The organism is Citrobacter sp. Cb041 (assembly GCF_030336655.1).
Taxonomy (GTDB): Bacteria; Pseudomonadota; Gammaproteobacteria; order Enterobacterales; family Enterobacteriaceae; genus Citrobacter; species Citrobacter braakii.
In genome coordinates, this window is sequence record NZ_JAOWDD010000041.1 from 87879 (window position 1) to 145549 (window position 57671).

At 52.7% G+C, this 57671-nt stretch carries 54 protein-coding genes and 1 pseudogene (2 of these 55 cut by a window edge); 34 read left to right on the plus strand and 21 right to left on the minus strand.

The genetic code is table 11. The annotated features are described in order from the left end of the window. The 3 genes in view from tamA to OGV52_RS18265 are tightly spaced (at most 2 nt apart) and all read left to right on the plus strand, a layout consistent with a single transcriptional unit that may run on beyond the window. A protein-coding gene (tamA, locus tag OGV52_RS18255; RefSeq protein WP_016155528.1) for an autotransporter assembly complex protein TamA crosses the window boundary here: on the plus strand, positions 1-1300 show its 3' portion. The gene continues 434 nt to the left of window position 1, outside the view; the window shows 1300 of its 1734 coding nt (coding positions 435-1734); its start codon lies beyond the left edge, outside the window; it ends in the stop codon at positions 1298-1300. Further along, positions 1297-5073 (plus strand): autotransporter assembly complex protein TamB, encoded by a 3777-nt coding sequence (gene tamB / locus OGV52_RS18260; RefSeq protein WP_287108910.1) that lies wholly within the window; start codon positions 1297-1299, stop codon positions 5071-5073. The genes tamA and tamB overlap by 4 nt, the downstream gene beginning before the upstream one ends. Before the next feature lie 2 nt (positions 5074-5075). Beyond that, positions 5076-5420, plus strand: a complete 345-nt coding sequence (locus OGV52_RS18265; RefSeq protein WP_016151451.1) for a gamma-glutamylcyclotransferase family protein — start codon at positions 5076-5078, stop codon at positions 5418-5420. A 42-nt stretch (positions 5421-5462) separates the two neighbouring features. On the opposite strand, the gene OGV52_RS18270 is transcribed toward OGV52_RS18265, so the two are convergent. From OGV52_RS18270 to ppa, 3 genes are all read right to left on the minus strand, one after another. Further along, positions 5463-7472, minus strand: coding sequence for a TonB-dependent receptor domain-containing protein (locus OGV52_RS18270; RefSeq protein WP_047499946.1), 2010 nt, complete (start codon positions 7470-7472; stop codon positions 5463-5465). Between the two features lie 83 nt (positions 7473-7555). Further along, entirely contained in the window at positions 7556-8626 is a 1071-nt protein-coding gene (yncE, locus tag OGV52_RS18275; RefSeq protein WP_287108911.1) for a 7-bladed beta-propeller protein YncE, read from the minus strand. 199 nt (positions 8627-8825) lie between these two features. Continuing rightward, the gene (gene ppa / locus OGV52_RS18280) at positions 8826-9353 is read right to left on the minus strand and encodes an inorganic diphosphatase (protein WP_003025726.1); all 528 of its coding nucleotides are present in this window, start codon (positions 9351-9353) and stop codon (positions 8826-8828) included. A gap of 309 nt (positions 9354-9662) precedes the next feature. On the opposite strand from ppa, the gene ytfQ reads away from it, so the two are divergent. From ytfQ to OGV52_RS18305, 5 genes are all read left to right on the plus strand, one after another. Continuing rightward, positions 9663-10619 carry a galactofuranose ABC transporter substrate-binding protein YtfQ gene (gene ytfQ / locus OGV52_RS18285; protein ID WP_016155532.1) on the plus strand — a complete coding sequence of 319 codons (957 nt, stop codon included), beginning with the start codon at positions 9663-9665 and terminating at the stop codon, positions 10617-10619. Positions 10620-10704: 85 nt separating this feature from the next. Further along, positions 10705-12207, plus strand: a complete 1503-nt coding sequence (gene ytfR, locus OGV52_RS18290; protein ID WP_287108912.1) for a galactofuranose ABC transporter, ATP-binding protein YtfR — start codon at positions 10705-10707, stop codon at positions 12205-12207. A 13-nt stretch (positions 12208-12220) separates the two neighbouring features. Then, positions 12221-13243 carry a galactofuranose ABC transporter, ATP-binding protein YtfT gene (ytfT, locus tag OGV52_RS18295; RefSeq protein WP_016155534.1) on the plus strand — a complete coding sequence of 341 codons (1023 nt, stop codon included), beginning with the start codon at positions 12221-12223 and terminating at the stop codon, positions 13241-13243. Continuing rightward, positions 13230-14231 (plus strand): galactofuranose ABC transporter, permease protein YjfF, encoded by a 1002-nt coding sequence (gene yjfF, locus OGV52_RS18300; protein WP_287108913.1) that lies wholly within the window; start codon positions 13230-13232, stop codon positions 14229-14231. Before ytfT ends, yjfF begins: the two co-directional genes overlap by 14 nt. 103 nt (positions 14232-14334) lie before the next feature. Continuing rightward, positions 14335-15447 (plus strand): methyl-accepting chemotaxis protein, encoded by a 1113-nt coding sequence (locus tag OGV52_RS18305; RefSeq protein ID WP_200051836.1) that lies wholly within the window; start codon positions 14335-14337, stop codon positions 15445-15447. Positions 15448-15499: 52 nt separating this feature from the next. Here OGV52_RS18305 and fbp read toward each other — a convergent pair whose 3' ends face one another. Continuing rightward, a complete protein-coding gene (gene fbp / locus OGV52_RS18310) occupies positions 15500-16498 on the minus strand; it encodes a class 1 fructose-bisphosphatase (RefSeq protein ID WP_016151459.1) in 999 nt (332 codons plus the stop codon). A gap of 175 nt (positions 16499-16673) precedes the next feature. Between fbp and mpl the strand changes: the two genes are divergently transcribed. From mpl to OGV52_RS18335, 5 genes are all read left to right on the plus strand, one after another. Then, entirely contained in the window at positions 16674-18050 is a 1377-nt protein-coding gene (mpl, locus tag OGV52_RS18315; protein ID WP_016151460.1) for a UDP-N-acetylmuramate:L-alanyl-gamma-D-glutamyl-meso-diaminopimelate ligase, read from the plus strand. A 286-nt stretch (positions 18051-18336) separates the two neighbouring features. Further along, positions 18337-19089 (plus strand): MurR/RpiR family transcriptional regulator, encoded by a 753-nt coding sequence (locus OGV52_RS18320; protein WP_137367045.1) that lies wholly within the window; start codon positions 18337-18339, stop codon positions 19087-19089. Beyond that, entirely contained in the window at positions 19089-20411 is a 1323-nt protein-coding gene (locus OGV52_RS18325; protein ID WP_287108915.1) for a 6-phospho-beta-glucosidase, read from the plus strand. The genes OGV52_RS18320 and OGV52_RS18325 overlap by 1 nt, the downstream gene beginning before the upstream one ends. A 16-nt stretch (positions 20412-20427) precedes the next feature. After that, positions 20428-21117 carry a 6-phosphogluconolactonase gene (locus tag OGV52_RS18330; RefSeq protein WP_049283029.1) on the plus strand — a complete coding sequence of 230 codons (690 nt, stop codon included), beginning with the start codon at positions 20428-20430 and terminating at the stop codon, positions 21115-21117. Positions 21118-21123: 6 nt separating this feature from the next. Next, a complete protein-coding gene (locus tag OGV52_RS18335; protein WP_200049769.1) occupies positions 21124-22440 on the plus strand; it encodes a PTS sugar transporter subunit IIC in 1317 nt (438 codons plus the stop codon). A gap of 63 nt (positions 22441-22503) precedes the next feature. Here OGV52_RS18335 and yjgA read toward each other — a convergent pair whose 3' ends face one another. Beyond that, positions 22504-23055, minus strand: a complete 552-nt coding sequence (yjgA, locus tag OGV52_RS18340) for a ribosome biogenesis factor YjgA (RefSeq protein WP_016151465.1) — start codon at positions 23053-23055, stop codon at positions 22504-22506. 95 nt (positions 23056-23150) lie between these two features. Here yjgA and pmbA point away from each other — a divergent pair, with 95 nt between their 5' ends. From pmbA to OGV52_RS18410, 14 genes and pseudogenes are all read left to right on the plus strand, one after another. Continuing rightward, positions 23151-24503, plus strand: a complete 1353-nt coding sequence (gene pmbA / locus OGV52_RS18345; RefSeq protein ID WP_003830385.1) for a metalloprotease PmbA — start codon at positions 23151-23153, stop codon at positions 24501-24503. Between the two features lie 47 nt (positions 24504-24550). Next, a complete protein-coding gene (gene cybC, locus OGV52_RS18350; protein ID WP_080859626.1) occupies positions 24551-24937 on the plus strand; it encodes a cytochrome b562 in 387 nt (128 codons plus the stop codon). 330 nt (positions 24938-25267) lie between these two features. Beyond that, positions 25268-25576, plus strand: a complete 309-nt coding sequence (locus OGV52_RS18355; protein WP_016151467.1) for a PRD domain-containing protein — start codon at positions 25268-25270, stop codon at positions 25574-25576. A 10-nt stretch (positions 25577-25586) separates the two neighbouring features. After that, positions 25587-25949, plus strand: coding sequence for an SFCGS family glycine-rich protein (locus OGV52_RS18360; RefSeq protein WP_003830384.1), 363 nt, complete (start codon positions 25587-25589; stop codon positions 25947-25949). Positions 25950-25951: 2 nt separating this feature from the next. Next, on the plus strand, positions 25952-26251 hold the full coding sequence (locus tag OGV52_RS18365; RefSeq protein WP_016151468.1) for a DUF4312 family protein: 300 nt from the start codon (positions 25952-25954) through the stop codon (positions 26249-26251). A 22-nt stretch (positions 26252-26273) separates the two neighbouring features. Further along, positions 26274-27050 (plus strand): DUF4311 domain-containing protein, encoded by a 777-nt coding sequence (locus OGV52_RS18370; protein ID WP_005134210.1) that lies wholly within the window; start codon positions 26274-26276, stop codon positions 27048-27050. A gap of 11 nt (positions 27051-27061) precedes the next feature. Next, complete coding sequence (locus tag OGV52_RS18375) at positions 27062-27706, plus strand: DUF4310 family protein (RefSeq protein WP_003830379.1); 645 nt, start codon at positions 27062-27064, stop codon at positions 27704-27706. 58 nt (positions 27707-27764) lie between these two features. Next, positions 27765-28898, plus strand: coding sequence for an amidohydrolase/deacetylase family metallohydrolase (locus tag OGV52_RS18380; protein WP_287108918.1), 1134 nt, complete (start codon positions 27765-27767; stop codon positions 28896-28898). Continuing rightward, complete coding sequence (locus tag OGV52_RS18385) at positions 28882-30000, plus strand: DgaE family pyridoxal phosphate-dependent ammonia lyase (protein WP_287108919.1); 1119 nt, start codon at positions 28882-28884, stop codon at positions 29998-30000. The genes OGV52_RS18380 and OGV52_RS18385 overlap by 17 nt, the downstream gene beginning before the upstream one ends. Beyond that, entirely contained in the window at positions 29997-30737 is a 741-nt protein-coding gene (gene dagF, locus OGV52_RS18390; protein ID WP_016151471.1) for a 2-dehydro-3-deoxy-phosphogluconate aldolase, read from the plus strand. Before OGV52_RS18385 ends, dagF begins: the two co-directional genes overlap by 4 nt. A 21-nt stretch (positions 30738-30758) precedes the next feature. After that, positions 30759-32672, plus strand: a complete 1914-nt coding sequence (locus OGV52_RS18395) for a BglG family transcription antiterminator (RefSeq protein ID WP_287108920.1) — start codon at positions 30759-30761, stop codon at positions 32670-32672. 364 nt (positions 32673-33036) lie between these two features. Continuing rightward, a pseudogene (locus OGV52_RS18400) lies at positions 33037-33519 on the plus strand (Hcp family type VI secretion system effector). Beyond that, positions 33516-34001 (plus strand): DUF2778 domain-containing protein, encoded by a 486-nt coding sequence (locus tag OGV52_RS18405; RefSeq protein WP_016151474.1) that lies wholly within the window; start codon positions 33516-33518, stop codon positions 33999-34001. The pseudogene OGV52_RS18400 and the gene OGV52_RS18405 overlap by 4 nt, the downstream one beginning before the upstream one ends. Continuing rightward, entirely contained in the window at positions 34001-34255 is a 255-nt protein-coding gene (locus OGV52_RS18410; protein WP_016151475.1) for a hypothetical protein, read from the plus strand. Before OGV52_RS18405 ends, OGV52_RS18410 begins: the two co-directional genes overlap by 1 nt. A gap of 18 nt (positions 34256-34273) precedes the next feature. On the opposite strand, the gene nrdG is transcribed toward OGV52_RS18410, so the two are convergent. The 5 genes from nrdG to treR form a co-directional block, all read right to left on the minus strand. Beyond that, a complete protein-coding gene (gene nrdG, locus OGV52_RS18415; protein WP_016155562.1) occupies positions 34274-34738 on the minus strand; it encodes an anaerobic ribonucleoside-triphosphate reductase-activating protein in 465 nt (154 codons plus the stop codon). A gap of 175 nt (positions 34739-34913) precedes the next feature. Further along, a complete protein-coding gene (nrdD, locus tag OGV52_RS18420) occupies positions 34914-37052 on the minus strand; it encodes an anaerobic ribonucleoside-triphosphate reductase (protein WP_016151477.1) in 2139 nt (712 codons plus the stop codon). Between the two features lie 409 nt (positions 37053-37461). Continuing rightward, on the minus strand, positions 37462-39114 hold the full coding sequence (gene treC / locus OGV52_RS18425) for an alpha,alpha-phosphotrehalase (protein WP_287108921.1): 1653 nt from the start codon (positions 39112-39114) through the stop codon (positions 37462-37464). A 49-nt stretch (positions 39115-39163) separates the two neighbouring features. Then, entirely contained in the window at positions 39164-40582 is a 1419-nt protein-coding gene (gene treB / locus OGV52_RS18430; RefSeq protein ID WP_287108922.1) for a PTS trehalose transporter subunit IIBC, read from the minus strand. 157 nt (positions 40583-40739) lie between these two features. Further along, positions 40740-41687 carry a trehalose operon repressor TreR gene (gene treR / locus OGV52_RS18435; protein WP_016155565.1) on the minus strand — a complete coding sequence of 316 codons (948 nt, stop codon included), beginning with the start codon at positions 41685-41687 and terminating at the stop codon, positions 40740-40742. Positions 41688-41878: 191 nt separating this feature from the next. On the opposite strand from treR, the gene mgtL reads away from it, so the two are divergent. The 5 genes from mgtL (at position 41879) to OGV52_RS18455 (ending at position 48027) form a co-directional block, all read left to right on the plus strand. Continuing rightward, positions 41879-41932 carry a mgtA regulatory leader peptide MgtL gene (mgtL, locus tag OGV52_RS23470; RefSeq protein ID WP_223870169.1) on the plus strand — a complete coding sequence of 18 codons (54 nt, stop codon included), beginning with the start codon at positions 41879-41881 and terminating at the stop codon, positions 41930-41932. Positions 41933-42076: 144 nt separating this feature from the next. Continuing rightward, positions 42077-44785 (plus strand): magnesium-translocating P-type ATPase, encoded by a 2709-nt coding sequence (gene mgtA / locus OGV52_RS18440; protein WP_287108924.1) that lies wholly within the window; start codon positions 42077-42079, stop codon positions 44783-44785. Positions 44786-45160: 375 nt separating this feature from the next. Continuing rightward, positions 45161-46138: a TRAP transporter substrate-binding protein gene (locus OGV52_RS18445; protein ID WP_016151488.1), complete on the plus strand. Its 978-nt coding sequence runs from the start codon at positions 45161-45163 to the stop codon at positions 46136-46138. Between the two features lie 62 nt (positions 46139-46200). Beyond that, the gene (locus OGV52_RS18450) at positions 46201-46710 is read left to right on the plus strand and encodes a TRAP transporter small permease (RefSeq protein ID WP_047499903.1); all 510 of its coding nucleotides are present in this window, start codon (positions 46201-46203) and stop codon (positions 46708-46710) included. A 30-nt stretch (positions 46711-46740) separates the two neighbouring features. Beyond that, a complete protein-coding gene (locus tag OGV52_RS18455; protein WP_016151490.1) occupies positions 46741-48027 on the plus strand; it encodes a TRAP transporter large permease in 1287 nt (428 codons plus the stop codon). Between the two features lie 91 nt (positions 48028-48118). Here OGV52_RS18455 and ridA read toward each other — a convergent pair whose 3' ends face one another. From ridA to pyrL, 5 genes are all read right to left on the minus strand, one after another. Next, positions 48119-48505 carry a 2-iminobutanoate/2-iminopropanoate deaminase gene (gene ridA / locus OGV52_RS18460; protein WP_016151491.1) on the minus strand — a complete coding sequence of 129 codons (387 nt, stop codon included), beginning with the start codon at positions 48503-48505 and terminating at the stop codon, positions 48119-48121. Between the two features lie 76 nt (positions 48506-48581). Next, the gene (pyrI, locus tag OGV52_RS18465) at positions 48582-49043 is read right to left on the minus strand and encodes an aspartate carbamoyltransferase regulatory subunit (RefSeq protein WP_016151492.1); all 462 of its coding nucleotides are present in this window, start codon (positions 49041-49043) and stop codon (positions 48582-48584) included. Positions 49044-49056: 13 nt separating this feature from the next. Continuing rightward, complete coding sequence (pyrB, locus tag OGV52_RS18470) at positions 49057-49992, minus strand: aspartate carbamoyltransferase (RefSeq protein ID WP_016151493.1); 936 nt, start codon at positions 49990-49992, stop codon at positions 49057-49059. A 2-nt stretch (positions 49993-49994) separates the two neighbouring features. Continuing rightward, positions 49995-50048, minus strand: a complete 54-nt coding sequence (locus OGV52_RS23475; protein ID WP_106875647.1) for a pyrBI operon leader peptide — start codon at positions 50046-50048, stop codon at positions 49995-49997. Continuing rightward, the gene (gene pyrL / locus OGV52_RS18475) at positions 50029-50130 is read right to left on the minus strand and encodes a pyr operon leader peptide (protein WP_003025819.1); all 102 of its coding nucleotides are present in this window, start codon (positions 50128-50130) and stop codon (positions 50029-50031) included. The genes OGV52_RS23475 and pyrL overlap by 20 nt, the downstream gene beginning before the upstream one ends. Here pyrL and OGV52_RS18480 point away from each other — a divergent pair. Next, entirely contained in the window at positions 50110-50232 is a 123-nt protein-coding gene (locus OGV52_RS18480) for a hypothetical protein (protein WP_085951096.1), read from the plus strand. The genes pyrL and OGV52_RS18480 overlap by 21 nt on opposite strands. Here the strand turns inward: OGV52_RS18480 and OGV52_RS18485 are convergent. From OGV52_RS18485 to arcA, 5 genes are all read right to left on the minus strand, one after another. Beyond that, a complete protein-coding gene (locus tag OGV52_RS18485) occupies positions 50229-50708 on the minus strand; it encodes an arginine repressor (protein WP_047499901.1) in 480 nt (159 codons plus the stop codon). The genes OGV52_RS18480 and OGV52_RS18485 overlap by 4 nt on opposite strands. A 144-nt stretch (positions 50709-50852) precedes the next feature. Beyond that, positions 50853-52256, minus strand: coding sequence for a YfcC family protein (locus OGV52_RS18490; protein ID WP_047499900.1), 1404 nt, complete (start codon positions 52254-52256; stop codon positions 50853-50855). A gap of 55 nt (positions 52257-52311) precedes the next feature. Next, a complete protein-coding gene (gene argF, locus OGV52_RS18495; RefSeq protein ID WP_016155572.1) occupies positions 52312-53316 on the minus strand; it encodes an ornithine carbamoyltransferase in 1005 nt (334 codons plus the stop codon). A 55-nt stretch (positions 53317-53371) separates the two neighbouring features. Then, the gene (gene arcC, locus OGV52_RS18500) at positions 53372-54304 is read right to left on the minus strand and encodes a carbamate kinase (protein WP_131347490.1); all 933 of its coding nucleotides are present in this window, start codon (positions 54302-54304) and stop codon (positions 53372-53374) included. A 9-nt stretch (positions 54305-54313) separates the two neighbouring features. Further along, positions 54314-55534, minus strand: coding sequence for an arginine deiminase (arcA, locus tag OGV52_RS18505; protein WP_016151497.1), 1221 nt, complete (start codon positions 55532-55534; stop codon positions 54314-54316). 673 nt (positions 55535-56207) lie between these two features. Between arcA and OGV52_RS18510 the strand changes: the two genes are divergently transcribed. Further along, the gene (locus tag OGV52_RS18510; protein WP_016151499.1) at positions 56208-56660 is read left to right on the plus strand and encodes a YhcH/YjgK/YiaL family protein; all 453 of its coding nucleotides are present in this window, start codon (positions 56208-56210) and stop codon (positions 56658-56660) included. A 102-nt stretch (positions 56661-56762) separates the two neighbouring features. Here the strand turns inward: OGV52_RS18510 and argF (OGV52_RS18515) are convergent, their stop codons facing one another. After that, positions 56763-57671, minus strand: the 3' portion of a protein-coding gene (gene argF, locus OGV52_RS18515; protein WP_287108927.1) for an ornithine carbamoyltransferase. The gene runs 96 nt beyond the window's last position; 909 of the gene's 1005 nt are visible here — the last part of the coding sequence; the start codon falls outside the window, past its right edge; it ends in the stop codon at positions 56763-56765.

A 57671-nucleotide genomic window follows, 5' to 3' on the forward strand; every position in this document is an offset into this window, starting at 1 on the left:
CAAAAAATCACTCACCAGCGTGGCGCTGCGCAAAGGCTATTTCGACAGTGAATTTAATAAAAGTCAGCTTGGAATAGCGCTCGAACGCCGCCAGGCATTCTGGGATATCGATTACAACAGCGGTGAACGCTATCGCTTTGGGCATGTCACTTTTGAAGGCTCGCAAATTCGCGATGAGTACCTGCAAAATTTGGTGCCCTTTAAAGAGGGTGAAGAGTACGAGTCGAAAGATCTGGGCGAACTGAACCGTCGTCTGTCGGCGACCGGATGGTTTAATTCCGTGGTCGTCGCTCCGGAATTTGATAAAGCCCGTGAAACCAAAGTGCTGCCGCTGAAAGGCGTTGTGTCGCCGCGAACTGAAAATACCATCGAAACCGGGGTCGGTTACTCAACTGACGTCGGTCCACGGGTGAAGACCTCGTGGAAAAAGCCGTGGATGAACTCCTATGGCCACAGCCTGACCACCAGCGCCAGCATCTCTGCGCCAGAGCAGGTTCTTGATTTCAGTTATAAAATGCCGCTATTAAAGAACCCGCTGGAGCAGTATTACCTGGTGCAGGGGGGCTTTAAGCGTACCGATTTAAACGATACCGAGCAGGACTCCACTACGCTTGCGGTTTCCCGCTACTGGGATCTCTCCAGCGGCTGGCAGCGCGCGATTAACCTGCGCTGGAGCCTCGACCACTTTACCCAGGGTAACGTCACTAACACCACCATGCTGCTCTATCCGGGCGTGATGATCAGCCGGACGCGCTCGCGCGGCGGTCTGATGCCAGTCTGGGGCGACTCCCAACGTTATTCTATCGATTACTCCAACACGGCCTGGGGTTCAGACGTTGATTTCTCCGTCTTCCAGGCGCAAAACGTCTGGATCCGCACGCTGTACGATCGTCATCGCTTTGTAATGCGCGGCAACCTCGGCTGGATCGAAACCGGGGACTTCGACAAAGTACCGCCGGATCTGCGTTTCTTCGCCGGGGGCGATCGCAGCATTCGCGGCTACAAATACAAATCTATTTCGCCTGAAGGCAGCGACGGCAAGCTGAAAGGGGCCTCGAAGCTGGCGACCGGCTCGTTGGAATATCAGTACAACGTGACCGGAAAATGGTGGGGCGCGATGTTTGTCGATAGCGGCGAAGCGGTCAGCGATATCCGCAGAAGCGATTTCAAAACCGGTGCCGGGGTCGGCGTACGCTGGCAATCGCCAGTGGGACCCATCAAGCTCGACTTTGCTGTCCCTGTGGGCGACAAAGATGAACATGGTTTACAGTTTTACATCGGTCTGGGGCCTGAATTATGAGTTTATGGAAGAAGATAAGCCTCGGCGTGCTGATTTTTATCCTGCTGTTGTTAGGCACGGTGGCGTTCCTCGTCGGCACCACCTCGGGCCTGCATCTGATCTTCAAAGCGGCGAATCGTTGGGTTCCGGGGCTGGAGATTGGTCAGATCACCGGCGGCTGGCGGGATTTATCGCTCAAAAATATTCGTTATGACCAACCTGGCGTGGCGGTGAATGCTGGCGAAGTGCATCTGGCCGTGGGGCTTAACTGCCTGTGGGACAGCAGCCTGTGCGTCAACGATCTGTCGCTGAAAAATATCAACGTGGCGATCGACAGCAAAAAGATGCCGCCATCAGCGCCGGTTGAAGAGGAAGAGAGCGGTCCGCTTAACCTTTCCACACCTTACCCAATCACGCTTTCGCGCGTGGCGCTGAACAACATCAATATCAAAATCGATGACACCACGGTTTCGGTGCTGGAATTTACCTCCGGCCTGAACTGGCAGGAAAAAACGCTAACCCTGAAGCCAACGTCATTACAGGGGCTGCTGATTGCCCTGCCTAAAGTGGCGGAAGTGGCGCAGGAAGAGGTTGTCGAACCAAAGATTCAAAATCCGCAACCGGATGAAAAACCGCTCGGCGAAACGCTAAAAGATCTGTTCTCAAAGCCGGTGCTGCCGGAAATGACCGATGTCCATCTGCCGCTCAATCTCAACATTGAAGCGTTTCGCGGCGAGCAGCTGCGCGTGACCGGGGATACGGATTTAACGGTACATAACATGCTGCTGAAAGTGAGCAGCATTGACGGCAACATGAAACTCGATGCACTGGATATCGACTCGAATCAGGGGACGGTAAAAGCCAGCGGCACGGCGCAACTGACCGACACGTGGCCGGTCGATATTACGTTAAACAGCACGCTCAACGTCGATCCGTTAAAAGGCGAAAAGGTGAAGCTGAAGGTCGGCGGCGCGCTGCGTGAACAGCTGGAAGTCGGCGTAAATCTGTCTGGTCCGGTGGATATGGACCTGCGGGCGCAGGCGCGTCTGGCGGAAGCCGGATTGCCGCTCAACCTTGAGGTGGTGAGTAAGCAGGTTTACTGGCCGTTTACCGGCGACAAGCAGTTCCAGGCTGATGACATCAAGCTCAAACTGACCGGTAAGATGACCGACTATACGCTGTCGATGCGTACCGCTGTGAAAGGTCAGGATATTCCTCCGGCTACCATCACGCTGGATGCCAAAGGCAACGAACAGCAGATCAATCTCGACAAACTCAGCGTTGCGGCGCTGGAAGGGAAAACTGAGCTGAAAGCGCTGGTGGACTGGCAGCAGGCGATCAGCTGGCGCGGGGAGCTAACGCTGGATGGCATCAACACGGCGAAAGCGATCCCGGAGTGGCCATCAAAACTGAATGGCCTGGTGAAAACTCGCGGCAGTCTGTACGGCGGAAGCTGGCAGATGGAGGTGCCCGAGCTGAAGCTGGCCGGCAACGTGAAGCAGAACAAGGTTAATGTGCACGGTTCGCTGAAGGGTAACAGCTACCTGCAGTGGACGATCCCGGGCCTGCATCTGGAACTGGGACGCAACAGCGCGGATGTGAAAGGGGAACTGGGGGTCAAAGACCTCAATCTCGACGCGACGATTGATGCCCCGAGCCTGGATAACGCGCTGCCGGGACTGGGCGGTACGGCGAAAGGGCTGGTAAAAGTTCGCGGTACGGTTGAAGCGCCACAGCTGCTGGCGGATATCACCGCCCGGGGTCTGCGCTGGCAGGAGCTGTCCGTCGCTCAGGTGCGCGTCGAAGGCGACGTGAAATCGGCAGAGCAAATCGCTGGTAATCTCAACGTTCGCGTAGAGCGGATTGTACAGCCTGACGTGAATATTGGCCTGGTGACGCTCAATGCCAAAGGTAGCGAAAAGCAGCATGAGCTGCAGTTGCGCATTCAGGGGGAACCGGTCTCCGGGCAGCTCTCCCTGGCAGGTAGCTTTGATCGCAAAGAGCAGCGCTGGAAAGGTGCGTTAAGCGATACCCGCTTCCAGACGCCGGTCGGTCCGTGGTCCCTTAACCGCCCTGTCGCGCTGGATTATCGCAATCAGGAACAGAAAATCAGCATTGGGCCGCACTGCTGGAACAACCCGAATGCGGAACTGTGCGTACCGCAAACTATTGATGCCGGTGCACAAGGACGCGCGGTGGTGAACCTTAACCGCTTTGACCTGGCGATGCTAAAACCGTTTATGCCGGATACAACCCAGGCCAGCGGCGTTTTCACTGGCAAAGCTGATGTGAGCTGGGACACCACCAAAGAGGGGCTGCCGCAGGGGCAGGTTACGCTGAGCGGACGTAACGTGAAGGTCACGCAAAGCGTGAACGATGCGCCGCTCCCTGTGGCGTTTGAAACGCTGAATCTGACCGCCGACCTGCACAATAACCGTGCCGAGCTGGGCTGGCTGATTCGCCTGACCAACAACGGGCAGTTTGACGGCCAGGTGCAGGTGACGGATCCGCAAGGACGCCGCAGTCTCGGCGGCAACGTCAACATCCGCAACTTCAATCTGGCGATGGTGAACCCCATTTTCTCGCGCGGTGAAAAAGCGGCTGGGGTGATCAACGCCAACCTACGTCTGGGCGGTGATGTGCAAAGCCCGCAACTGCTCGGACAACTGCAGCTGAGCGGTCTGGATATCGACGGCAACTTTATGCCGTTTGACATGCAGCCAAGCCAGTTAGCCGTTAACTTCACCGGAACACGCTCAACGCTGGCGGGCGTGGTGCGTACGCAGCAGGGCGAAATTAACCTGAGCGGCGATGCCGACTGGAGTCAGATAGACAACTGGCGGGCGCGCGTTGCGGCTAAAGGCAGCAGGGTTCGTATTACCGTGCCGCCGATGGTCCGCCTGGACGTATCGCCGGACGTGGTCTTTGAAGCCACGCCGAGCCTGTTTACCCTTGATGGCAACGTGGATGTGCCGTGGGCGCGTATCGTGGTACACGATCTGCCGGAGAGCGCGGTAGGGGTTTCCAGCGATATGGTCATGCTTAACAACAATCTGCAACCGGAGAAACCGCAGACAGCAGGTATTCCGATCAACAGCAACCTGAACATCCATGTCGGTAACAACGTGCGTATTGACGCCTTTGGTCTGAAAGCGCGTCTGACGGGCGATCTGAAAGTGGTGCAGGATAAGCAGGGGCTGGGGCTGAACGGACAAATTAATATTCCGAGCGGGCGTTTCCATGCCTATGGTCAGGATCTGATTGTGCGTAAGGGCGAGCTGTTGTTCTCCGGTCCGCCGGATCAGCCGTTACTCAACATCGAAGCAATTCGTAACCCGGAAGCCACCGAAGACGACGTGATCGCCGGGGTTCGCGTCACGGGCTCCGCCGATGAGCCGAAGGCGGAAATCTTCTCCGACCCGGCGATGTCGCAGCAAATGGCGCTTTCCTACCTGCTACGCGGACAAGGACTGGATAGCGAACAGAGCGACAGCGCGGCAATGACTTCAATGCTTATTGGTCTGGGGGTTGCACAAAGTGGTCAGGTTGTGGGTAAAATCGGGGAGACATTTGGCGTAAGCAATCTGGCACTGGACACACAAGGGGTGGGTGATTCATCTCAGGTGGTTGTCAGCGGATACGTACTGCCAGGTCTGCAGGTGAAATATGGTGTGGGTATATTTGACTCCTTAGCGACACTCACGCTACGTTATCGTCTGATGCCTAAGCTATATCTGGAAGCAGTGTCTGGCGTAGATCAGGCACTTGATTTGCTCTATCAGTTCGAGTTTTAGCAATGCGAATATTTGTCTACGGCAGTTTACGAACCAAACAAGGCAACAGCCACTGGATGACCAATGCCCTGTTGCTGGGAAATTTCAGTATCGACAACTACCAGTTGTATAGCCTGGGCCACTATCCAGGCGCCGTTCCAGGAGAGGGAACAGTACACGGGGAAGTTTATCGTATTGATAACGCCACGCTGGCAGAGCTTGACGCTCTGCGTACCCGTGGCGGTGAATACGCACGCCAGTTAATTCAAACGCCGTACGGAAGTGCATGGATGTACGTGTACCAACGTCCGGTTGATGGCTTAACGCTGATTGAAAGCGGTAACTGGTTAGACCGAGACCAGTACTGATATGAACACGCCACCCTTGGGTGGCGTTGTTTTATTCTGGATTTAAAACTCCACGCGCGCGCCGAGGTTATAGCGGCGTCCTTCCACCTGTGCGGATTCGTTCCACGCGGTTGTCAGTTTCGGATCTTCATCCAACACGTTGTAGACCCCAGCCATCAGTTGCGTGTGCTTATTGAGCTGATAACGTAGGCCTACATCCACCATCGTGTAGTCATCGTACTTATAGTTATTGCCGCTGTTGCGGTTACTGCTGCGATAATTCACCGTACTCCATACGTCCAGGCTTTGCGTTGCTGCCCAGTTCAGCGACAGATTCGCCATATGGCGCGGATAATCGTTTAGCGCGTAGCCTTTGTTAACGCCGCTTTTTTGTTCGCTGTGGTTCCAGGTGTAGTTAGCGTTGGCTTTTACATCGGCGGTAATCTGCCAGTCGGCATTCAGTTCTATACCGTATACATCCGCCTCGCTGACGTTGAAGTATTTACTGACGGAATCCGCGTTGTAGCCGTTGACGGAGCACTGGTTCGTCGACGTGGTTTCACAAATCGTTTGTTCAGCAATTTTGTCTTTGAACTGCGTATAGAAGACGGTGCTGTCGAGCGATAGCGCATCTCCCGTCCAGTAGAGGCCCAGTTCAGAGTTAACGCTTTGTTCAGGTTTCAGGTCGTCGTTACCAACGGTGAGGAAGGGATAAGGTACGGTTGAGCCGTAAGGGGTTACGAAGTTGCTGGACGTCGCGCGCAGCTCCGGTTTTTTATAGCCTGCGGAAACGCCGCCTTTCAGCGCCCAGTCATTGCTAAAGGCCCAGTTACCGTACATTTTCGGCGTAATATGTGTGCCAAAATTGTCATCCTGGTCCATCCTCGCTGACGTGGTCAGGATGAAATCGCCAATGCTCCAGCCGTCTTCAGCAAACAATGCCCAACCGTTACGGCTGATTTTGGTCACCGGGTCAGATCCGGGCAGCGTTTTGTTGGCCACATCAAAGCGGTCATTCAGCTCTTCGCGCGTGAAATTCGCCCCAACGGTCAGTTTATGGGTGTCGAGCGTGAAAGTGGTTTGCGAATTGGCGACGTAGTTCTCCATCTGCACATACTGCGGGGACTGTCCGTCATAAACATACTTCGAACGGCCTTTTTCATAGTTTATGTAGTTGGTCGTCGCGATGGTGTCGTCTGCATACCAGCCGGTATGCGTCAGGGTGGCGGCGTTACGATCGAACAGCCATGACCACGGCGCACCGCGTTTCTGGGTACGGTTTTTTTCCTGCTCACCGGTGACCACGTTGAGATCGAACAGGTTATTCTCGCTGGCGGCCAGGCCCAATGTCATATCAACGGATTTACGATTGTGTTTGCCAAAATAGTTATTGCGATCGTCATCGCGACGGTCAAGCCAGTCGGCCGCCACGCTAAGGCCGAGAACATCGGGCACAATCGGCCCCATGGTAAACAAATTCATCTGGCTGGTATTACCTAAATACTGGTGTTCCTGCAGCCAGGTATTGGCAGCAATTGCCGTGGTCCACTCTTTTGCGCCGTACGGTTTTTTGGTAATGACGTTAACCACACCGCCGATGGCGTCTGAGCCGTACAGCGAGGACATCGGCCCACGGATAACTTCGATACGCTCAATGGCCTCCATTGGCGGTAAGAAGTTGGCTTCAGTACCAATATCATGTCCGTAAGGGCGAGATTCACCGGTATTTTGTTTGACGCTGTTGACCATAAAAGCGGTATAGGACGGGTCCATGCCGCGGATCATAATGCTACCGGCGTTCATGCCACTGCTGTTGGTGACCGAGACGCCGGGAAGGTTTTTAATGGCTTCACCGATGCTACGGTCCGGCTGAATATCCAGCGTGTTACGATCGATAACTGAAATAGTGGCCGGCGCTTCGCGTTTTTGCTGCGAGAATCCGGATGCGGTGATCACCATTTCATCTTCGCTAGTGCGTGAGGTCTCGGTGAGTTCTTCTGCCTGGGTGGGGAAAATAACACCGCCTGAGAATGCAACGATCCCTGTCAGCGTAATAAGTTGACGCGTTTTCATAATATAGACACCTGAAAAGTAAAAAATAAAAACATCACCTTGCAGCTCAAAAAAGCTGCAAGGTGCAGATAGTTTTTTAATTATTAATATTTAGAGAGATCGATTTTCAGCACGTAGTCGGGCTTCACACCTGTCATTTTTTCCGACTGTTTGACGCTGACGTACAGGGTGTTAGCATCTGCCGAGAGTGCCAGACTGTTAGGTAAGGCATTGGTTTCAATGCTTTGTTTTACCTGATAGGTCTTGCTGTTCACAATGCTGATGCGTTTAGCATTACGGTGGGTGATATAAACTTCCTGGCGTTTTTCGTTATATATCACTGCCAGCGAGTTAATAACCTTAATTGGTGCAATAACCTTACCGGTATTAAGATCAACAACCAGTACGTCCGCTAAATCCGGATCGGTCAGGAATGCGCGGTTATTTTTTGCATCCAGGGCAATATTCAGGAAAAAATGTTTTTTATCTGGCTCAATGGTAAAGCGATTAATAATTTGATGGTTGGTGGTATCCAGCGTAATAAGCTCGTTTCGGCCATTCACAACATACAGGCGGTTCTTATTTGCATCCACGGCCATGCCGGTCGGGTACTGGCCCATGTTCTCGAGGGTGGCGATTTTCTCGCGCTTTTGTGTGTCCACCACCCAGACTATGCCTTTTTCAGCCACGCCGGAAACGTACAGACGGTGGTGCTGTTTATCGAGCACCATTTCACGCGTATGAACAATATCTTTCGGGTTTTTGGCTTCGCTCAGTTGCAGTATCGCCAGCTCTTTACCGCTGCGGGTATCGACTAGCGTTACTGAACCTTCCAGCGTGTTGCCGACATACAGCACCTGGTTTTCTTCATCCAGCGCGGTGGCAAAGGCACGACGGCTGGTGTCGATGACTTCAGTCGTCGTGAGTTTCTCCAGATCGAGTTTATAGATAAGCCCGCTGGTTTTATCTTTATCAAACGACGGCGACGAGGCGACAAAAAGCACATTCTGCTGGCTATCAACCGCCAGTTCATACACGCCGTTACCGACATCGCGAGTCAGAAAATCTTTCTCAGGTAGCGTCTGCGCCACGCTGGACAGGCTGGTAAATAACAGCGCTGTGGCGAGTGCCACGCAGGAATAGCGTTTCAGGGACTTCACATTGTGGAGGTTCATTGACTTTTATTCACATTTATTTACATGCTGAGAATGATAATGAGATCTAATCTCATTCGCAATTAAGATAAATGAAATGTGACTACCCATTCTGGTAGGTCAAAAAGAAAACAGCGAAGGGGAGAGGTGGTAGAACGTAGAAATTTAAAAACCCTTACTAACCAGAGACTGGCGTTCAGGGTTTTAAGCTAACGCGAACTTACTTCTTCGCGCGCTCGAAAGAAGCAACGATTTCAGCTTTAGCGGCTTCAGCGTTGTCCCAACCGTCAACTTTCACCCATTTGCCCGCTTCGAGATCTTTGTAGTGTTCGAAGAAGTGGGTGATCTGTGCTTTCAGCAGTTCCGGCAGGTCGGTCACATCTTTGATGTGATCGTATTCTTTGCTCAGCTTAGTGTGCGGAACCGCAACCAGTTTCGCATCTTCACCGGATTCGTCAGTCATTTTCAGTACGCCAACCGGACGGCAGCGGATCACTGAACCTGGCTCCAGCGGGTACGGAGTCGGGACAAGAACGTCTACCGGGTCACCGTCCAGAGACAGGGTGTGGTTGATGTAACCGTAGTTGCACGGATAGAACATCGCGGTGGACATGAAGCGGTCAACGAACAAGGCGCCGCTCTCTTTGTCAACTTCGTATTTGATCGGATCTGCGTTGGCAGGGATCTCGATAACAACGTAGATATCTTCCGGCAAGTCTTTACCGGCAGGGACGTTGAGTAAGCTCATGTCTGTTTCCTTTAAATAAGCTATGGCAAACAAGTGGCGGGTATTATAGCCAACTCGCGCTGAATGTCTCCGCTTGTTTTCGCTTTCTCTGCGCTCATTTTCTTCTTTTTACCCCTCTCTCGTGACAGAAAAATCCATATCTTCAGCCGCATTTTTCATAGCGGGATGAAAGCGATTACAAAGTTGTGATTAACGTTTTATTTACTTTTTTGAAGTGTGATGTAACGCAATTCGTTACATGCTCAATTGTCTATAGTTTTTTCGCGACGGTTTATTAACCAACAATAATCACCCTACGAGGACGCACTTATGTGGAAGCGCTTACTTTTAGTCACAGCAGTTTCGGCAGCCATGTCGTCTATGGCAATGGCAGCCCCTTTAACCGTAGGATTTTCGCAAGTTGGCTCTGAATCCGGCTGGCGCGCCGCAGAAACCAACGTTGCGAAAAGCGAGGCTGAAAAGCGTGGTATTACGCTGAAAATCGCTGACGGCCAGCAAAAGCAGGAAAACCAGATTAAAGCAGTTCGCTCATTTGTTGCGCAGGGCGTTGACGCCATCTTTATTGCGCCGGTCGTGGCAACGGGTTGGGAACCGGTTTTAAAAGAAGCTAAAGATGCCGACATTCCGGTCTTTTTGCTCGATCGTTCCATCGATGTAAAAGACAAATCTCTCTATATGACCACGGTCACCGCCGACAACGTGCTGGAAGGTAAATTGATCGGCGACTGGTTGATTAAACAAGTGAACGGCAAGCCGTGTAACGTCGTTGAGCTGCAAGGGACGGTCGGGGCCAGCGTGGCCATCGATCGTAAAAAAGGGTTTGCTGAAGCCATCGCCAGCGCGCCAAACATTAAGATTATCCGCTCACAGTCCGGCGACTTCACCCGCAGTAAAGGGAAAGAAGTGATGGAGAGCTTTATCAAAGCGGAAAACAATGGCAAGAACATCTGCATGGTTTACGCCCACAACGATGACATGGTGATCGGGGCAATCCAGGCGATTAAAGAAGCAGGCCTGAAACCCGGCAAAGATATTCTGACCGGTTCCATCGACGGTGTACCGGATATCTACAAAGCAATGATTGACGGTGAAGCCAACGCCAGCGTCGAGCTGACGCCGAATATGGCAGGCCCGGCATTCGACGCGCTGGAGAAATTCAAAAAAGACGGCACGATGCCTGAGAAGCTGACCATTACCAAGTCGATCCTCTATCTGCCGGATACGGCGAAAGAAGAGTTAGAGAAGAAGAAAAACATGGGCTACTAGTTTTGCTGCCGGTCTTCCGTAGGCCTGATGGCGTTGCGCTTATCAGGCCTACGAAAAGGCCGTGATTTCGTACCGGAGGAATGCCATGACCACCGACCCCCATCAGGAAATCCTCCGCACCGAAGGATTAAGCAAATTCTTTCCCGGCGTCAAAGCGCTGGATAACGTGGATTTCAGCTTGCGTCGCGGTGAGATTATGGCGCTGCTGGGAGAAAACGGAGCCGGTAAATCGACGCTAATCAAAGCGCTGACCGGCGTTTACCATGCAGATCGCGGCACGATCTGGCTCGAAGGCCAGCCTATCTCCCCCAAAAATACCGCCCATGCCCAGCAGTTGGGGATCGGTACCGTGTATCAGGAAGTGAACCTGCTGCCCAATATGTCGGTAGCGGATAACTTGTTTATTGGCCGTGAACCGCGGCGTTTTGGCCTGCTGCTGCGCAAGCAGATGGAAAAACTCGCGACGGAGTTGATGGCGTCATACGGTTTTTCCCTCGACGTGCGCGAGCCGCTGAACCGCTTTTCCGTGGCGATGCAGCAGATCGTCGCCATCTGTCGGGCGATCGATCTCTCCGCGAAAGTGCTGATCCTCGATGAGCCCACCGCCAGTCTTGATACCCAGGAAGTAGAAATGCTGTTCGGCCTGATGCGGCATCTGCGCGATCGGGGCGTCAGTCTGATCTTCGTTACCCACTTCCTCGATCAGGTCTATCAGGTCAGCGATCGCATTACCGTCCTGCGTAACGGCGGCTTCGTTGGCTGCCGTGAAACCCGCGAACTGCCACAGATCGAACTGGTCAAAATGATGCTGGGTCGCGAACTGGATACCCATGCGCTACAGCGTGCGGGCCGTACGCTGCTGAGTGATAAACCAGTGGCGGCCTTTAGCGACTTTGGCAAGAAAGGCACCATCGCGCCGTTTGATCTACAGGTGCGTCCTGGTGAGATCGTCGGTCTCGCTGGACTGCTGGGATCCGGGCGAACGGAAACGGCGGAGGTGATCTTCGGTATTAAACCCGCCGACAGCGGCAGTGCGCTGATCAAAGGCAAAGCGCAGACCTTGCGATCGCCGCATCAGGCTTCGTGTCTGGGGATCGGCTTCTGTCCGGAGGATCGCAAAACGGATGGCATTATCGCCGCCGCCTCGGTGCGGGAAAACATCATTCTGGCATTACAGGCGCAGCGTGGCTGGCTGCGGCCTATTCCGCGGAAAGAACAAAATGAGATTGCCGAGCGTTTTATCCGCCAGCTCGGAATTCGCACCCCCAACGCTGAACAGCCGATCGAATTCCTCTCCGGCGGCAATCAGCAAAAAGTATTGCTCTCGCGCTGGTTACTGACCAAACCGCAGTTCCTGATCCTCGATGAACCTACGCGTGGGATCGACGTCGGCGCGCATGCCGAGATCATCCGCCTGATCGAAACGCTGTGCGCGGATGGTCTGGCGCTGCTGGTGATTTCATCCGAACTGGAAGAGTTAGTGGGCTATGCCGATCGGGTCATTATTATGCGCGATCGCAAACAGGTGGCCGAGATCCCGCTGGCTGAACTGTCCGTGCCGGCGATCATGAACGCCATTGCGGCCTAAGGAGACTATGGTGATGCCTCAATCTCTCCCTCAATCCACTCCGCCGCAACGGCGATTCCGCTGGCCAAAAGGCATGCCACAACTGGTGGCGCTACTGCTGGTGCTGCTGGTGGATAGCCTGGTCGCGCCGCACTTTTATCAGGTGATTTTGCAAGATGGTCGGCTGTTCGGTAGCCCGATTGATATTCTCAACCGTGCCGCCCCCGTGGCGCTGTTAGCGATTGGCATGACGCTGGTGATTGCCACCGGCGGCATCGACCTTTCCGTAGGCGCCGTCATGGCCATTGCCGGTGCCACCACCGCGGCGATGACGGTGGCCGGGCACAGTTTGCCGGTGGTGCTGCTTGCCGCCTTAGGCTCCGGCATTCTGGCAGGGTTATGGAACGGGATTCTGGTGGCAATCCTCAAAATCCAACCGTTCGTTGCCACGCTAATCCTGATGGTGGCCGGGCGCGGAGTGGCGCAGCTTATCACCTCCGGGCAAATCGTCACCTTCAATTCGCCCGAACTGTCGTGGTTTGGCAGCGGCTCGCTCTTACTGTTCCCCACGCCAGTGATCATTGCCCTGCTAACGCTGGTGGTGTTCTGGCTACTGACGCGTAAAACGGCGCTGGGGATGTTTATTGAAGCGGTAGGCATCAACATTCGTGCGGCAAAAAACGCCGGGGTGAACACGCGCATTATCGTGATGCTCACCTATGTGCTGAGCGGTCTGTGTGCGGCTATCGCCGGCATTATCGTCACGGCGGATATCCGCGGGGCAGATGCCAATAACGCCGGATTGTGGCTGGAACTGGATGCCATCCTGGCGGTAGTTATCGGCGGCGGCTCGCTGATGGGCGGGCGCTTTAATCTGCTGCTGTCGGTGGTCGGGGCATTGATTATTCAGGGCATGAACACAGGGATTTTACTGTCGGGCTTCCCGCCAGAACTAAATCAAGTGGTCAAAGCCGTGGTGGTGTTGTGTGTGCTGGTCGTGCAATCACAACGCTTTATCAGCCTGATAAAAGGAGTGCGTGGTCATGATAAAACGTAATTTACCGCTGATGATCACCCTAGGCGTATTTGTACTGGGTTACCTCTACTGCCTGACACAGTTTCCGGCCTTTGCTTCAACCAGAGTTATCTGCAATATCCTGACCGATAACGCTTTTCTGGGCATCATCGCCGTGGGCATGACTTTCGTGATTCTCTCTGGCGGGATCGACCTGTCCGTTGGCTCGGTGATCGCGTTTACCGGCGTATTTCTGGCGAAGGCCATTGGCTACTGGGGTATATCTCCGCTGTTGGCGTTTCCCCTGATTCTGCTGATGGGCTGCGCGTTTGGCGCGTTTATGGGGTTACTGATTGATGCACTGAAGATCCCGGCATTCATTATTACCCTGGCGGGAATGTTCTTCCTGCGCGGCGTCAGCTATCTGGTGTCTGAAGAGTCGATCCCAATTAACCATCCGGTTTATGACATGCTCTCAAGCCTGGCATGGAAAATTCCCGGCGGCGGTCGCCTGAGCGCAATGGGATTGCTGATGCTGGCGGTAGTCGTCATTGGCATATTCCTGGCGCACCGTACGCGCTTTGGTAATCAGGTTTACGCGATTGGCGGCAACGCCACCTCTGCCAACCTGATGGGGATCTCAACCCGCAGCACGACCATCCGTATCTATATGCTGTCGACCGGGCTTGCGACGCTTGCCGGCATTGTCTTTTCAATTTACACCCAGGCGGGTTATGCGCTGGCGGGCGTCGGCGTTGAGCTGGATGCGATTGCCTCAGTCGTGATTGGCGGAACCCTGTTGAGCGGTGGGGTCGGTACGGTGTTAGGAACGTTTTTTGGTGTCGCCATTCAGGGGTTGATCCAGACCTACATTAATTTTGACGGCACATTAAGTTCCTGGTGGACGAAGATCGCGATTGGCATTTTATTGTTTATTTTTATTGCCTTACAGCGCGGTCTGACGGTACTTTGGGAAAATCGTCAAAGCTCGCCAGTAACCAGAGTGGGGACGGCGGCAACACCAAAGTAACATCCTGATTTTTCAATAAACATTTAAATACCTAAACTTTTTCCGGTTGTAGTCGATAGGTTCTGTACAGGTCTGTTTTAACCCTACAACCGGAAATATAACGATGCCAAAATCCCTTTCAATTCGATCAAGTTTGTTGGTGTTATTGTCTCTGCTGACGTTCCTTCTGTTGCTGACCGGCGGTATGGGGCTGTATGCCTCTACCCGTATCATTACTTCGTTGATTTACCACGGTATTATGAGTGCCTCGATGTTGGCTGCCCTCGCGTTGCTGGCGGTGATTTGGTTCATGCTGCGAAATAAGTTTCTCAAGCCGCTGGATAATATGGTTGAGCAACTGGAACGTCTGGCGACAGGGGATTTGTCGCCGGTTATCGCGCTGTCGGCCAGCGCCGAATTCAACCGTCTGAACGCGGCAATGGATGAAATGCGCCATGCGCTGGGCGACTCGGTACAGCGTGTCCGCGATGCCAGTTTACAAATTGATATTGGTAGCCGTGAGCTGACGGCCGGGAACCAGCATCTGGCACAACGTACTGAATCGACAGCCACTTCGCTGGAGCAGACCGCCGCCAGTATGGAAGAACTCACGGCGACCGTGAAACAGAATGCGCAGAACGCGGAACAGGCACACCAGTTGGCAAAATCGGTGTCGGATACCGCCGATCGCGGCAGTGAGATGGTGTGCTATGTGATTGAGAAAATGCGCGATATTTCCGGCAGTTCCAGCCGAATCGCCGACATCCTCAGCGTAATCGACGGTATTGCTTTCCAGACCAATATCCTGGCGCTCAATGCTTCTGTTGAAGCGGCACGTGCCGGTGAGCAAGGGCGGGGCTTTGCGGTCGTTGCAGGTGAAGTGCGTAATCTGGCCAGCCGCAGCGCCGAGGCGGCAAAAGAGATCCGCACGTTAATCAGCGATTCACACACCCACGTGGGAGAAGGCAGCGAGCTGGCGCAGCAGGCGGGCGAAACCATGGATGAGATTGCCAATGAAGTGATGCGCATGACCAAACTGATGCGTGAAATTGCCAGCGCGTCGCAGGAACAGAGTCGCGGCATTGAGCAGGTGAATATCGCGGTGATTCAGATGGATGAAACGGCGCAGCAAAATGCGGCGCTGGTACAGCAATCTTCAGCGGCTACCCGCTCGCTGGAAGAGCAGTCACATGCGCTGCTCGAAGCAATGGCGGCGTTTAAAGTACAAACGGCGTAGGGGATAAATTTGCCGGATGATGGCGTTAACACGTCTCATCCGGCAAAGCGTATTACGCGTCCGGGAATTCGCGGATAAAGCGTTCTACATCTTCAACCATATGGTCGTTACCTACGAAGAAGGAGCGACGCTGGTGCAGGCTTTCCGGGGTGATATCCAGAATGCGATCTTTACCATCGCTCGCTTTGCCGCCCGCCTGCTCGGCCAGGAAGGCCATCGGATTGCATTCGTACAGCAGACGCAGCTTCCCTTGCGGGTGGCTGGCGGTGCTTGGGTACAGGTAGATCCCGCCTTTGAGCAGATTACGATGGAAATCCGCAACCAGAGAGCCAATGTAGCGCGAGGTGTACGGGCGCTGAGTTGACTTATCTTCTTCCTGGCAGAATTTAATGTACTTCTTCACGCCGTTCGGGAATTTAATGTAGTTGCCTTCGTTAATGGAGTACGTGCTGCCTTTCGCCGGGAAGCGCATACGTTCCTGGCTGAGGCAGAATACGCCCAGAGAAGGATCGTAGGTGAAGGCGTGTACGCCACAGCCGGTGGTATACACCAGCATGGTGGAAGAACCATAAACAACGTAGCCCGCAGCAACCTGCTTGTTGCCTGGTTGCAGGAAATCCTCTTCCGTGACCGGCGTGCCGACTGGGGTTACGCGGCGATAAATAGAGAAAATAGTACCGACAGAGACGTTAACATCGATGTTGGATGAGCCATCCAGAGGATCCATCAGCACAACATATTTTGCGTGTTCACAGCCTTCAAAGACGACGATTTCATCTTCTTCTTCCGAGGCAATGCCCGCCACAATGTCGCGCGCCTTCAGTGCAGCTTTCAGTTTTTCGTTCGCGAACAGATCGAGTTTTTGCTGAACCTCTCCCTGCACGTTCTCAGCACCGCTGGCACCCAGGATATCGACCAGACCGGCCTTGTTGATATCGCGGTGGATGATCTTGGCGCCCAGCTTTATTGCCGACAACAAAGCAGTGAGTTCACCGGTAGCATGAGAAAACTCGTGCTGCTTTTCGACAATAAATTCACCTAACGTTTTCATAACACTTTCCCTGCAATTTATGTGGAGTAAAGCGACCGCAACAATATTAACAAATATTTCCATTGCCGCGCTTAGGTGAATCGCGCCAGCAAACTACGGAATATCCTGAAATGCGTTTCTCACTTGCCGGACATGTGCGTAAAATGGCCCCCAGATTAAAAAAGGATAGTGACGTATGCGCATTCATATTTTGGGAATTTGTGGCACTTTCATGGGCGGTCTGGCGATGCTGGCGCGCTCACTCGGTCATGAAGTAACCGGTTCGGACGCCAATGTGTATCCGCCGATGAGTACCTTACTTGAGAAGCAAGGCATTGATCTGATTCAGGGTTACGATGCCAGCCAGCTCGATCCGCAGCCGGACTTGGTGATCATCGGCAATGCCATGACCCGGGGTAATCCATGTGTGGAAGCGGTGCTGGAAAAGAACATTCCGTACATGTCCGGCCCGCAGTGGCTGCATGACTTTGTGCTGCGCGATCGTTGGGTACTGGCGGTTGCGGGGACGCACGGCAAAACCACCACCGCCGGAATGGCGACCTGGATCCTCGAAGCCTGCGGCTATAAGCCTGGCTTTGTTATCGGCGGCGTACCGGGTAACTTTGAGGTTTCCGCGCGCCTGGGTGAGAGCGACTTCTTCGTGATTGAAGCGGATGAGTACGATTGCGCCTTCTTCGATAAGCGTTCTAAATTCGTACATTACTGCCCGCGTACGCTGATCCTCAACAACCTTGAGTTCGATCACGCGGATATCTTTGACGATCTGAAAGCGATCCAGAAACAGTTCCACCACCTGGTGCGTATCGTGCCGGGCCAGGGACGCATTATCTACCCGGAAAACGACATCAATCTGAAACAGACGATGGCGATGGGCTGCTGGAGCGAACAAGAGCTGGTTGGTGAACAAGGTCACTGGCAGGCGAAAAAGCTGACCACTGATGCATCCGAATGGGAAGTGTGGCTGGACGGTGAAAATGTTGGCGTGGTGAAGTGGGGCCTGGTAGGCGAACACAACATGCACAACGGTCTGATGGCGATTGCTGCCGCGCGCCATGTTGGTGTCGTGCCTGCGGATGCAGCCAATGCGCTGGGCTCGTTCATCAACGCTCGTCGTCGTCTTGAGCTGCGCGGCGAAGCCAATGGCGTGACGGTGTATGACGATTTCGCCCATCACCCAACGGCCATTCTGGCAACGCTTGCGGCGCTGCGCGGTAAAGTGGGTGGCACGGCGCGCATCATCGCGGTGCTGGAACCACGCTCGAACACCATGAAAATGGGCCTGTGCAAAGATGACCTGGCGCCGTCGTTAGGGCGTGCGGACGAAGTGTTCCTGCTGCAACCCCCGCATATTCCGTGGCAGGTAGCAGAAGTCGCTGAAGCCTGCGTTCAGCCTGCGCACTGGAGCGGCGATGTGGATGCGCTGGCAGATATGGTGGTGAAAACTGCACAGCCTGGCGATCACATCCTGGTGATGAGTAACGGCGGGTTTGGTGGCATCCATCAAAAACTGCTGGATGGCCTGGCGAAGAAAGCCCAGGCAGAAGAAGAGTAAAAAATGCCCGGTGGCGCTATGCTTACCGGGCCTACGATCCGTTGTGGGCCGGATAAGGTGTTTACACCGTTATCCGGCACTTTCTCAGGAGCACGATCTCCGTTGCCATCCGGCCTTCTGGTTACGCCATACTTCTCAACGGAATGGGAAGCCTCCATATGGAAATTTATAACTCAGATCGCAGAAATTAATTTCTAAATCATAAAATCTATTTCCGCTTTTCCCTTGCTAATATCCCCTCGAGAGCCAATGTGGCGTAAGTGCCACATAATAAAAGGTGCGCTCCATGCGAAAAAATTTAACCAATAATGAACTGCGAGTTTATAAATTCTGTCAGGAGAACCCTGCTGATGTTTATAAAATGAAAATTCATGAACTGGCAGATCGCGTTTATACTACCGCGCCATCTATTTCTAAGTTGGTAAAGAAATTAGGCTTTAATAATTTCCAGGAGTTTAAGGTCAACATTCGGGACGTATTCTCCAGATCGCAAAACTCGCAGCACCATAACGCGTTTGTTAGCGAATATATACAAGAAATGCAGGATGCTTTAACCAGAGTGTCTGAGAATAAAGTCAAAGTCTTTTGTGATTTTTTGTCCGACTGCAATACGATTATCACCTGGGGATACGGTACATCAGATAGCGTGGCGAACTATGTTAGCTATAATTTGATGGTGCTGGGCTTTAATATCCTCAATGAAACCGACTACACCAACTGTAATGTCCGCAGCCGCTTTCTGACCGCTAACGATTGTATGCTGATTGTTTCCAACAGCGGTGAGTCAGAAATGCTGGAAGAGATAATTTTTAATGCCAGAAAAAACGGCATCAAGGTGGCCGCGATTACCAGCCGGGAAAACTCTACGCTGGCGCTTAAGGCCGATGCGGTCTTGATCTACAAAAACGCCATTATTAAAGATACTGCTTTCGAAAATATAAGCTATCCGATCCAGGTAGCCATCGTAGATATTATGCTTTTCCATTTATCCAATGTCAGAAAAGTGTCGTTGAAATTTAATTCAAAAGTAGAAGACTAATGGAAAAACTAAAACTCGTGGTGATAGGTGCGGGTAGCAGCTATACGCCAGAACTGATTGAAGGGGTAATTAAAAACTACCACCAGCTTCCCATCTCTCACATCGCTTTTGTCGACGTTGAAATGGGTAAAGAGAAAATGAACATCATTTTCGAACTCACCAAAAGAATGCTTGCCAAAGCAAATTTACCAATTGATGTCATCCAAACTTTTGACCGCAAAACAGCGCTGCTGGGTGCCGACTTCGTGGTGACTCAACTGCGCGTCGGTGGTATTGATGCCCGAATCGTTGATGAAAAACTGCCGAAGTCATACGGTTTTATTGGCCAGGAAACCAACGGCGCGGGCGGGATGTTCAAAGCTCTGCGCACCATTCCGGTCATCATTGAAATAGCGAATGAAATGAAGGCGATTTGTCCAAACGCCTGGCTGATTAACTTCACCAATCCAGCTTCCATGGTGACAGAAGCGGTACTCAAATACAGCCACAACAATCGGGTCATCGGCCTGTGCAATGGTCCTGTCAATATGACCCATCAGGTGGCCGGGCTGCTGAATGCCAACGTAGAGGATTTATACGTCGAGTTCAAAGGCTCCAACCATATGAACTTTATTACCAAAATTTTGCATAACGGCGTCGACCGTACCCGCGAAGCCATCGAGATAATCAACGCCGCCGACGTTGATGCACTGAGCTTTAAAAACATCAGCAATGAGCAGTTTAATAAAGAGCTGCTGGCCGCCACCAATCTGATCCCCTCTTCCTATTTAAAATACTACCTCAAGACGACTGAAATGCTGGCCGAGCAGGAAGCAGCCGAGCAATCACGGGGTGAGATCGTCAAAAATATCGAAGCCGAACTGTTTAAAAAATACAGCGACGTTACGCTTCAGGATAAGCCTAAAGAGCTGGAAGCCCGCGGCGGTGCGCTTTATTCCACCGCCGCGCTGAACGTTATTCGCGCTATTTACCTCGACGATAAGAGCATTCAAACTGTCAACGTTCGTAACGGCGGTGCTATCACTAATTTACCGGAAGAGGCCGTAGTTGAAGTGAACTGTGTGCTTACCCGTAATGGTCCGATTCCAATTTGTACTGGTGAGATCCCATCTCCTGCGAAAGGGATTGTTTCCATGATGAAAGACTATGAAGCGCAGATCGTCAAAGCCGCCGCCACCGGCGATTATCAAGCGCTTATTTCTGGCTTTATTTTCAACCCATTATGCTCAAGCGACACTTCGGGTGTGGCGTTAGTCAAAGAGATGCTGCTGGCCAATAAAAAGTATCTTCCTTTATTCGCCAAAAAGATTGAATCACTTTAATAGCGAGAAGAAACGGATGAAATGTACAACGTTTGATACCAATGCCGCGCTGGCTGAACAGGTCGTTAGTGAGCTATCCGCGCTCAAACCACATTCTCGCGTGCTGATCCCCTCCGGTAGCACGCCTCACTGGATTTACGAAGCACTGGCAGCGACACCGTTTGCCGAACGCCTTACCTTCTTTGCGCTGGATGAGTGGGTCAACGTGCCCAGCGAATCAGATGGCAGCTGCCTGAACATGATTAATCAGGACTTTGTGCACAAATGTGCCTATCCGGTGCGGTTAGTCCATTTCAATCCGTTTGCCTCTACGGCACAAAATATTGCCCATTACCAAACCGCGCTCAACGGTGAAGAGTTTGACTATGTAATTCTGGGCGTGGGAATGAACGGGCATATCGGCTTAAACGAGCCGGGCGTGCCGTTTGATGAGGATTATCTACAAACTCAACTGGATGACGTAACAATTAACGTCGCCAGCCATAAATACTTCTCCGGAGATGTCACCCTCACCGAGGGTATTACCGTCGGGATGAATAAAATCATCAAGGCTGGAAAAGTGATTGTTATCATCAACCACGATGCGAAAAAAGATATTTATCAGGAGATTGTTAACGGCGATGCGCACCACACTCAGGTTCCTGCCATCTATATCAAGCAGTTCCCGCAGGTTAATTATTACGTGACAAAAAACCTTATAGGGTAAGCGGGCATGAGCATAACCTCTCTACTCGAACAAAAGATGTTGCCACTGGCCGAGAAAATCTCGTCAAACATCTACCTGACCGCACTAAAAAATGCGTTTATTGCCCTGATTCCCTTTTTGATTGTCGGTTCATTTTTCGTATTGTTAACCAACTTTCCTGTTAACGGCTATCACGAGTTTATGAGTTCGCTGTTAGGGGACGGCGTGCTGGATAAGCTCAATTACGGGATTAACGCCAGCTACGGATTAATGACGCTGCTGGTGATTATCACCTTCTCAAAGGAGTTAGTTGAAAAGCTTAATCTCAGCCAAAGTTCCGCTATTTTACCGGTGGCGATCTTCTTCTTAATGTCGCCTGGTCATATTACGACAGGATCGGGAGAAATCGTCGCCGATGCTTACGCGTTGCTCGACTTTAGCTCTGAATCGATGTTCTTAGGGATTATCGTTACTGTGGTCACCATCAAGGTGGTTCAGTTTCTGGAAAACAGGGCTTTCACCATCAAGATGCCTGCGAGTGTCCCGCCAGAGATTGCCAGGTCGTTTAAATCGCTGGTACCTATCTTCTTAGTGCTACTGTTCTGGATTATCGTCAAGGTGCTGTTTGAGAACACGCCTTTTGGTACGCCGGGGAAATTTATCAGCGTCATGCTGCAACAGCCGTTGCTGTATCTGGGGAATTCCCTCTTATCGCAACTGATTGCTGAGATGATGATCAGTTTCTTCTGGTTCTTTGGGATCCATGGCGACTCTATCATGACATCCGTAATGGGGCCTATCTGGCAAACGCTCAGTGCGCAGAACCTGGCGCAAACTCAGGCCGGGCTGGTAGCGACCAACATCATTACTCAGCAGTTCAGGGATGTCTATTTGATTGCCGGCGGTACGGGCTTTACCGGAGCGCTGTTGATTAGCATCTTTATGGTTGCTAAAAGTACGCGATTAAAGCAGCTCTCACGGCTGGCGGCACCGGCGGCAATTTTTAACATTAATGAGCCGGTTATTTTTGGTTTGCCAATCGTGCTTAATCCGCTGATGCTTATTCCGTTTATCATTACCCCAATGGTGCTGTGTACGGTTACTTATGTGGTTATCGCACTCGGCTGGGTTCCCCCCACCTCTGGTATCTCCATTCCCTGGACAACGCCGATCTTTATTTCTGGTTTCCTCACCACCGGGATTTCAGGCATTGTTTTACAGGCCGTGAATCTGGTTATCGCCACCGCGATTTATACACCGTTCGTGAAGATTTTAGATAAGCAGTATCTGCATGAAGAGAGTCAGTCAGAGAACGCTATGGGCGAAATGCAGCCCCAGCAGTAAGAGCACAGAATCCAGGCCGGATGAAGTATTTACATCATCCGGCACTTTCTGCAGACGAAGAGATTAGATTTCGTTTTCCGCCAGTTCACGCAGATACTGGAAAATCTGACGTGCTGATTTCGGCGGCTTGTTGCCTTCTTGCTCTTTCTTCGCATTGCGAACTAGAGAACGAAGCTGCTGGCGATCGGCGTTTGGCCACAGGTTCAGCACTTCCGCTACCGCATCATCACCTTCGGCGATCAGGCGATCGCGCAGTTGCTCAAGCTTGTGAAACAGTACAACCTGTTGGTTGTGACGGTTTTTCAGCTTGTCCAGCGCCTGACGGATAGGATCAACATCGCGCTGGCGCAACATTTTGCCAATCAGCTGCAGCTGGCGGCGGCGACCTTCCATCTTAATACGCTGGGCCAACTCAATCGCGGCACGTAAATCCGCGTCGAGCGGGATCTTATCCAGCGCGTTTTTCCCCAGTTTTACCAGTTCCACACCCAGGTGTTTTAACTCCTCGGCGTCACGTTTTATTTCACTTTTACTGACCCAGATAATTTCATCGTCTTCGTCTTCGATGTCATCACCGGGAACGTCGTCGAGCCAGTCTTCGGGCTGCTTAGTCATGTCAGGCTCCTTAAAAAAAGAGGCTAATGTTACCAGTTAAGATGCGCACTGAAAAACGGTTCTCTGTTAGACTTCAGAGAAACTCTCTCTACATTATGGCATTTGCGATGAAAGTAATCTCACAAGTTGAAGCGCAGCGTAAGATTCTGGAAGAAGCGGTCTCGACGGCACTGGAATTAGCGTCAGGTAAGTCGGATGGCGCGGAAGTCGCTGTGAGCAAGACCACGGGTATTAGCGTCAGCACCCGTTATGGTGAAGTGGAGAACGTAGAATTCAATAGCGATGGCGCGCTGGGGATTACGGTTTATCACCAAAACCGTAAGGGCAGCGCATCGTCCACCGATTTAAGCCCGCAGGCGATTGCACGTACCGTGCAGGCCGCGCTGGATATTGCACGTTACACCTCACCGGACCCGTGCGCGGGCGTGGCAGATAAAGAACTGCTGGCCTTTGATGCGCCCGATTTGGATCTGTTCCACCCGGCGGAAGTGTCCCCTGACGAAGCTATCGAACTGGCAGCCCGCGCGGAACAGGCGGCGCTACAGGCCGATAAGCGTATCACCAATACCGAAGGCGGCAGTTTTAACAGCCACTATGGCATCAAAGTGTTTGGTAACAGCCACGGTATGCTGCAGGGCTACTGCTCTACGCGTCACTCTCTTTCCAGCTGCGTCATCGCGGAAGAAAATGGCGATATGGAGCGTGATTACGCCTACACCATTGGCCGGGCGATGGGCGATCTGCAAACGCCGGAATGGGTGGGGGCAGACTGTGCTCGCCGCACCTTATCTCGCCTCTCTCCGCGTAAACTTTCCACCATGAAAGCGCCGGTGATTTTTGCCAACGAAGTGGCGACTGGGCTGTTCGGACATCTGGTCGGCGCGATTGCCGGTGGTTCGGTATACCGTAAATCCACCTTCCTGCTCGACTCGCTGGGCAAACAAATTCTGCCGGAATGGCTGACTATTGAAGAACATCCGCACCTGCTGAAAGGGCTGGCGTCGTCGCCGTTCGACAGCGAAGGCGTACGGACCGAACGCCGTGACATTATTAAAGACGGTGTGCTGACCCAATGGCTGCTGACCAACTATTCCGCACGTAAGCTGGGACTGAAGAGCACCGGTCATGCGGGCGGGATCCACAACTGGCGAATTCCGGGACAGGGTCTAAGCTTCGAGCAGTTGCTCAAAGAGATGGGCACAGGTCTTGTGGTTACCGAGCTGATGGGGCAGGGCGTTAGCGGCATTACCGGCGATTACTCGCGCGGCGCAGCGGGTTTTTGGGTCGAAAACGGCGAAATTCAGTATCCGGTGAGTGAAATTACCATCGCCGGGAACTTAAAAGAGATGTGGCGCAATATTGTGACCGTAGGCAACGATATTGAAACGCGCAGTAATATTCAGTGTGGTTCGGTATTGTTACCGGAGATGAAAATCGCTGGGCAATGATACTCGTTAAGGCGTTAATTTTTTAATAATAAAAAAGGAAGTGAGCAATGCGTAAACACCTGTTAGCGATCGTCGCGGCTTCAACGCTGGTTCTTGGTTCTTCTGCGTTTGCAGCCGATCTCGAAGATGACATGGGGATCCTCAACGACAACCTGAAGATCGTCGAAAAAACGGACAATGCGACTGAACTGAAAGACGCGTTGACCAAAATGCGTGCAGCCGCGCTGGATGCTCAAAAGGGAACGCCACCGAAGCTGGAGAGCAAATCCCCGGACAGTCCGGAGATGAAAGATTTCCGCCACGGCTTTGACACGCTGATCGGTCAGATTGACGGCGCGCTTAAACTGGCGAACGAAGGTAAAGTCAAAGAGGCGAAAGCCGTTGCGGAAGACCTGAAAAAAACGCGCAACGAAAACCACAAGAAGTTCCGCTAATCTACTCTATCCGGCCTGCATAACCGTAGGCCGGATAAGACGTTGCGCCCCTGCATCCCATAAGTAAACGCTATCCCCATCACATTTTTTCATTTTTATCGTCCATTCATTGTTCGCATTTCCTTCCATTTTGCTGCTCACTCTTGCGATCTCAATCACATTCTTCCAGTGATTAATCGTGGTCCCGGCCCTTTTTGCGGCACAGATCACTATCGCTGCGCCCCTTTCCACTTCGAAGTGGAAAACAACTCGCTACAAACTTTTAACCCCCACCGCTAAGTTAACCTCAGAGCCACTAGTGGGGTAAGACGAGTGAATAACGGAGCTGTAATGAATGACATGGGGGAATCGGTGGAACTGGCCGACCGCATGCTGGCGCAGGTGTATGCCTTGCTGCGTGAACGCCACATTATTCCCAACGCTGTACAGGAACAGATGCTGACGTCGCATGTTCGCGCCATGGCGCACCGCTCGGTAACGGGTGAACCCTTACCAGAAGTCGATGCCAGCTTGTTTGATGAAATTTCTGCCGAATCAATGGCGCTTGCCCGTGACGTGGTCGCTGAGTTTGGCAATCTTCCTGAGGAAGAGGCCTGGCTGCTGTCGGTGCACTTCGAAGTCGCGAAAGACAACCTTTAAGGAGCAAAAGATGGAACAGATTACCGTAGTGATTGGCGATCGTCTGGGTAAAGGCCAGAAAGTGGCGGCAGGCGTTGAGAAAGCGGGCGGCCGTGCGGTTGTGGTGCCGGGCGTTGCGGCAGATATGAAGCTGGGTGACGTGATGAAAGCGGAAAACGCCACCTTTGGTATCTCGTTTTGCGGCAGTGGCGGCGCGGGTGCGATTACCGCGCAGACCAAATACGGCTACAAGGCGAAATACGGCATGCGCTCGGTTGATGAAGGGGTCACTGCCATCAACGAAGGTTGCAACGTGCTGGGGTTCGGTTTTATGGACAAAGAAGAACTCGGTGAGCGCCTGGTACAGGCGTGGCAAAAGAAACACGGCGCTTAAGCATGAAAGAACAATTCACCACCACGGTGAGAGTCACTGGCAAGGGCGAGGCCAAAGCGCGCGCCTTTGCCGATGCCCTGAACCACGTTCAGGCTGCGGTGATGAAAGCGTCGCCGCATATCTTACTGCGTATTGAGCCACAGGATGTGCAGGTTGTTCAAGCGCGTGAATCGGTGCGCAAAGAGGCATTTTTATTCCTCTTTTTGCGCCGGGAAAGACGCACCTTCAGCGTGGAGCTGGACGTGACCGTCAACGTGACTGCCATCAATCTCGACAAGGTGGATTTCGTTACGCAACGCTGATTCTTTATTAAAAGGCATAATTATGTTCCTGATAATATTAATAAAATCGCTCATCATCGGCGGCCTGGTTGGCGTCGGTGTCGGCGCTGGGGCTGCACGCATGTTTCATGCGCCTACCACTCAAGGGATGGGCGCGTTTCGTACTCTGGGAGAACTGAATTCCTGCGAAGGGGATCCGGCTTCTCACTTCTCGTTCGGCCTGGGCTTTTTCTTTAACGCCTGGGCTTCCTCCGTTGCGGCGGGGGCGTTCACTCAGGACGTCGACCATCGCATCATCCCCAACTGGGGCGCTGCTGCGCTGATGGTTAAAAACCGCAACGTCGGTGAAACGCTGCACGATCCCAAGCGCATGGCGATTGCCTGCGGCGTTATCGGGATGATCGTTGTGACCTTCCTGAATCTTACGGCGTCATCCGTACCGGAAGCGTTGCAGGTGACTGCCGTCAAGGTGCTGGTGCCTGCGGCTAACCTGCTGGTTAACACCGTAATGCCAGTAATCTTCTGGCTGGCGGCGATCGATGCCGGTAAAAAATCAGGCTTCTGGGCCACCGTCTTTGGCGGTGCGGCGCAACTGATTATGGGCAACGCCGTTCCGGGTCTGGTCCTTGGCATTCTGATCGGTAAAGGCGTGGAAGAGAGCGGCTGGAACCACGTCACTAAAGTGATGATGGTGGCTATCGTCGCGCTGTTTGTCCTGAGCGGCTTCTTCCGCGGCTTCGACATGAAGATGATCGAATCCTTCCATCTGACTGTGCCTAACTGGCTCGAACTGATCCACAACTCGCTCAGCGGCAAATAACGGAGGCCATCATGGAACAGAATAAAGGTTTTTGGTTCGCTGACTGGTCGTTCCCGATCTTCGTTGGCCTGCTCTCCTCTGGCGTATTTGCCGGAACGCACATGTACTACCTGTACGGTATTGGCGCATTTAACGAAGTCGCTTTTGTGGCGATGCTGAAGGCGGGAATGGATACCGGCTCCTACGGGGCGGTGGCGGCATTTGGTGCAAGCTTCCTGTTTGCCCGCATCATTGAAGGTTCGCTGGTGGGGATTCTGGATATTGGCGGGGCGATTCAGACCGGGGTCGGGTTAGGTGTTCCGGCGCTGCTGTTGGGCGCAGGTATTATCTTCCCGGTTGCCAACTTCGCAGCGTCGCTGGTCACCGGTCTGGTGATTGGTCTGGCGATTGGCTACATCATTATTCTGGCGCGTAAGTTCACCATCAATCAGAGCGACTCGACCTACGGTGCGGATGTCATGATGGGGGCCGGTAACGCCTCCGGCCGCTTCCTCGGACCATTGATTATCCTCAGCGCGATGACAGCGTCTATCCCTATCGGCATCGGTTCACTGGCGGGCGCGCTGCTGTTTTACCTGTGGCAGAAACCGATCACCGGCGGGGCGATCCTTGGGGCGATGATCCTCGGGTCCATCTTCCCGATTGCCATTAGCTAACTGTTGATTTGTAGGCCGGATGAGGCGGTTGCGCCGCCATCCGGCAAAGGAGAGAGCGATGTTTGATTTACTCCTGCGCCGTGCGCGCCTCGTTGACGATACGGTGAGCGATATTGCGCTCAAAGACGGCAAAATTGCGGCGTTGGGCGACGTTGATGGCCCGGCGCTGAAAACCATCGAACTGGGCGGCGAGTACTACGTCAGCGCAGGTTGGATTGATTCCCACGTTCACTGCTATCCGAAATCCCCGATTTATCACGACCAGCCGGACAGCGTCGGTATAGCTACCGGCGTTACCACGGTGGTGGATGCGGGCAGTACCGGGGCGGATGATATCGATGATTTTTATACCCTGACCCGGGAAGCGGCCACCGAAGTGTATGCGCTGCTGAATATCTCCCGCGTTGGGCTTATCGCCCAGAACGAGCTGGCTAATATGGCCAACATTGATGCCGATGCGGTGCGACAGGCGGTGAAGCGCCATCCTGATTTTATCGTCGGCCTGAAGGCGCGCATGAGCAGCAGCGTGGTCGGTGAAAACGGCATTACGCCGCTGGAGCGCGCCAAAGCGATGCAAGCGCAGAACGGTGACCTGCCGCTGATGGTGCACATCGGCAACAATCCGCCGGATCTGGATGAGATCGCCGAACGCCTGACCGCGGGCGACATCATTACCCACTGCTACAACGGTAAGCCGAACCGCATTCTGACGCCGCAAGGCGAGCTGCGGGCGTCAGTGACGCGGGCGATTTCACGCGGTGTGCGTCTGGACGTTGGGCATGGCACCGCCAGCCTGAGCTTTGCGGTGGCAAAACGCGCTATCGGTCTGGGCATTTTGCCGCACACCATCAGCTCCGATATTTATTGTCGCAACCGTATCAGCGGCCCGGTGTATTCCCTGGCGAATGTGATGTCGAAATTTCTCGCTATTGGGATGTCGCTACCGCAGGTCGTTGAGTGCGTTACTGCCAATGCCGCCGATGGTCTGCGCCTGAAACAGAAAGGGCGACTGCAGGTTGGTCTGGATGCCGATTTAACCCTCTTTACGCTTAAGCGCCAGCCAACCGTGCTGGTAGATGCAGAAAACGACAGCCTGCAGGCTGAACAACTGCTGGTGCCGCTTGCCGCAATACGTGCGGGCAAGGGCTATATGACCGAACAAGGGAGCGCGGAACATGCCTTCGATTTTTGAGAAATACAATTTAAAACAGGTGATTAACACCTCAGGCCGCATGACGGCGCTCGGCGTTTCTACGCCACGACCAGAAGTGGTTCAGGCCGCAATGGCGGGGATGAATCAATATTTTGAGATGAAATACCTGGTCAATAAGACCGGTGACTACATTGCGAAATTGCTGGAGGTGGAAGGGGCTACCGTCGTCTCCTGCGCTTCGGCCGGAATCGCCCTGTCAGTGGCTGGAGTGCTGGTTAAGGACAGCGACTGGCTGCTGGAGAACCTGCACGTCGCGCCGATCGAGAACAACGAAATCGTGCTGCCCAGAGGCCACAACGTCAACTTTGGCGCTCCGGTTGGCACCATGGTGGCGCTCGGCGGCGGCAAGCTAGTGGAAGCGGGTTATGCCAACGAATGTTCCGCCGCTCAGCTGGCGGCGGCCATTACGCCACGCACGGCGGCCATTCTGTATATCAAATCTCACCACTGCGTCCAGAAAAGTATGCTCAGCGTGGAACAGGCTGCGGTGGTGGCGCGTACGCATAATCTGCCGCTAATCGTGGATGCGGCGGCGGAAGAGGATTTGCAGTGCTACTACCGGGTTGGTGCGGATCTGGTGATTTATAGCGGTGCGAAAGCGATTGAAGGGCCAACCAGCGGCCTGGTGATTGGCAAAACCCAATACGTTGAGTGGGTGAAGCGCCAGACCGCGGGGATTGGCCGGGCGATGAAGGTGGGCAAAGAGGGGATTCTTGGCCTGACCTGCGCCATCGAACTGTATCTGAACGCGCAGAAAGAGAGCGGCGCGGAGATGGTCGAGAAAATGACGCCGTTCATTAATGCGTTAAACCAGCTTCACGGCGTAAGCGCCCGCGTGGTGTGGGACAGCGCAGGGCGCGACATCGCGCGCACGGAAATTAAGTTTGACGAAGCGGCAACCGGCATCGCCACAGGTGAACTGGTCGACGCGCTCAAGCAGGGAGAGTACGCGATTTACTTCCGTGGTTACAAAGCTAACGAAGGCATTATCGAAGCCGATGTGCGCAGCGTGGATCGCGCGCAACTGGAGATTGTGGCCCGTCGAATTGGTGAAGTGATTTCGCAGGAGAAAAAAGCATGAAACTGACCCCTAACTTTTATCGCGACCGCGTCTGCCTGAACGTGCTGGCGGGCTCCAAAGAAAATGCCCGGGATATTTACGCGGCGGCGGAAGGACACGTGCTGGTCGGTGTGTTGTCAAAAAATTACCCGGATGTCGCAAGCGCGGTCGCGGATATGCGTGAATACGCAGCGCTTATCGACAATGCCCTCTCCGTGGGGCTGGGGGCGGGCGATCCAAACCAGTCGGCGATGGTCAGTGAAATCTCCCGTCAGGTGCAGCCACAGCATGTTAATCAGGTCTTTACCGGCGTGGCGACCAGTCGCGCGCTGCTGGGTCAGCAGGAGACGGTGGTCAACGGTCTGGTCTCGCCAACCGGCACTCCGGGCAGGGTGAAAATCTCCACCGGTCCGCTGAGCAGCCAGACGCCAGACGGCATTGTGCCGGTAGAAACCGCGATTGCGTTGCTCAAAGACATGGGGGGGAGCTCGATTAAATACTTCCCAATGGGTGGCCTGAAGTGCCGTGAGGAATACATTGCAGTCGCCCAGGCTTGCGCCCGTCATGACTTCTGGCTGGAGCCCACCGGCGGTATCGATCTGGATAATTTCACTGAAATTTTGCAGATCGCCCTGGATGCCGGAGTGAGCAAAATCATTCCTCACATCTATAGTTCGATTATTGATAAGGTGAGTGGTAACACCCGCCCGGACGACGTGCGCCAGCTGATGGCGATGACCCGGGCCTGCGTAGGCTAACTGACTGATGAGGAAACTGACGTGCGATTCCCCAACCAACGTTTAGCGCAGCTGTTTGGCATGCTGCAAAACGAAGCGCTTCCACAGGACGAGCTGGCGCAGCGGTTGTCGGTTTCCACACGCACCGTACGGGCGGATATCACTGCGCTAAACGCGCTGCTCACCCAGTACGGCGCGCAGTTTGTCCTCAGCCGGGGTAACGGTTATCAACTCAAAATTGACGACCCGGCACGTTTTCATGCCCTGCAAACGCAGCGACCAGACGCGTTGCTGCGCATCCCGCGCACCAGCCAGGAGCGGGTGCACTGGCTGGTGGTTCGTTTTCTGACGTCGGCCTTTTCGCTGAAGCTGGAGGATTTGGCTGATGAATGGTTTATCAGCCGCGCGACGCTGCAAAACGATATGGCTGAGGTGCGCGAGCATCTGCAACGTTATCATCTGACGCTGGAAACGCGCCCCCGTCACGGTATGAAGCTGTTTGGCAGCGAGATGGCGATCCGCGCCTGTTTGACCGATCTGCTATGGACGCTGGCGCAGCAGGATCCACAGCACCCGCTAGTGACGCAAGAGGCACTAAATGCCGGGATCCCTGAACAGCTACAACCTGTTTTGCAGGATATTTTTGCCCGTTTTCACATTCGCCTGACCGATGAGGGTGAGCTGTTTTTGCGGTTGTACTGCGCGGTGGCGGTACGGCGGATTAGCGAAGGGTATCCCCTCCCGGAATTTGCCGCAGAAGAAGCCGAGCAATCGGTGTGCCTGGCCACGCGGGAAATCGCAGCGGTATTGCACCGACTGGCGGATAAACCGCTTACCGTTTCCGAAGAGAACTGGCTGCAGGTGCATATCGCCGCCCGCCAGGTACAAGAGAGCGCCCCCAGCGCCATCAATGCGGATGATGACGAAGCGCTGGTCAATTACATCCTGCGGTTTATCAACAGCCAGTACAACTACAACCTGTTGAATGACAAACAGTTACATGCTGACCTGCTGACGCATATTAAGACGATGATCACCCGGGTGCGTTACCAGATAATGATCCCCAATCCGCTACTGGAAAATATTAAACAGCACTACCCGATGGCGTGGGACATGACGCTGGCCGCCGTCTCGGGATGGGGAAAATATACGCCGTACACCATCAGTGAAAATGAGATTGGCTTCCTTGTGCTGCATATTGGCGTCGGGCTGGAGCGTAGTTACAACATCGGTTACCAGAGGCAGCCGAAAGTTCTGCTGGTATGCGATGCTGGAAATGCGATGGCGCGGATGATTGAAGCGGTGCTGGCGCGTAAGTATCCGCAGATAGAAATCGTCGATACTGTGACGCTACGCGACTACGAACAGCGGGAAAGCATCAGCGAAGATTTCGTCATCTCTACCGCGCGGATTGGTGAAAAAGATAAGCCTGTGGTGATGATTGCACCGTTCCCTACCGATTATCAACTGGAGCAAATTGGCAAACTGGTGCTGGTCGACAGAACCCGTCCGTGGATGTTGAACAAATTCTTCGATGCCGCCCATTTTCGTGTGATCGACGAGCCAATGGATCAACAAACGTTGTTCAACGTTTTATGTCGCCAGTTGCAGGATGAAGGCTTTGTCGATGCGGAGTTTCTTGATTCGGTGGTTGAACGTGAGGCCATCGTCAGCACCATGCTGGGTGACAGCATTGCCCTGCCGCACGCCCTCGGTCTGCTGGCAAAGAAAACGGTGGTCTACACCATCCTCGCCCCGCGGGGTATCGCCTGGGGGGATGAAACGGCGCATGTGATCTTCCTGCTCGCCATCAGCAAAAGCGAATACGAAGAAGCGATGGCGATCTACGATATTTTCGTCACCTTCCTGCGCGAGCGGGCGATGACGCGACTCTGCGCATGCCGGAATTTCAGCGAGTTCAAAACGGTTGCAATGGAGTGTGTGAGCCGTTTTTGAGAGGCGTTTTTCAGAAATGAAAGTAATGCCACTGTAATGCATTACACGTCTTTTTTCTCTGGAGGCATAATGGCCACGCTTAACGTCCGTCTGGTTGAGCTATGAGCTGGTTTTTGATCCTCGAGCGTTAAAAGAGTTCAGTTTGGATATGGAAAAATATTGTATGGAAAGCCTGTTTTCGAACTGATTCCACTTTCGCCGTTGGGTGAGCCTTCGCACTATAAGGGGTTTGGCGGGATAAGATAGCCTGAATGCGATACCAGAAGAGTAATACCCCTCCAATAATAAAAAATAATCTGATAACATCACTATATTATTAACAGAGTTATTTATATGGATTATATAAAATGGATATTTATTAGTTATGGCTATTCCTGCTTACCTTTGGCTAAAAGATGATGGTGGTGCTGATTTAAAAGGTAGTGTTGATGTTCATAATCGTGAGGGGAGTATCGAAGTTATAGGTTTTGGTCATGGTCTTTTCCTTCCAACAGACAACAACACGGGAAAGATAACCGGAACAAGAATTCATTCTTCTATAACCTTTGAAAAATAGTTCGATTATTCAAGTCCATACCTTTATAAAGCAGTAGCAACAGGCCAGACGCTGAAATCAGCAGAATTTAAATGGTATAAAATTAATGATGCAGGCCAGGAGGTTGAATATTTTAATATGTTTCTTCAGAGTGTGAAAGTTGTTTCTGTTTGCCCTGTGATGCATGACTGTAAAAATCCAGCTATGGAAAAACACAATCATATTGAAGCTGTCTCTTTACGTTATGAGAAAATAACGTGGAAGCATTGTGACGGGAATATTATTTTTTCTGATTCATGGAATGATAGATGATCAGATGTACGTTCTATTTAAACGGTGGTAGCCTTTCAACGCTAAGTTGTCCGGGCGTGGGTTTTTTCCCCGCTTATTCAGGAAACTCGGGGCTACATCGTAATAACCCAGATTCGACAAATGTAAAAAATATCGGGCCATTACCGCCTGGGAAATATTATATCGTAAGCCGTCCTCTTGGTGGAATAAGAACAATGGTTTATGACTATTTTTCTTCACAAATAAGCGGTTCAGATCGTGATGTCTGGTTTGCTCTTTTTCGTGAAGATGGGCAGGTCGATGACATCACATTTTTCGAATCAGTTTCACGTGGACAATTCAGGTTACATCCTGCAGGATATGAGGGAGTAAGTAATGGATGTATTACTCTTCCTGGTAAATCACACTACATGCTCTTAAGAGATGCTCTCTTAAGCGAACATAATGCAGTAATGAAGGTGACATCATCATTAACTGCATATGGAACTATACAGGTATATTAATGAAAGCATATCATTTTGTTATTTTCTGGATTGCTCCAATGTTGAGTTGGGCTGCATTTATGTTTTTGTTGTATTTTTGTCTTCCATTCGGTGATTTACTTGAAAAATACAATGAATACCTCGGTGACATAGGTGGTGAGAGTTGGGATAATCGCATCAGTGAAATAGTTATTTTTGGCTCGGCGTTTATAAATTGTATTTTTATCTGGTGTGTGGCTAAATTTATAATATATCATCGGAATAAAAATAGTTAACATCTCTGATGAACCGCGTTACCGCAAATGATGTACAACCTGGTTGCTGCTTCCGCGCCAGATCAGTGCCGGGTCTTTGAGATCCTGCACGTATTTGCCATCGACCAACACGTTGATGAGATCCACCACCTGCATTTGCGCGGCGTTGAGTTCATCGAGCTTGTAGCCGGTCCACACCCAGATGTCTTTTCCCGGACACTCAGCGCGAATGCGCTGCACCAGTTGCAGAATATCCGGCACGTTTTGTGGATGCAGCGGATCGCCGCCGGAGAGCGAGATCCCCTGACGGTGAATACGCGTGTCGTTCAGATCGGCAATGATCTTGTCTTCCATCTCTTTGCTAAACGGCTGGCCGGAGTTCAGCCGCCAGGTGCTTTTGTTATAGCAACCGGGGCATTCATGCACGCATCCGGAAACAAACAGCGTGCAGCGAGTGCCGGGACCGTTAACGATGTCGACAGGGTAATACTGATGGTAATTCATTTTCGCTTCTCATCCGTTTATCAATTCGCGCCATAGCTGCGTTCGTGCGCCCGAGTCACTTACTTATGTAAGCTCCCCGGGACTTACTCATTTGCTGCCTTGCTATGACGTGAATTGCGTTGCGGAAATAATGGCCCGAAAAGCGTCGCATCGCCGGGCAATAAAATCGTCTAAATTAACCGATCTGTCCGTTACCTAAATGCTTAACGCGGCGCTTCACTTCTTCCTGCTTACCGGCGTTAAACGGACGAGCGTCCGGGCTGCCTAAGTAACCGCAGACGCGGCGGGTGACCGATACGCGCGCGGCGTCGTGGTTGCCACATTTCGGGCAGGTAAAGCCTTTGCTGGTGCACTCAAATTCACCGGTAAAGCCGCACTCGTAGCATTCATCGATTGGCGTGTTGGTCCCGTAATACGGCACGTGCTGATAGCTGTAATCCCAGACGTCTTCCAGCGCTTTCAGGTTGTGCTGAATATTCGGGTATTCGCCGTAGCAAATGAAGCCCCCGCTTGCCAGCGGCGGGTACGGCGCTTCGAAATCGATCTTGTCGTACGGGTTAACCTTCTTCTCCACGTCGAGGTGGAAGCTGTTGGTGTAGTAGCCTTTGTCGGTCACGCCCGGGACCACGCCAAATTCGGCGGTATCCAGACGGCAGAAACGGTCGCACAGGTTTTCACTTGGCGTGCTGTACAGGCTAAAGCCGTAGCCAGTTTCGTCTTTCCACTGATCGACCGCTTGACGCAGGCGTTCCACAATGGCGATACCTTTGGCGCGCAGCTGCTCGCTGTCATACACATGCTTGTCGCCAAACAGCGCATTGATGGTTTCGTGAATACCGATGTAGCCCAGAGAGATGGATGCACGACCATTTTTAAAGATTTCTGACACGTCATCGTCCGCTTTCAGACGCACGCCGCAGGCCCCTTCCATATACAGAATTGGCGCCACGCGGGCCTTCACGCCTTCCAGGCGCGCAATGCGGGTCATCAGCGCTTTACGCGCCAGCACCAGACGATCGTCGAGCAGTTTCCAGAAGGTGGCTTCATCGCCATGTGCTTCCAGCGCGATACGCGGCAGGTTAAGGCTGATAACGCCGAGGTTGTTACGCCCGTCGTGAATCTGTTCGCCGTTCTCGTTTTCCCACACGCCGAGGAAGCTGCGACAGCCCATTGGCGTTTTGAACGAGCCGGTCACTTTGACCACCTGATCGTAGTTCAGGATGTCCGGATACATACGCTTGCTCGCGCACTCCAGTGCCAGCTGCTTGATGTCGTAGTTCGGATCGCCAAACTTGTGGTTCAGACCGTCACGAATCGCGAACACCAGTTTCGGGAACACCGCGGTTTTACGATTTTTACCCAGGCCGGCAATACGGTTACGCAGAATGGACTGCTGGATCAAACGCGATTCCCAACTGGTTCCCAGACCAAAACCAAAGGTCACGAACGGCGTCTGACCGTTGGCGGTATGCAGGGTGTTCACTTCATACTCGAGAGACTGGAATGCGTCGTAGCACTCTTTCTCGGTACGGGAATGGGCATAACCGTCGGCGTCCGGGATCTGCCACTCTTCAGCGGTTTTACGATGTTTATTAAAGCTCTCGGTAACGAACGGCGCGAGAACTTCATCAATACGGTTAATGGTGGTGCCGCCATAAATATGGCTGGCGACCTGCGCGATAATTTGCGCGGTGACGGCGGTCGCGGTAGAGATGGATTTTGGCGGTTCAATCTCCGCGTTACCCATCTTAAAGCCCTGCGTCAGCATGCCTTTCAGGTCGATCAGCATGCAGTTAAACATTGGGAAGAACGGAGAGTAGTCGAGATCGTGATAGTGAATATCACCACGCTCGTGCGCCTGGACGACATCACGCGGCAGCAGGTGCTGACGCGCATAGTGTTTGGCAACGATACCGGCCAGCAGGTCGCGCTGGGTCGGGATCACCTTGCTGTCTTTGTTGGCATTTTCATTCAGCAGAGCAGAGTTGGTTTGCTCAACCAGACCACGAATTTCCTGGTTCAGACGGCCACGTTTTTCACGCTGGATATCACGGTCGTGGCGATATTCGATGTACGCACGGGCGAGTTGTTTGTACGGGCCAGACATTAGCTGGTTTTCTACCGCTGTCTGGATCTCGTTGATATCGACCTTGCTGCGCTCATTCATCTGGCTACTAACGACTTCTGCGACGGTGGCACAGTAATCTGCGTCATCGACTCCCGCTGCTTTAGCTGCACGCAGAATGGCTTCTTTGATGCGCTCTGATTTAAACGGCACTTTACAGCCATCTCGTTTCATCACATGCGGTGTCATGATCACTCCATATTTATAAGAACAGGTTATCCACAGAGGTTGGGGAGGCCATCAGGGCTTTATTCATCTCTATTGCCAATGACTTCCCGCAATCCTGACCCACTTTATCCACAATTCCAACGTGAAGCGGTGCACTGTAGTTGTAGCAATTGTAGTCGATTAATACAACATATTGGGTCGGCGTGCATTTTAAGTTCTATATGTAGTGATTTGCATCAAGGATGTTTACGATTTATTTGATGTAGCGCAAAGTAAAAATCGGAGCGTACAGATGACGGGCACTACAGCCGATTGTAAATTGTGGGCAGAAAATTCTGATTAATTATTCAACAAAAACAGAAAGGTAAGCTGGGCGTATGCATCAAAGCCCGGCAGCGTTATGCGTACCGGGCCTGAACATAATTGCAAGCTATTTTTGCAACCACCAGACGGCTTCAAAAGGACGCAGCGTCATGTCTGCGGGTTGGCTGGCGACCTCGGCATAGTTGTGCATCAGCACCTGCCAGTTGCCGTCGGTCTGGGTCGGCTGCCAGCTCTGAAAGGTATCGCTCAGATTAGCAATGACCAACAGCCGCTGTCCTTGCCATTCACGTTGATAGCACCACAGATGCGGGCTGTCCGGTAGCAGATCCTGATAGTCGCCCCAGGTGATAACCGGCTCTGCTTTACGCAATGCGATCAGCTTCTGATAGGTATAGAACACCGAGTCGGTATCGCGCAGCGCTGCCGCCACGTTGATATCCGCTGCGTTGTCGCACAGATTGATCCACGGCTCACCCTGGGTAAAGCCCGCGTGTTTGCTGGCATCCCACTGCATCGGCGTGCGGCTGTTATCGCGCGATTTACTGGCGAGGATCGCCAGCAGCTCTTGCGCATCGCGCCCCTGGCCGTTCAGGGTGGCAAACATGTTATGGCTTTCCACATCGCGGTAATCGGTAATCTGGCGGAAGTGCGGATTGGTCATGCCGATCTCTTCACCCTGGTAGATGTAGGGCGTGCCCTGCATACCGTGCAGCACCATCGCCAGCATTTTTGCGGCCGGAACGCGGTATTTACCTTCATCGCCAAAACGCGACACGATGCGTGGCTGGTCGTGGTTACACCAGAACAGCGCGTTCCAGGCCTGATTGTGCATGCCTTGCTGCCAGTGGCGGAACAGGGTTTTGAGCGCCACATAGTCGGGTTTGGCTAACGTCCACTTCTCACCGTTGGGGTAATCCACTTTCAGGTGGTGGAAGTTGAAGGTCATCGACAGTTCGCTGCCATCGAGTGCGGCGTACTGCTGGCAGTTTTCCAGCGTGGTGGAAGACATTTCGCCGACCGTCATCAGGCCGCAGGGCGTGAAGACGTCGCGATTCATTTCACGTAAAAACGCATGCGCGCGCGGGCCGTCGGTATAAAAACGCCGCCCATCGCCGTCGGGATCGCTCGGGAAGTCCTGATCTTTAGAGATAAGATTCACCACGTCGAGACGCAGCCCGTCCACGCCGCGATCGGCCCAGAACTCGCACACTTTTTTTAGCTCGGCGCGGACCGCCGGATTCTCCCAGTTCAGGTCTGCCTGCTCCGGAGCAAAGAGGTGCAGATAGTACTGCTCGCTTTCGGCGTGCCAGCCCCAGGCGCTGCCGCCAAATTTGGAGTACCAGTTATTCGGGAGACTGTCTGGCGTGCCGTCGCGCCAGAGGTAAAACTGACGATACGGGCTGTCTTTATCCAGCGCCTCGCGAAACCAGGGGTGCTGGGTTGAAGTGTGGTTAAACACCATATCGAGAATAATACGGATGCCGCGCGCTTTCGCCTGTGCCACCAGTTCGTCAAAGTCAGCAAGCGTTCCGTAGGCCGGATCGACAGACATGTAATCCGCGACGTCGTAGCCGTTATCAACCTGCGGCGAAATATAGAACGGCGTTAGCCAGATGGCATCAACCCCCAGCGTTTGCAGATAGCCGAGGCGCTGCGTCACGCCGCGTAAATCGCCGGTGCCGCTGCTGGTGGTGTCCTGAAAACTCTTGGGGTAAACCTGATAGATGACGCCGTTTTGCCACCAGTGGGGAATATTCATGGTTGTTTCCTGGAAATACGATGGGGCGCAACTGCGCCCCGAAGAAAAGTTAGACAATTTGTAGTGTGCCCATACGGTGTTTACGCTGATAAACGAATGAGGTCAGTACCATGGGGATAACAATCGCAATGACCATTGCCATGCCAAATACCTGCCAGTAAGTCGGCTGGATGGAGAGGATGCCCGGCAAACCGCCGACGCCAATTCCGTTCGCCAACACACCGTTCAGGCCGCACAGCAGTCCGGCGAGACCGGAACCGATCATCGCGCACAGCATCGGGAAGCGGTATTTCAGGTTGATCCCGTACATGGCCGGTTCAGTGACCCCGAGATAGGCGGAAATCGCGGCAGGAACGGAGATTTCACGTTCATTGTGTTTGCGACTGGAGATGATGATCCCGACTACCGCAGAGGCCTGAGCGATATTCGACAGTGCGATCAGCGGCCATACCGGCGTACCGCCCATGCTCTGAATCATCTGCATGTCGATAGCCAGCGTGGTCTGATGCACGCCGGTTATCACCAGCGGGGCATACAGGAAGCCGAACAGCGCCGCGCCAATCGGGGCAAAGCTGCCGGTCAGCAGGTGACGGACCGCAAACGCGACACCGTCGCCGATCATGCGGCCAAACGGACCGATAAAGGCGTGCGCGAGGAACACCGCGAGGATCAACGAGCACACCGGGACGATCACCAGATACAGATAATCCGGGACGATGCGTTTCATGCGTGTTTCAATAAACCCGAGCGCCAGACCGGCCAGCAGTGCCGGAATAACCTGCGCCTGATAGCCCACTTTCTCAATGCTGAACAGGCCGAAGTTCCACACTTCCGGTACCTGTTGACCGAGTAGATAGGCGTTCATTAGCTGCGGTGAAACCAGGGTCACGCCCAGCACAATACCGAGGATCGGCGTACCGCCTATTTTCTTCACTGCTGACCAGCAGATCCCGACCGGCAGATAGAAGAAGATCGCTTCGCCAATTAGCCACAGGAAGTCGTAAAGGGTTTTCAGCGAAGGGTACATCTGCGCCAGCGTCTGCCCGTTGCTCATGGGCAGATCGCCAATCACATTACGGAACCCCAAGATCAAGCCGCCGCTAATCAGCGCTGGCAGCAGCGGGAAGAAGATCTCCGCAAAATGAGAAATCAGCTGTTCGTGCCATTTCATATTCTGCCGCGCGGCTTTTTTCGCCTGCTCTTTGTCGGCGCTGGCCTGACCGGTTGTCGCCAGCAGCGCTTTGTAGTAATCGCCCACTTCGGTGCCAATCACTACCTGAAACTGCCCGGCGTTGGTGAAGCAGCCTTTGACCATCGGCAACTGTTCGATCTCTTTTGGCCTGGCATTCGCAGGCTGATTCAGCACAAAACGCAGGCGAGTAATGCAGTGACTTACCGTGGCGATATTGTCGCGCCCGCCTACCAGCTCAATCAGCCGGTCGATGTCTGCTTGTTTTATTTTGCTCATGATGATGTGTGTTCCCCGTAGGCCGGATAAGACGTTTTAGCATCGCCATCTGGCAACTCTCTCGTTGCTGTGGCCAGAGTATATCGTCGATGATTTTTTAAAAATGGGAACGTTCCCGAAACGCAGCGAAGATCACAAATTAACGCTCAGAAAGCGATCAGGAGAGGGTGGAAGGAATAACGATTTGTCGTAGTTCGCTACGGCCATTGATCTGCTCGATCAGCTGCGAGGCCGCTTGTCGTCCGGCTTCGGCATATCCTGGATCGACGGTGATAATTTCCGGATGGAGGAATTTCATCAGCGGCGTACTGCCCACGCTCGCCAGCTGTAGATTCTCAATTCGCTGCTCTTGCAGATATTTGCTGACACCAAGGGCGAGGGTATCCGTCGCGCAGACTAAGGCAGTGGTTTCCGGGGTGATGACGTTGGCGGCCTGCTCATAACCCTGCTTCATGGCAAGACCCGGTAGCGCGGCTACAGGATGCAGTTTGTGTTTCTTACAGAACGCCAGGTAGGCTTCATGACGGCGCTTACCGGTGGTCACGTCGCTATGGGGAACGCCAAGAAAGCTGATATGGCGATGCTCGCGATCGTATAAACGCTGCATCAGGGTGCGAATGGCGCCTTCATCGTCATAGCAGACGGAGGCAAAGCCTTTGGCATCTCTTGCCAGCAGCACCAGCGAATCCTGCCAGGAGGCGAGCATGGATTCACTTATGCCGGTAAAACCAAACAGCACCACGCCGTCAATATTGCGGCGTCTGAGCATGCCGAGATGCTCTTCAACCAGCTCGGGCGAGAACTGGCTTTCCATCATGATCGGGTCGTAACCCTGCTCATAAAAGGCGGGCAGCATGGTTTGCACGGCGAGATTTTCCGAAAGCGAGTCCAGACGCGTGACGATGATCGCCACCACCTTGTCACTTTGTCCACGCATGGCGCGAGCGGAGCGGGAAGGGGAAAAACCGTGCTGATTCATCACCGCTTCAACGCGTTCGCGGGTGCGTTCGCTCACGCCGCTTTCATTGTTAAGCACACGGGAAACGGTTGATTTTCCCACACCGCTTAAGCGGGCGATGTCTTTAATTGTCAGCCGATTTTGCATCCTGTTTTCCCGTGTTGCGTGTGAAGTTATGCCAAATAGAGAATAACTTTACTCAAGCGCAGCGCAATGGGCAAAGTCTGGTATACGTTTGGTTTAGTTTCCATGGTTTATCATACTGCCATAATTGCCACAAACCTTATGGTTTTCTGCGTATAATCCGCAGCGCAAATCATTCACTTACCGGAGGCTATATGGATCCCGATCCCACCCCTCTCCCGAGATGGAGAAACTCCCCTTTCCGGTAAGCCTGTCTTTCACTGTCTTACCGGAGCAGTAAGACAGTGACGTTCTGACGTCCCTGTTGTGAATTTAATATTGCCATCAGGTAAGGCTTTGCCACGCCTGAAGGATTTACTGCGCCTGTTGAGACTGGCGCAGAGGGACTGCCTATGTTCAAAAATATTACTCGCCAGCTATTTGCCCGGCTAAACCGCCATTTACCACACCGTCTGGTGCATCGCGATCCGTTGCCTAATGCCCAGACCGTTGCCAGCACGCCGATCCCGCCATCGCTGAGCGAACATTGTCTGAAAATGGCGCTGATGGACGAAGCCGCGCTGTGGAAAACGTTTGGCGCGCACCCGGAAGGATTAAACGCCGCAGAAGTGGAAAACGCTCGCGAATTACATGGTGAGAACCAACTGCCGGCGCAGAAGCCGTCGCCGTGGTGGGTGCATCTGTGGGTCTGCTACCGTAACCCGTTTAATATTTTGTTGACCATCCTCGGTGCGATTTCCTATGCCACCGAAGATCTGTTTGCCGCTGGCGTCATTGCTCTGATGGTCGTCATCTCTACGTTACTGAATTTTGTGCAGGAGGCGCGTTCCACCAAAGCGGCAGATGCGCTGAAAGCGATGGTCAGTAACACCGCTACGGTGCTGCGCGTTATCAACGAGAAAGGAGAGAACGGCTGGGTTGAACTGCCGATCGACCAGTTAGTTCCCGGCGATATCATTAAGCTGGCGGCAGGGGATATGATCCCGGCCGATCTGCGTGTGGTGCAGGCTCGTGACCTGTTCGTGGCCCAGGCTTCGCTGACCGGTGAATCGCTGCCGGTGGAGAAAGTCGCAACCAGCCGCGACCCACAGCAAAGCAACCCGCTCGAATGCGATACCCTGTGCTTTATGGGCACCAACGTGGTGAGCGGCACGGCGCAGGCCATCGTGATTGCGACCGGCGCCAATACCTGGTTCGGGCAACTGGCGGGCCGCGTCAGCGAGCAGGAAAGCGAGCAGAATGCTTTCCAGAAAGGGATCAGCCGCGTCAGCATGCTGCTGATCCGTTTTATGCTGGTGATGGCGCCGATTGTGCTCATCATCAACGGCTATACCAAAGGCGACTGGTGGGAAGCGGCGCTGTTTGCCCTGTCTGTCGCGGTGGGGCTGACCCCGGAAATGCTGCCGATGATCGTCACCTCGACGCTGGCGCGCGGGGCGGTGAAGCTGTCAAAACAAAAGGTCATCGTCAAACACCTCGACGCCATTCAGAACTTTGGCGCGATGGATATCCTGTGTACCGATAAAACGGGCACCCTGACGCAGGACAGAATTGTACTAGAGAATCATACAGATATATCTGGTAAGCCCAGCGAGCACGTCCTGCATTCTGCGTGGCTGAACAGCCATTACCAGACCGGGTTGAAGAATCTGCTGGATACGGCAGTGCTGGAAGGCGTGGACGAAGAATCAGCCCGACAGCTCTCTACCCACTGGCAGAAAATTGATGAGATCCCGTTTGACTTCGAACGCCGCCGCATGTCGGTGGTGGTCGCTGAAGAAACCGATGTGCATCAGCTGGTGTGCAAAGGCGCGCTGCAGGAGATCCTCAGCGTCTGCACCCAGGTGCGCTATAGCGGTGAGGTTGTCCCGTTAGATGACAACATGCTGCGTCGGGTGAAGCGCGTCACGGATACGCTGAACCGCCAGGGGCTGCGCGTGGTGGCGGTGGCGACGAAATACCTGCCTGCGCGTGAGGGTGATTACCAGCGTATTGATGAATCAGATCTGATCCTCGAAGGCTATATTGCGTTCCTCGATCCGCCGAAAGAGACCACCGCGCCAGCGCTCAAAGCGCTGAAAGCCAGCGGTATTACGGTGAAAATCCTGACTGGCGATAGCGAGCTGGTGGCGGCGAAAGTGTGTCACGAAGTGGGGCTGGATGCGGGCGATGTGGTTATCGGTAGCAACATTGAAGGGTTAAGCGACGATGAGCTGGCAACGCTGGCCCAGCGCACCACGCTGTTTGCTCGTCTGACGCCGATGCACAAAGAGCGCATTGTCACGCTGCTCAAGCGCGAAGGTCATGTGGTTGGCTTTATGGGGGATGGCATTAACGATGCCCCGGCGCTGCGCGCGGCGGACATTGGTATCTCCGTTGACGGCGCGGTTGATATTGCGCGTGAAGCCGCTGATATCATCCTGCTGGAAAAGAGTCTGATGGTGCTGGAAGAAGGGGTGATCGAAGGACGCCGTACTTTTTCTAACATGCTGAAGTATATCAAAATGACGGCCAGTTCTAACTTCGGTAACGTGTTTAGCGTGCTGGTGGCGAGCGCCTTCTTACCGTTCCTGCCGATGTTGCCGCTGCACTTACTGATTCAGAACCTGCTGTACGATGTATCCCAGGTGGCGATTCCGTTTGATAACGTCGACGAAGAGCAGATCAAAAAGCCGCAGCGCTGGAATCCCAGCGAGTTGGGGCGCTTTATGATCTTCTTTGGACCGATCAGCTCGATCTTCGACATTCTGACATTTTGCCTGATGTGGTTCGTCTTCCATGCGAATACGCCAGAACATCAGACGTTGTTCCAGTCTGGCTGGTTCGTGGTAGGCCTGTTGTCGCAAACGCTGATTGTGCATATGATCCGTACCCGCCGCGTGCCGTTCATCCAAAGCCGCGCCGCATGGCCGCTGATGCTGATGACGCTGGTGGTCATGGTGGTAGGCATTGCATTACCGTTCTCGCCGCTGGCCAACTATCTGCAATTGCAGGCGCTGCCGCTGAGCTACTTCCCGTGGCTGATTGCGATTCTGGCGGGCTACATGACATTAACCCAGCTCGTGAAAGGTTTTTATAGCCGCCGCTACGGCTGGCAGTAATCCTCAACTTCTTTGCAGGAGGGTGTTAATACTCTCCTGCATTTCTCTTTTTCATTCGAAAGATATTCTCCCGAAATATTGGTGTTTTATTTTTATTGAAATGCTAACGCGGGTAATTAGTATCAAATTGCCTTCTTTGCGTTGTTTTTTTATCAATAAAACGATCTGCGTTGCAAAAATGAAACAGCGTGCTAAAAATTATAAGCATCTGCGATTTTTTGTGAACGCAGTCATCGAAATAAATTGTTACACCAGTTAGTCTGCGCAGGTAACGTCGTTAAGGAAGTTTCTCGCTGCCCGTTTTTAATTCCGGCAGTCATTTGCTCTGCAAGCTATTCCTGTTAATGGATATTATGAACTTCTGGAGAAGGACAAATGAAACTGACAAAAAACCTGTTAAGTCTGTGTATTGGCGCGTCTGTATTACTGGCGAGTCATGCAACGCTGGCACAAACCTTTCGCGCCGCAGATGTGCATCCGGCTGATTACCCGAACGTTGTTGCAGTGAAACATATGGGGGAGAAACTTAGCGCCGCGACCGAAGGTCGTCTGGAGATCAAAACATTTCCAGGGGGTGTGTTAGGCGATGAAAAACAGATGATTGAACAGGCGCAATTAGGCGCCATTGATATTATTCGCGTCTCAATGACGCCAGTTGCCGCAATTCTCCCTGAAATAAACGTGTTTACCCTGCCATATATTTTCCGCGATGAGGACCATATGCATAAGGTTCTCGACGGCATGATTGGTCAGGAGATTGGCGACCGTCTGACAGCCAATACCAAATCACGACTGGTGTTCCTTGGCTGGATGGATGCGGGAACGCGCAACCTGATCACCAAGAATCCGGTAGTGAAACCGGAAGATTTGCACGGCATGAAAATCCGCGTTCAGGCCAGTCCGATAGCGCTGGATACCCTAAAAGCGATGGGCGCTAACTCCATTGTGATGGGCGTCAGTGAAGTATTTAGCGGCATGCAGACCGGCGTTATTGATGGTACGGAAAATAACCCGCCAACGTTTGTTGCGCATAACTATTTGCCGGTCGTGAAAAACTATACCTGGAGTAAACACTTTATTATTCCTGAGCTTTTTCTGTTCTCGAAAGCCAAATGGGATAAGTTAAAAAAAGAAGACCAGGAACTCATTATTAAACTGGCTAAAGAAGCCCAGGTAGAGCAACGTAAACTTTGGCAGGATTATAATGCGAAATCGCTGGAGACCATGAAAGCCAACGGTGTTCAGTTCCACGATATTGATACGGACTATTTCTATAAAGCCACGCAGTCAGTACGGGATAATTACGGTAAAGACCACCAGGATTTGATCAAACGTATTCAGGATGTGAAGTAATTCATCGGGTGGAGGATATCAATCCTCCGCCTGAGTCTTTTGATTAATTCGAGGTGATGATTATGGGTGAATGCTATTCATCGGTAATGGATTTTCTTTATCGAGTGTCAATGTGGATTGCCGGTATCGCATTATTGGTTATGGTCGCCATTATCCCTATTGGCATATTCGCGCGTTATGTCCTGAATAACGCGCTGTCATGGCCTGAGCCAGTCGCCATTCTTTGTATGGTGACATTCACCTTTATTGGCGCGGCGGTGAGCTATCGCGCAGGTTCGCATATCGCGGTAAGCATGGTGACTGACCGTCTGGGGGAATCTTCCCGCCGTTACTGCTCGGTAGTCGCAGACGTTATGTTAATGGCGATAAGCCTGTTCATTCTGTGGTACGGCTCCATGCTATGCCTCGAACTGTGGGAACAGCCCGTGGCGGAATTCCCAATTTTAAGCGCCGGGCAAAACTATCTCCCGTTGCCGATTGGCTCTGCTATTACGCTGCTGTTTATCGTTGAGAAGATCTGCCGTGGCTCGCAGTACCAACGCCCTGTTGTCATGCTGGGATCGACCAGCTAGTTACCGCCCCCATTTCAGAAAGGAAAGCAGATGGATGCATTTATTCTCGTCTTTACGCTCGGCATTATGCTGGCGATTGGGGTACCGGTAGCGTACGCGGTTGGCATTAGCGCCATCATTGGGGCCTGGTACATTGATATTCCGCTGGAAGCGGTGATGATCCAACTGACCAGTGGGGTGAACAAGTTTTCGCTACTGGCGATCCCGTTCTTTATTTTGGCCGGGGCTATTATGGCCGAAGGGGGCATTGCGCGGCGGCTGGTAAACTTTGCCTATATTTTCGTTGGCTTTATTCGCGGCGGTCTGTCGCTGGTCAACATTGTGGCCTCGACCTTTTTTGGCGCAATTTCTGGATCGTCGGTGGCCGATACCGCGTCTATCGGTTCGGTAATGATCCCGGAGATGGATAAAAAAGGTTATCCGCGCGACTTTGCTGCAGCGGTCACTGCCAGCGGCTCGGTGCAGGCGATCCTCACGCCGCCGAGCCATAATTCGGTTATCTACTCGCTGGCAACGGGCGGGACGGTGTCGATTGCCGCGCTGTTCATCGCCGGGATCCTACCGGGCCTGTTGTTAAGCTTCAGTCTGATGGTGATGTGCGTCGCTTTTGCGCACAAACGCGGTTATCCAAAAGGGGAGCGCGTACCGTTTCGCCAGGCGCTGAAGATATTCGTCGATACGCTGTGGGGCTTAATGACCGTTGTGATCATCATGGGCGGTATCTTGTCAGGTATCTTTACCGCGACGGAATCTGCGGCGATTGCCTGTCTGTGGGCCTTCTTTGTCACCATGTTTATCTATCGTGACTATAAATGGTCTGAACTGCCGAAGCTGATGTTCCGTACGGTGAAAACGGTCACTATCGTCATGATCCTGATAGGTTTTGCCGCCGCGTTCGGTGCCGTCATGACCTATATGCAGTTGCCGATGCGTATCACCGAAGCTTTCACCAGCATCTCGGACAACAAATACGTCATCCTGATGTGCATTAACATCATGCTGTTGCTGATCGGTACGCTGATGGATATGGCGCCGCTGATCCTGATTTTGACGCCGGTTTTGCTACCGGTGACCAACGCGCTCGGCATTGATCCGGTCCATTTTGGGATGATCATGCTGGTGAATTTAGGGATCGGCCTGATAACGCCGCCGGTAGGGTCGGTGCTGTTTGTGGCCAGTGCGGTGAGTAAGCAGAAAATTGAGCAGGTGGTGAAGGCGATGCTGCCGTTCTACTTCGTGCTGTTCCTGGTGCTGATGATCGTCACGTACATTCCGGCGATTTCGCTGTTCCTGCCGAGACTGTTTGGTGTGATGTGATAAATGCCCGGTGGCGCTCGCGCTTACCGGGCCTGCAAACTATGCTTGCGTAGGCCGGATAAGGCGAAGCCGCCATCCGGCACAAAAAGACTTAGCGACGAACGGCGATCGCTTCAATCTCGATTTTCACGTCTTTCGGCAGACGGGCAACTTCCACGCAAGAACGCGCCGGGAAGGTGGCGTTGTGCTCGGTGAAGAACGCTTCGTAGGTCGCGTTTACGGTTGCGAAATCGTTCAGGTCTTTAACGAAGACGGTAGTTTTTACGATGTCGCCCACTTTCAGGCCTGCTGCTTCAACGATAGCTTGTACGTTTTCCAGCGACTGACGCGCCTGAGCGGACACGTCTTCCGATACGGCACCGGTTTTCGGATCGACCGGGATCTGACCGGAAGTGATTACCATGCTACCCAGGTCAACGCCCTGAACGTATGGGCCGATTGCTGCTGGTGCATTTTCCGTCGCGATAGTCTTGCTCATGATTTCTCCTGAATTACAGCGGTAATAGAATGTTCCCGGCCATTATAGGGAGCCGGGAAATCATTACCAACACCAATTAGTTGGCCAGCACCACATAATGCGAAAACTCTTTTTCACAGTATTTGCATTTGAGTGCGATGTCGTCAGCGCGCTTTTTCACTGAAAAACTGGACGATACTGGTTCAGCATGGCTGATGCAGTTGCTGTTCGGGCAAACCAGCACGTTATCGATACGTTCAGGCAGGCTCGGACGTGATTTACCCACCACGTCATAATCGTCAATGCGGTTTACCGTTGCCTGCGGAGCGTACAGGGAGAGCTGGTTTACCTGCTCGTCGGTCAGGAACGTATTTTCGATTTTAATCAGGTCTTTACGGCCCATTTCGCCAGACGGCAGGTTCAGGCCGATGGTGATACGCTGGTCAGTTTCAGTCAGTTTGAACAACGTCAGCAGCTTAAAACCAACCTGTGCGGGAATATGGTCAATTACGGTGCCACGTTTGATGGCTTCAACCTGCAGTTTGTTATCGTGTGTCATCTCTTTTTCTCCCTTACAGTGCCAGTTCGCTATTCAGTACCAGTGCCAGTAACGCCTGGCGGGCGAAGATGCCGTTGCCAGCCTGCTGGAAATACCAGGCGTGCGGCGTCTTGTCGACGTCGGTGGTGATTTCATCGATGCGCGGCAGCGGATGCAGCACCTTCATGTTCGCTCTGGCACCGTTCAGATCGCTGGCACGCAGAACAAACTGTGCTTTCACGTTGGCGTATTCGGACGGGTCCAGACGCTCTTTTTGTACGCGGGTCATGTAGAGGATATCGACCTCCGCCATTACCTCTTCGATAGTGCCATGCAGGCTCCAGGCGATACCTTTTTCATTCAGCATATCCAGAATGTATTGCGGCATGGCCAGCGCGTCCGGGGCGATGAAGTAGAAGCGGTTACCTTCGAACTTTGCCAGCGCCTGGGTCAGGGAGTGGACGGTGCGGCCATATTTCAGGTCACCCACCATGGCGATTTGCAGATTGTCCAGGCGACCCTGCGTTTCCTGAATGGTAAACAGATCCAGCAGCGTTTGGGTGGGATGCTGGTTGGAACCGTCGCCGGCGTTCAGTACCGGCACGTTACCGGAGAACTCGGTTGCCAGACGCGCAGCGCCTTCCTGCGGATGACGCATCACGATGGCGTCGACATAGGTGCTGATGACGGAAATGGTGTCGGCCAGAGTTTCGCCTTTTTTGCCAAGCGACGTGTTGCTGCTGTCAGAGAAACCTACCACGCTGGCGCCCAGACGGTGCATGGAGGTTTCAAAAGATAAACGGGTGCGGGTTGACGCTTCAAAGAAGCAGCTGGCGATGACCTTATGTTTTAACAGCTCTGGCTGCGGGTTAGCTTTTAATTTCGCCGCCGTCGCGAGGACCAGATTAAGGTCATCGCGGCTGAGGTCGTTTATGGAAATGATGTGTTTTTGATAGAGCGGGTTAGCCATGTTTATCTCCTGACGCCTGGGCAAAAAAAAAGCCCCTCAATTGAGGGGCTCGGAATGGGTGATCAACGGAAAGAAAAACGGCAGGCCAGCGTCCTTTTTCAGACGCGGTAAGACAAAATGTCGTACACACTGAACCATACATCCTCCCGGCAAATTGTCCGCGATTATACTCAGCTCCGTTATGGGATCAAGCGAAAAATGCACTATTTATTCATCGCAAACGGTTCTTATGAATTTTAATTCATTTTGAATAGATAATTAATCTGCTTATGGATCAGGCCCGTTCGCTGTACCACCCGCGGCGCGACCCAGACAATACTGCTACCGGCAATGACGCCGAGAATTTCTGGCAACGCGTGATAATCGAGGATTCTGGCTACGGCGCGACCATAGCCAGCCGCCGTGTGGATGAGGATAAACTCGCTATTGTGTTCCACGCTGACCACCATTTCAGCAATCGATCGGGCAGCATCAGGCGCGGGTCGTGATTGCGGATTTACAGAATAAATTTTTTGCCCTTTTGTATTTCTTATTTTTATAGCACCGAGCAGTTTCAGCAGACGAGATACCGTTGACTGGCTAATCCCGGTGAAACCATGGTGTTGTAGATCGCGGCGAAGCGCTTCCTGAGACAGGTAGCTTTTTTCGCTAATCAGGCGCTGACAAATCGCCAACTGTTTCTGCTCTTTGGTCGAGTAATCATCGAATTCCTTCATAAAAACACCCTAAATTTATCATTTGTATCAATGCGATGGCGAAATTCACCACATTTGCAGTATCAATAACGGCTCAAACGGGCGGTTGTGCAGAAAAACGAGAGCGCGCTCAAAAAAGCCGTCGGGATCCGACGGCCAACAGGACTACAGCATCGCGCCGATACTCAGAACAACCATGTTCAGCACCGTCAGAATTAGCAGCAGTGGTGCGACCCATTTCAGGTAGCGCACATAAGGAACACGAGCGATGGCCAACCCACCCATTACCACCGCTGAGGTGGGGGTAATCAGATTCACAATGCCGGAAGCGGATTGATACGCGGTGACGACCAGATCCCTTTGCACATGGGCGAAGTCAGCCAGCGGGGCCATAATGGGCATCGTGAGTACCGCCAGGCCAGACGAGGAAGGGACCAGGAAGGAGAGCAAGACTTCCAGCCAGTAAGTCACATTGATGAAAATGGTGGTGGACAGACCGGAGACTAAATTTTCGGCGCTGTGCAAAATGGTGTGGGTGATCATGCCGTTGTCCATCACCACGACGATACCGCGCGCAATGCCGATAATCAGCGCCACGCCGAGCAGATCCCGTGCCCCGTCAATGAAGGTACTGGTGAATGCTTCTTCACTCATGCGGGCAATCACGCCGACGATAATCGCAGATGCCAGAAAAACCCCAGATATTTCCGCCATCCACCAGCCGAGCACCGCGACGCCATAAATCATCACTGCAAAGGCGGCGGCGAATATCAGCAGGATCCACTTACGCGTAGCCGTGAATTCAAGATTGGTATTGGCGCGACTACCGAGAAAATGGGCACGGTTTTCCTCCATTTTATCGGCCACGATGGAAAGCTCAGGATGGCTGCGAACTTTCCGTGCATAGCGCATGACCCATACCACACAGATTACATAGCCGACGACCAGTAGCAGAATGCGCATCAGCATTCCCTGGGTGAAGGGGATCCCGGCGGCGTTAGCGGCGATAACCGTTGCGAAAGGGTTGATTGTTGAACCGAGGGTGCCGATGCCTGCGCCAAGCAAAACGGTTGCAGCAGCAACCAGTGGATCAAAGCGCGCGGCCATCATGACCGGAACCAATAAGGTGTAGAAAGGAAGTGATTCTTCCGCCATGCCGTAAATCGTGCCTCCGGCGGCGAAAAGTCCCATCAGGATGGGGATCATCCACTCTTCTTTGCCGTTCAGCCTGACCGTCACGCGTTCGATGCCGGCGTCGATGGCGCCCGTTTTGTTTACCACGCCGAGAAACCCGCCAATAATCAGGACAAACAACGCCACATCAATCGCGCCTGCGGTGTAGGTTTCGTGGTTATAAAGCCCGTCAATCGGAGCCAGCAGTACAGCCGTTAAACCTTGTGGATGCGCCTCTGTTGGGGCATAGGTACCGGCAACCGGCACTTCTTTGCCCAAGGTGGCATTCATCGCCATCTGGTATTTCCCGGCTGGGACAATCCAGGTCATAACGGCGACGAGCGCAATGAGAATAAACAGGATGGTATACGCGCTGGGAAATTTGAATTTGCCCATGATGTTCTCCGGATAGCTTGGGCATATGCCGCCAGGCGACACATGCCCGCTGGGGTTAGTCGCCGAGTGTCGCTACCATGACCGCTTTAATGGTATGCATCCGGTTTTCTGCTTCGTCGAAGACGATGGAATGCGCTGACTCAAATACCTCCTCCGTGACTTCAAGCCCTTTCAGGCCGTAAGCCGCTTCGATTTCACGGCCCACTTTGGTGTGCTCGTTATGGAAGGCGGGCAGGCAGTGCATGAATTTCACATTGGGATTGCCGGTCGCATCGATGACCTGCTGGTTAATTTGATAAGGCGTCATCAGGCTGACGCGTTCTGCCCACGCCTCTTTGGGTTCCCCCATCGAAACCCAGACATCGGTGTAGAGAAAGTCCACGTCGTAAACGCCTTCCTCAACATCCTCTGTGAGCGTAATGCGCGCGCCCGTCACGCTGGCGATTTCACGGCATTCGGCAACCAGCGCCTCGTCCGGCCAGAAGGATTTCGGTGCGACCAGACGAATATCCATCCCCATTTTCGCCGCGCCGACCATCAGCGAATTGCCCATGTTATTGCGGGCGTCACCGAGGTAAGCGAAGCTCAGTTCGGGTAAGGTTTTACCCGGGGCGTGTTCCAGCATGGTCATCAGATCCGCGAGGATCTGCGTAGGGTGGAATTCATTCGTCAGCCCGTTCCAGACCGGCACACCAGCGAACTGCCCCAGTTCTTCCACGATCTCCTGGCCGTAGCCACGGTATTCAATACCGTCATACATGCGACCTAACACGCGGGCGGTATCTTTCATCGACTCTTTATGACCAATCTGCGAGCCGCTTGGGCCAAGGTAGGTCACCTGTGCGCCCTGATCGAAAGCGCCGACTTCAAAGGCGCAGCGGGTGCGAGTTGACGTTTTTTCGAAGATTAGCGCGATATTTTTACCAACCAGCGTTTGCCTTTCGCGTCCGGCTTTTTTTGCCGTTTTTAACTCGATAGCCAGATCGATCAGGTACTGGATTTCCGTTGGGGTGTAGTCCAGCAATTTGAGAAAATTGCGATTTTTCAGGTTAACAGTCATGAAAATATCCTTATGTAGGCTGGATAAGGCTTCGCTTTACCCAGCAAAAAAAGCCTTAAGCGTTAACATCAGTGGCTTCGCGCCGAATTAGCGTGCCTTTGTCACCGGCGAGAATGGCCGAACCATCAGCCAATGAGCCGATGCCAGCAATCCCGTGACAGTGAGAGACAAATTCCGCGCAGGCGGTGACTTTGGGGCCCATTGAACCGGCGTCGAATTGCATTTCGCCGAGCCGTTCCGGCGTAACCTGGGCCAGCGGGCGCTGGGTAGGTTTGCCCCAGTCGAGATACACCGCATCGGCATCGGTCAGGATCAGCAGCGCATCGGCGTGGATTTGTTTGGCGAGCAGGGCGGCGGAGAGATCTTTGTCGATCACCGCTTCAATACCGTGGTAGCCATCGGCTTTTTCCACTACCGGTACGCCGCCACCGCCGTTGCAGATAACCAGATGATCGCGGGCGATCAGTGTGCGAATGGCGTCACTTTCCACGATTCGTTTGGGTTGTGGAGAGGGCACAACACGGCGGAACGCTTTACCATCGGCTTTGAAAACCCAGCCTTTTTCCGCCTGTAACGCGTTGGCCTGGGGTTCGTCATAAATCGGCCCGATATATTTGGTGGGATTGCTGAAGGCCGGATCGTGGGCATCGACTTCAACCTGAGTCAGCAGGACACTAATTTCACGCTGTGGGAGCTGGTTTTTCAGGGCCTGTTGCAGCATATAGCCAATCATTCCCTGACTTTCTGCGCCGAGAATATCGAGCGGATAGGGGGTGACGTTGGCATAAGCACTGTTTTGTAACGCCAAAAGTCCAACCTGCGGGCCATTGCCGTGTACCAGAATTACGCGCCACTGCTGCGTGAGTTGAGCGAGAGTTCTTGCCGCCAGCTCAATATTCTTGCGTTGGATGTCGGCTTCCAGCGGTTCGCCGCGTTTGAGTAGCGCATTGCCGCCCAGCGCCACAACCAGGGTAGGTTTGTTTTCCATAACGTCTCCTTAAATACCGTCGCGTTCCAGCGGGCAACTCATGCAGCGCGCACCGCCGCGCCCACGTCCCAGTTCGTCGCCAGGAATGGGTAAAACAGTGATGCCAGCTTTGTCGTATTTCTCGTTGGTCCAGATGTTGCGTTCGTAGCCCACCACAACCCCAGGGCGCAGCGTCAGAACATTGTTCGCGTCATTCCACTGTTCGCGTTCAGCTTCGAAGGCGTCGCCACCGGTGGTGATCAGATTGATCTGGTCGAGGCCAAGTGCTTTTTCGAGGGCATGTACCAGCGTACTTTCCTGGGTGCGTTTCAGGCCGCCACGCCCGTCTGGTGTCAGGGTCCAGCACTGGACATCCGGGCGCACCACTTCCGGGTAGACGGAGAAGGTATCGATATCGATGTGGGTCATGACGGTATCGAGGTGCATACAGGAGCGATGTTTCGGCAGTTCGACTGCGATGACGCGTTCTGCCTGGCGATGCTTAAATAGCGACTGGGCAAGGAACTCAATGCCCTGCGGCGTGGTACGTTCCGACATACCGATGAGAACTGCGCCGCGACCAATGACCAGCACATCCCCACCTTCTAATGTTGCGTGGTCGTAATTAATATTTTCATCGCCGAAATATTTAATAAAATCACCATCGGCAAATTGTGGATGCCAACGGTAAATCGCCCGCAAGTTATTAGTTTCTCGTTGACGTGCAGTTTTTGCCATCGGATTAATGGATACGCCGTTATATATCCAGCATGAGGTGTCGCGGGTAAATAAGTGGTTTGGTAATGGCTTCATAATAAAGTCATTAATATCGTGAGTATCGACCACCATATTTTTGATTGAGGCAGGAATTTCTCCGTATGTCAGCCCACCGCTTAAATGTCGGGCGAGCTCCCGGTGCTGCATATCTGCAAGCCAGGCGCGAATATCCGTGGCGAAAGCGGGGCCAAGGCGATAATCAGAAATTTGTGTATCCAGTAGCCAGCTTTTGGCATCGGGGATATCCAGAGTTTGTGTCAATAAATCAGTGAGTAACAGAACCTCAATTCCCTGTTGACGTAACGTGTTGGCGAAAATGTCATGCTCTTCTCCTGCACGTTCTACCGAAAGAACATCATCAAAAAGCAATTCCTGGCAATTTGATGGCGTCAGCCTTTTTAGGCTGAGGTTAGGGCGATGTAGCATTACGCTACGTAATTGACCGATTTCAGATCCGACATAATGCTTTTCCATCATTATTCCTTTAATACAATTTTAAAAAATAAAGAGGAGGTGCCTGCAAATAATGTTTATTGCAGTCATGGTTTTTCAGCTGATTTCAGAATCTATATTTAGATCTTATCTGATATAGAAACGTGATTCATTTCACAGTCAGGTCGATGTTTGGCATTTGTTGTTTAATTTATGAGATGGCTCTGAGAATTTAAAAAATAAAAACATGAATAATTGAATTACTACGCAGGAATATGTCTTGTTATTTAGCTGTGTTAATTTTATGTACATATCTAAATATTTAATGAATTAAATAGTGCGTTGATTTTTATATGTTTTTCTATATTTAATGAATTTTTATGCGAATCTATTATTTTATTATTTGTGCTGTAAGGTTTATTTCAAAATAAATATGACGATGAAGAAAGATAACGAAGGAGACGTAAACTGTGATCGATAGCTGGTTTTTCTAACAAAGCTTTCTATAACAGTGAGTTAGTGACTGAGTTGAAAAGTATGAGACGAAAGTTATGCAGAGTTTATGCATAACCTGTTGCTGGCTATTAGCAATTATTTAACATCATCAGCGATAAACATGCGTTGACGCAAAATATCGGCAAATAGCAGTGGTATGGCAGACAGTTTTTTCGTATAACAACTAAAATGAAACGATGTTTTAATTAAGGGGTTTGAAATGATTGTCGGCAATATTCACAACCTGGATGCCTGGCTGCCGGAAGAGCTGCGTCAGGCGATTGAGCACATTAAAGCGCACGTGACGGATGCGACGGAAAAGGGTAAACACGACATCGACGGCGAACGTCTGTTCTATCTGATTGCTGAAGATATGACGGAGCCGTTTGCGCAGCGCCGCGCCGAATATCACGCTCGCTATCTGGATATTCAGATCCTGCTCAAAGGTCAGGAAGGCATGACTTTCAGCACGCAGCCTGCGGGCGCACCGGAAACTGACTGGTTGGCGGATAAAGATATCGCCTTCCTGCCGGAAGGCGAACAGGAGAAAACGGTGGTGCTGAATGAAGGTGACTTCGTCGTCTTTTATCCGGGTGAAGTGCATAAACCGCTGTGCGCGGTCGGCGCTCCGGCGCTGGTACGCAAAGCCGTGGTGAAAATGCGGGTAGCATAAACCGGTTTGCCGGGTGCGACTTATCCGGCCTACGGAAGCATGATGGTAGGCCGGATAGGGTGCGTCAGCATCGCCATCCGGCAATTCAATCGCGCAACGCTATTATTTGGAAAGCGTCGCGACCATCACCGCTTTGATGGTGTGCATTCGGTTTTCCGCCTGATCAAATACGATACTGGCGGGTGACTCAAACACCTCGTCGGTCACTTCCATGCCGCCGTGCAGACCATATTCCTGCGCCATTTGTTTGCCAAGCGTGGTTTGATCGTCATGGAACGCGGGCAGGCAGTGCAGGAATTTCACCTGCGGATTGCCGGTCAACGCCATCATCGCGCTATTAACCTGGTACTTACGCAACTGCGCAATACGTTCGGCCCATTTCTCTTTCGCTTCGCCCATCGATACCCATACGTCGGTATAGATGAAGTCCGCGCCTTTCACGCCCGTGGCGACATCTTCGGTTAGCGTTATATTGCCGCCGTTTTTCTGTGCCAGCGCTTTACACTCCGCAACGAGGCTTTCCTCCGGCCAGCAGGCCTGGGGCGCGACCAGGCGCAGATCCAGTCCGGTTAACGCAGCGGCTTCCAGCATGGAATTGCCCATATTGTTGCGGGCATCGCCGGTGTAGACCAGCACCATCTCATTAAACGCTTTACCCGGCAGGTGTTCCTGCATCGTGAGTAAATCCGCCAGCAACTGGGTGGGGTGAAATTCGTTGGTTAATCCGTTCCAAACCGGAACTCCGGCATATTCCGCCAGCGTCTCGACAATTTCCTGACCGTGGCCCCGATACTGAATACCGTCGTACATACGACCGAGTACGCGGGCGGTGTCTTTGATCGACTCTTTATGACCAATCTGGCTGCCGCTCGGCCCGAGATACGTCACGCGCGCGCCCTGATCATATGCGGCAACTTCGAAAGAGCAACGGGTGCGGGTTGAGTCTTTTTCGAAGATGAGCGCGATGTTTTTACCGGTGAGTTTAGCGACCTCTGTACCGTTTTTCTTATC

What these genes read in the sequence shown, in the direction of transcription:
- tamB (WP_287108910.1), top strand. Translation starts at nt 1,297, where the DNA reads ATGAGTTTATGGAAGAAGATAAGCCTCGGCGTGCTGATTTTTATCCTG.
- OGV52_RS18385 (WP_287108919.1), top strand. Translation starts at nt 28,882, where the DNA reads ATGCCTTCGATTTTTGAGAAATACAATTTAAAACAGGTGATTAACACC.
- nrdG (WP_016155562.1), bottom strand. Translation starts at nt 34,738, where the DNA reads ATGAATTACCATCAGTATTACCCTGTCGACATCGTTAACGGTCCCGGC.
- OGV52_RS18510 (WP_016151499.1), top strand. Translation starts at nt 56,208, where the DNA reads ATGATTGTCGGCAATATTCACAACCTGGATGCCTGGCTGCCGGAAGAG.
- ytfR (WP_287108912.1), top strand. Translation starts at nt 10,705, where the DNA reads ATGACCACCGACCCCCATCAGGAAATCCTCCGCACCGAAGGATTAAGC.
- OGV52_RS18445 (WP_016151488.1), top strand. Translation starts at nt 45,161, where the DNA reads ATGAAACTGACAAAAAACCTGTTAAGTCTGTGTATTGGCGCGTCTGTA.
- dagF (WP_016151471.1), top strand. Translation starts at nt 29,997, where the DNA reads ATGAAACTGACCCCTAACTTTTATCGCGACCGCGTCTGCCTGAACGTG.
- argF (WP_016155572.1), bottom strand. Translation starts at nt 53,316, where the DNA reads ATGACTGTTAACCTGAAAAATCGCAATTTTCTCAAATTGCTGGACTAC.
- treR (WP_016155565.1), bottom strand. Translation starts at nt 41,687, where the DNA reads ATGCAAAATCGGCTGACAATTAAAGACATCGCCCGCTTAAGCGGTGTG.
- OGV52_RS18380 (WP_287108918.1), top strand. Translation starts at nt 27,765, where the DNA reads ATGTTTGATTTACTCCTGCGCCGTGCGCGCCTCGTTGACGATACGGTG.
- OGV52_RS18450 (WP_047499903.1), top strand. Translation starts at nt 46,201, where the DNA reads ATGGGTGAATGCTATTCATCGGTAATGGATTTTCTTTATCGAGTGTCA.
- cybC (WP_080859626.1), top strand. Translation starts at nt 24,551, where the DNA reads ATGCGTAAACACCTGTTAGCGATCGTCGCGGCTTCAACGCTGGTTCTT.
- ytfQ (WP_016155532.1), top strand. Translation starts at nt 9,663, where the DNA reads ATGTGGAAGCGCTTACTTTTAGTCACAGCAGTTTCGGCAGCCATGTCG.
- OGV52_RS18325 (WP_287108915.1), top strand. Translation starts at nt 19,089, where the DNA reads ATGGAAAAACTAAAACTCGTGGTGATAGGTGCGGGTAGCAGCTATACG.
- OGV52_RS18370 (WP_005134210.1), top strand. Translation starts at nt 26,274, where the DNA reads ATGTTCCTGATAATATTAATAAAATCGCTCATCATCGGCGGCCTGGTT.
- arcC (WP_131347490.1), bottom strand. Translation starts at nt 54,304, where the DNA reads ATGGAAAACAAACCTACCCTGGTTGTGGCGCTGGGCGGCAATGCGCTA.
- nrdD (WP_016151477.1), bottom strand. Translation starts at nt 37,052, where the DNA reads ATGACACCGCATGTGATGAAACGAGATGGCTGTAAAGTGCCGTTTAAA.
- treB (WP_287108922.1), bottom strand. Translation starts at nt 40,582, where the DNA reads ATGAGCAAAATAAAACAAGCAGACATCGACCGGCTGATTGAGCTGGTA.
- pyrB (WP_016151493.1), bottom strand. Translation starts at nt 49,992, where the DNA reads ATGGCTAACCCGCTCTATCAAAAACACATCATTTCCATAAACGACCTC.
- yncE (WP_287108911.1), bottom strand. Translation starts at nt 8,626, where the DNA reads ATGAACCTCCACAATGTGAAGTCCCTGAAACGCTATTCCTGCGTGGCA.
- arcA (WP_016151497.1), bottom strand. Translation starts at nt 55,534, where the DNA reads ATGGAAAAGCATTATGTCGGATCTGAAATCGGTCAATTACGTAGCGTA.
- ppa (WP_003025726.1), bottom strand. Translation starts at nt 9,353, where the DNA reads ATGAGCTTACTCAACGTCCCTGCCGGTAAAGACTTGCCGGAAGATATC.
- fbp (WP_016151459.1), bottom strand. Translation starts at nt 16,498, where the DNA reads ATGAAAACGTTAGGTGAATTTATTGTCGAAAAGCAGCACGAGTTTTCT.
- yjfF (WP_287108913.1), top strand. Translation starts at nt 13,230, where the DNA reads ATGATAAAACGTAATTTACCGCTGATGATCACCCTAGGCGTATTTGTA.
- OGV52_RS18270 (WP_047499946.1), bottom strand. Translation starts at nt 7,472, where the DNA reads ATGAAAACGCGTCAACTTATTACGCTGACAGGGATCGTTGCATTCTCA.
- OGV52_RS18360 (WP_003830384.1), top strand. Translation starts at nt 25,587, where the DNA reads ATGGAACAGATTACCGTAGTGATTGGCGATCGTCTGGGTAAAGGCCAG.
- ridA (WP_016151491.1), bottom strand. Translation starts at nt 48,505, where the DNA reads ATGAGCAAGACTATCGCGACGGAAAATGCACCAGCAGCAATCGGCCCA.
- mpl (WP_016151460.1), top strand. Translation starts at nt 16,674, where the DNA reads ATGCGCATTCATATTTTGGGAATTTGTGGCACTTTCATGGGCGGTCTG.
- OGV52_RS18410 (WP_016151475.1), top strand. Translation starts at nt 34,001, where the DNA reads ATGAAAGCATATCATTTTGTTATTTTCTGGATTGCTCCAATGTTGAGT.
- OGV52_RS18485 (WP_047499901.1), bottom strand. Translation starts at nt 50,708, where the DNA reads ATGAAGGAATTCGATGATTACTCGACCAAAGAGCAGAAACAGTTGGCG.
- OGV52_RS18455 (WP_016151490.1), top strand. Translation starts at nt 46,741, where the DNA reads ATGGATGCATTTATTCTCGTCTTTACGCTCGGCATTATGCTGGCGATT.
- pyrI (WP_016151492.1), bottom strand. Translation starts at nt 49,043, where the DNA reads ATGACACACGATAACAAACTGCAGGTTGAAGCCATCAAACGTGGCACC.
- mgtA (WP_287108924.1), top strand. Translation starts at nt 42,077, where the DNA reads ATGTTCAAAAATATTACTCGCCAGCTATTTGCCCGGCTAAACCGCCAT.
- OGV52_RS18305 (WP_200051836.1), top strand. Translation starts at nt 14,335, where the DNA reads ATGCCAAAATCCCTTTCAATTCGATCAAGTTTGTTGGTGTTATTGTCT.
- OGV52_RS18490 (WP_047499900.1), bottom strand. Translation starts at nt 52,256, where the DNA reads ATGGGCAAATTCAAATTTCCCAGCGCGTATACCATCCTGTTTATTCTC.
- OGV52_RS18355 (WP_016151467.1), top strand. Translation starts at nt 25,268, where the DNA reads ATGAATGACATGGGGGAATCGGTGGAACTGGCCGACCGCATGCTGGCG.
- pyrL (WP_003025819.1), bottom strand. Translation starts at nt 50,130, where the DNA reads ATGGTTCAGTGTGTACGACATTTTGTCTTACCGCGTCTGAAAAAGGAC.
- OGV52_RS18480 (WP_085951096.1), top strand. Translation starts at nt 50,110, where the DNA reads ATGTCGTACACACTGAACCATACATCCTCCCGGCAAATTGTCCGCGAT.
- ytfT (WP_016155534.1), top strand. Translation starts at nt 12,221, where the DNA reads ATGCCTCAATCTCTCCCTCAATCCACTCCGCCGCAACGGCGATTCCGC.
- yjgA (WP_016151465.1), bottom strand. Translation starts at nt 23,055, where the DNA reads ATGACTAAGCAGCCCGAAGACTGGCTCGACGACGTTCCCGGTGATGAC.
- OGV52_RS18365 (WP_016151468.1), top strand. Translation starts at nt 25,952, where the DNA reads ATGAAAGAACAATTCACCACCACGGTGAGAGTCACTGGCAAGGGCGAG.
- OGV52_RS18375 (WP_003830379.1), top strand. Translation starts at nt 27,062, where the DNA reads ATGGAACAGAATAAAGGTTTTTGGTTCGCTGACTGGTCGTTCCCGATC.
- pmbA (WP_003830385.1), top strand. Translation starts at nt 23,151, where the DNA reads ATGGCATTTGCGATGAAAGTAATCTCACAAGTTGAAGCGCAGCGTAAG.
- OGV52_RS18335 (WP_200049769.1), top strand. Translation starts at nt 21,124, where the DNA reads ATGAGCATAACCTCTCTACTCGAACAAAAGATGTTGCCACTGGCCGAG.
- OGV52_RS18405 (WP_016151474.1), top strand. Translation starts at nt 33,516, where the DNA reads ATGATCAGATGTACGTTCTATTTAAACGGTGGTAGCCTTTCAACGCTA.
- OGV52_RS18265 (WP_016151451.1), top strand. Translation starts at nt 5,076, where the DNA reads ATGCGAATATTTGTCTACGGCAGTTTACGAACCAAACAAGGCAACAGC.
- treC (WP_287108921.1), bottom strand. Translation starts at nt 39,114, where the DNA reads ATGAATATTCCCCACTGGTGGCAAAACGGCGTCATCTATCAGGTTTAC.
- OGV52_RS18330 (WP_049283029.1), top strand. Translation starts at nt 20,428, where the DNA reads ATGAAATGTACAACGTTTGATACCAATGCCGCGCTGGCTGAACAGGTC.
- OGV52_RS18320 (WP_137367045.1), top strand. Translation starts at nt 18,337, where the DNA reads ATGCGAAAAAATTTAACCAATAATGAACTGCGAGTTTATAAATTCTGT.